At 67.1% G+C, this 54,393-nt stretch carries 54 protein-coding genes, 2 tRNA genes and 1 pseudogene (2 of these 57 cut by a window edge); 31 read left to right on the top strand and 26 right to left on the bottom strand.

Going from position 1 to position 54,393, the window contains the following annotated elements:
* Both AC5P7I_RS04525 and AC5P7I_RS04520 read right to left on the bottom strand, forming a co-directional pair.
* Positions 1 to 705 carry the 5' portion of an NAD(P)/FAD-dependent oxidoreductase gene (locus AC5P7I_RS04525; RefSeq protein ID WP_262087806.1) on the bottom strand. Its footprint begins 504 nt before the window's first position, so the window shows 705 of its 1,209 coding nt (coding positions 1-705); it begins with the start codon at positions 703 to 705; its stop codon lies beyond the left edge, outside the window.
* A 13-nt stretch (positions 706 to 718) separates the two neighbouring features.
* The gene (locus tag AC5P7I_RS04520) at positions 719 to 1,213 is read right to left on the bottom strand and encodes a lipocalin family protein (RefSeq protein WP_032958822.1); all 495 of its coding nucleotides are present in this window, start codon (positions 1,211 to 1,213) and stop codon (positions 719 to 721) included.
* A gap of 182 nt (positions 1,214 to 1,395) precedes the next feature.
* Here AC5P7I_RS04520 and AC5P7I_RS04515 point away from each other — a divergent pair, with 182 nt between their 5' ends.
* Positions 1,396 to 1,644 (top strand): hypothetical protein, encoded by a 249-nt coding sequence (locus AC5P7I_RS04515; protein WP_262087807.1) that lies wholly within the window; start codon positions 1,396 to 1,398, stop codon positions 1,642 to 1,644.
* Between the two features lie 95 nt (positions 1,645 to 1,739).
* Positions 1,740 to 4,160 (top strand): DUF3772 domain-containing protein, encoded by a 2,421-nt coding sequence (locus AC5P7I_RS04510; protein WP_111205618.1) that lies wholly within the window; start codon positions 1,740 to 1,742, stop codon positions 4,158 to 4,160.
* Between the two features lie 500 nt (positions 4,161 to 4,660).
* Here AC5P7I_RS04510 and AC5P7I_RS04505 read toward each other — a convergent pair whose 3' ends face one another.
* Together AC5P7I_RS04505 and AC5P7I_RS04500 are read right to left on the bottom strand one after the other, a co-directional pair.
* A complete protein-coding gene (locus AC5P7I_RS04505; protein WP_053496302.1) occupies positions 4,661 to 6,766 on the bottom strand; it encodes a phosphoglycerol transferase I in 2,106 nt (701 codons plus the stop codon).
* Between the two features lie 244 nt (positions 6,767 to 7,010).
* Positions 7,011 to 8,660, bottom strand: a pseudogene (locus tag AC5P7I_RS04500) (ABC1 kinase family protein); the annotation flags it as partial.
* Between the two features lie 205 nt (positions 8,661 to 8,865).
* On the opposite strand from AC5P7I_RS04500, the gene AC5P7I_RS04495 reads away from it, so the two are divergent.
* Positions 8,866 to 9,792: a DUF808 domain-containing protein gene (locus AC5P7I_RS04495; protein ID WP_262087808.1), complete on the top strand. Its 927-nt coding sequence runs from the start codon at positions 8,866 to 8,868 to the stop codon at positions 9,790 to 9,792.
* A 320-nt stretch (positions 9,793 to 10,112) separates the two neighbouring features.
* Here the strand turns inward: AC5P7I_RS04495 and AC5P7I_RS04490 are convergent, their stop codons facing one another.
* On the bottom strand, positions 10,113 to 11,651 hold the full coding sequence (locus AC5P7I_RS04490; RefSeq protein WP_262087809.1) for a diguanylate cyclase domain-containing protein: 1,539 nt from the start codon (positions 11,649 to 11,651) through the stop codon (positions 10,113 to 10,115).
* A gap of 106 nt (positions 11,652 to 11,757) precedes the next feature.
* Between AC5P7I_RS04490 and AC5P7I_RS04485 the strand changes: the two genes are divergently transcribed.
* The 3 genes from AC5P7I_RS04485 (at position 11,758) to AC5P7I_RS04475 (ending at position 13,730) form a co-directional block, all read left to right on the top strand.
* Positions 11,758 to 12,393: a Rossmann-fold NAD(P)-binding domain-containing protein gene (locus AC5P7I_RS04485; protein WP_195840040.1), complete on the top strand. Its 636-nt coding sequence runs from the start codon at positions 11,758 to 11,760 to the stop codon at positions 12,391 to 12,393.
* A complete protein-coding gene (locus AC5P7I_RS04480; RefSeq protein WP_014648693.1) occupies positions 12,393 to 13,100 on the top strand; it encodes a helix-turn-helix transcriptional regulator in 708 nt (235 codons plus the stop codon). The genes AC5P7I_RS04485 and AC5P7I_RS04480 overlap by 1 nt, the downstream gene beginning before the upstream one ends.
* A 243-nt stretch (positions 13,101 to 13,343) precedes the next feature.
* On the top strand, positions 13,344 to 13,730 hold the full coding sequence (locus AC5P7I_RS04475) for a VOC family protein (protein ID WP_014648692.1): 387 nt from the start codon (positions 13,344 to 13,346) through the stop codon (positions 13,728 to 13,730).
* Between the two features lie 123 nt (positions 13,731 to 13,853).
* Here AC5P7I_RS04475 and AC5P7I_RS04470 read toward each other — a convergent pair whose 3' ends face one another.
* From AC5P7I_RS04470 to pdhA, 4 genes are read right to left on the bottom strand one after another with little or no spacing between them, the layout of a single operon-like run.
* A complete protein-coding gene (locus tag AC5P7I_RS04470; protein ID WP_053496443.1) occupies positions 13,854 to 15,242 on the bottom strand; it encodes a dihydrolipoamide acetyltransferase family protein in 1,389 nt (462 codons plus the stop codon).
* On the bottom strand, positions 15,239 to 15,592 hold the full coding sequence (locus AC5P7I_RS04465) for an SH3 domain-containing protein (protein ID WP_012512332.1): 354 nt from the start codon (positions 15,590 to 15,592) through the stop codon (positions 15,239 to 15,241). The genes AC5P7I_RS04470 and AC5P7I_RS04465 overlap by 4 nt, the downstream gene beginning before the upstream one ends.
* A gap of 1 nt (position 15,593) precedes the next feature.
* Positions 15,594 to 16,661: an alpha-ketoacid dehydrogenase subunit beta gene (locus tag AC5P7I_RS04460; protein WP_005414714.1), complete on the bottom strand. Its 1,068-nt coding sequence runs from the start codon at positions 16,659 to 16,661 to the stop codon at positions 15,594 to 15,596.
* Complete coding sequence (gene pdhA, locus AC5P7I_RS04455) at positions 16,654 to 17,736, bottom strand: pyruvate dehydrogenase (acetyl-transferring) E1 component subunit alpha (protein WP_049404539.1); 1,083 nt, start codon at positions 17,734 to 17,736, stop codon at positions 16,654 to 16,656. The genes AC5P7I_RS04460 and pdhA overlap by 8 nt, the downstream gene beginning before the upstream one ends.
* Positions 17,737 to 18,071: 335 nt before the next feature.
* On the opposite strand from pdhA, the gene AC5P7I_RS04450 reads away from it, so the two are divergent.
* The 4 genes from AC5P7I_RS04450 (at position 18,072) to AC5P7I_RS04435 (ending at position 22,620) form a co-directional block, all read left to right on the top strand.
* On the top strand, positions 18,072 to 18,947 hold the full coding sequence (locus tag AC5P7I_RS04450; RefSeq protein WP_049404537.1) for a tryptophan 2,3-dioxygenase: 876 nt from the start codon (positions 18,072 to 18,074) through the stop codon (positions 18,945 to 18,947).
* Positions 18,948 to 19,128: 181 nt separating this feature from the next.
* Positions 19,129 to 20,628 (top strand): peptide MFS transporter, encoded by a 1,500-nt coding sequence (locus AC5P7I_RS04445; protein ID WP_014648688.1) that lies wholly within the window; start codon positions 19,129 to 19,131, stop codon positions 20,626 to 20,628.
* 19 nt (positions 20,629 to 20,647) lie between these two features.
* Positions 20,648 to 21,253, top strand: a complete 606-nt coding sequence (locus AC5P7I_RS04440; protein ID WP_014648687.1) for a thioredoxin family protein — start codon at positions 20,648 to 20,650, stop codon at positions 21,251 to 21,253.
* A gap of 227 nt (positions 21,254 to 21,480) precedes the next feature.
* A complete protein-coding gene (locus tag AC5P7I_RS04435; protein WP_014648686.1) occupies positions 21,481 to 22,620 on the top strand; it encodes a hypothetical protein in 1,140 nt (379 codons plus the stop codon).
* 80 nt (positions 22,621 to 22,700) lie between these two features.
* Here AC5P7I_RS04435 and AC5P7I_RS04430 read toward each other — a convergent pair whose 3' ends face one another.
* The gene (locus AC5P7I_RS04430; RefSeq protein WP_014648685.1) at positions 22,701 to 23,195 is read right to left on the bottom strand and encodes a MarR family winged helix-turn-helix transcriptional regulator; all 495 of its coding nucleotides are present in this window, start codon (positions 23,193 to 23,195) and stop codon (positions 22,701 to 22,703) included.
* Between the two features lie 129 nt (positions 23,196 to 23,324).
* Here AC5P7I_RS04430 and hppD point away from each other — a divergent pair, with 129 nt between their 5' ends.
* On the top strand, positions 23,325 to 24,437 hold the full coding sequence (hppD, locus tag AC5P7I_RS04425; RefSeq protein WP_014648684.1) for a 4-hydroxyphenylpyruvate dioxygenase: 1,113 nt from the start codon (positions 23,325 to 23,327) through the stop codon (positions 24,435 to 24,437).
* An 85-nt stretch (positions 24,438 to 24,522) separates the two neighbouring features.
* Positions 24,523 to 25,821, top strand: coding sequence for a homogentisate 1,2-dioxygenase (gene hmgA / locus AC5P7I_RS04420; RefSeq protein WP_014648683.1), 1,299 nt, complete (start codon positions 24,523 to 24,525; stop codon positions 25,819 to 25,821).
* Positions 25,822 to 25,905: 84 nt separating this feature from the next.
* On the opposite strand, the gene AC5P7I_RS04415 is transcribed toward hmgA, so the two are convergent.
* On the bottom strand, positions 25,906 to 26,448 hold the full coding sequence (locus tag AC5P7I_RS04415) for a hypothetical protein (protein ID WP_014648682.1): 543 nt from the start codon (positions 26,446 to 26,448) through the stop codon (positions 25,906 to 25,908).
* 125 nt (positions 26,449 to 26,573) lie between these two features.
* On the opposite strand from AC5P7I_RS04415, the gene AC5P7I_RS04410 reads away from it, so the two are divergent.
* Together AC5P7I_RS04410 and AC5P7I_RS04405 are read left to right on the top strand one after the other, a co-directional pair.
* On the top strand, positions 26,574 to 27,230 hold the full coding sequence (locus AC5P7I_RS04410; RefSeq protein ID WP_495222142.1) for a hypothetical protein: 657 nt from the start codon (positions 26,574 to 26,576) through the stop codon (positions 27,228 to 27,230).
* A gap of 72 nt (positions 27,231 to 27,302) precedes the next feature.
* Positions 27,303 to 28,262 carry a sodium:calcium antiporter gene (locus tag AC5P7I_RS04405; RefSeq protein ID WP_014648680.1) on the top strand — a complete coding sequence of 320 codons (960 nt, stop codon included), beginning with the start codon at positions 27,303 to 27,305 and terminating at the stop codon, positions 28,260 to 28,262.
* 74 nt (positions 28,263 to 28,336) lie between these two features.
* On the opposite strand, the gene AC5P7I_RS04400 is transcribed toward AC5P7I_RS04405, so the two are convergent.
* From AC5P7I_RS04400 to AC5P7I_RS04365, 8 genes are all read right to left on the bottom strand, one after another.
* A complete protein-coding gene (locus AC5P7I_RS04400) occupies positions 28,337 to 28,726 on the bottom strand; it encodes a Na+/H+ antiporter subunit G (RefSeq protein WP_014648679.1) in 390 nt (129 codons plus the stop codon).
* A complete protein-coding gene (locus AC5P7I_RS04395) occupies positions 28,723 to 29,007 on the bottom strand; it encodes a K+/H+ antiporter subunit F (protein ID WP_169411330.1) in 285 nt (94 codons plus the stop codon). The genes AC5P7I_RS04400 and AC5P7I_RS04395 overlap by 4 nt, the downstream gene beginning before the upstream one ends.
* A complete protein-coding gene (locus AC5P7I_RS04390; RefSeq protein ID WP_032957141.1) occupies positions 29,004 to 29,510 on the bottom strand; it encodes a Na+/H+ antiporter subunit E in 507 nt (168 codons plus the stop codon). The genes AC5P7I_RS04395 and AC5P7I_RS04390 overlap by 4 nt, the downstream gene beginning before the upstream one ends.
* Positions 29,507 to 31,042: a monovalent cation/H+ antiporter subunit D gene (locus tag AC5P7I_RS04385; protein WP_262087810.1), complete on the bottom strand. Its 1,536-nt coding sequence runs from the start codon at positions 31,040 to 31,042 to the stop codon at positions 29,507 to 29,509. The genes AC5P7I_RS04390 and AC5P7I_RS04385 overlap by 4 nt, the downstream gene beginning before the upstream one ends.
* The gene (locus AC5P7I_RS04380) at positions 31,039 to 31,431 is read right to left on the bottom strand and encodes a Na+/H+ antiporter subunit C (protein ID WP_005419863.1); all 393 of its coding nucleotides are present in this window, start codon (positions 31,429 to 31,431) and stop codon (positions 31,039 to 31,041) included. Before AC5P7I_RS04380 ends, AC5P7I_RS04385 begins: the two co-directional genes overlap by 4 nt.
* Entirely contained in the window at positions 31,431 to 34,259 is a 2,829-nt protein-coding gene (locus AC5P7I_RS04375) for a monovalent cation/H+ antiporter subunit A (RefSeq protein ID WP_262087811.1), read from the bottom strand. The genes AC5P7I_RS04380 and AC5P7I_RS04375 overlap by 1 nt, the downstream gene beginning before the upstream one ends.
* Before the next feature lie 333 nt (positions 34,260 to 34,592).
* On the bottom strand, positions 34,593 to 35,078 hold the full coding sequence (locus tag AC5P7I_RS04370; protein WP_069117730.1) for an Mpo1 family 2-hydroxy fatty acid dioxygenase: 486 nt from the start codon (positions 35,076 to 35,078) through the stop codon (positions 34,593 to 34,595).
* A 146-nt stretch (positions 35,079 to 35,224) separates the two neighbouring features.
* The gene (locus AC5P7I_RS04365; RefSeq protein WP_262087812.1) at positions 35,225 to 36,151 is read right to left on the bottom strand and encodes a phosphoribosylaminoimidazolesuccinocarboxamide synthase; all 927 of its coding nucleotides are present in this window, start codon (positions 36,149 to 36,151) and stop codon (positions 35,225 to 35,227) included.
* 144 nt (positions 36,152 to 36,295) lie between these two features.
* Between AC5P7I_RS04365 and AC5P7I_RS04360 the strand changes: the two genes are divergently transcribed.
* The 10 genes from AC5P7I_RS04360 to AC5P7I_RS04315 all read left to right on the top strand — a co-directional run bounded on the left by AC5P7I_RS04360 (position 36,296) and on the right by AC5P7I_RS04315 (position 44,857).
* Positions 36,296 to 36,625 (top strand): J domain-containing protein, encoded by a 330-nt coding sequence (locus AC5P7I_RS04360; RefSeq protein ID WP_005411327.1) that lies wholly within the window; start codon positions 36,296 to 36,298, stop codon positions 36,623 to 36,625.
* Between the two features lie 57 nt (positions 36,626 to 36,682).
* Positions 36,683 to 37,360, top strand: coding sequence for a ribulose-phosphate 3-epimerase (gene rpe / locus AC5P7I_RS04355; protein WP_069117731.1), 678 nt, complete (start codon positions 36,683 to 36,685; stop codon positions 37,358 to 37,360).
* Between the two features lie 12 nt (positions 37,361 to 37,372).
* Positions 37,373 to 37,855 carry a GNAT family N-acetyltransferase gene (locus tag AC5P7I_RS04350; RefSeq protein ID WP_014648672.1) on the top strand — a complete coding sequence of 161 codons (483 nt, stop codon included), beginning with the start codon at positions 37,373 to 37,375 and terminating at the stop codon, positions 37,853 to 37,855.
* 224 nt (positions 37,856 to 38,079) lie between these two features.
* The gene (gene yegS, locus AC5P7I_RS04345; protein WP_014648671.1) at positions 38,080 to 39,009 is read left to right on the top strand and encodes a lipid kinase YegS; all 930 of its coding nucleotides are present in this window, start codon (positions 38,080 to 38,082) and stop codon (positions 39,007 to 39,009) included.
* Between the two features lie 299 nt (positions 39,010 to 39,308).
* Positions 39,309 to 40,784: an anthranilate synthase component I gene (trpE, locus tag AC5P7I_RS04340; protein WP_197621415.1), complete on the top strand. Its 1,476-nt coding sequence runs from the start codon at positions 39,309 to 39,311 to the stop codon at positions 40,782 to 40,784.
* Positions 40,785 to 40,851: 67 nt separating this feature from the next.
* Entirely contained in the window at positions 40,852 to 41,637 is a 786-nt protein-coding gene (locus AC5P7I_RS04335; RefSeq protein ID WP_262087813.1) for an SIMPL domain-containing protein, read from the top strand.
* A gap of 2 nt (positions 41,638 to 41,639) precedes the next feature.
* Positions 41,640 to 42,227, top strand: coding sequence for an anthranilate synthase component II (locus tag AC5P7I_RS04330; protein WP_046432869.1), 588 nt, complete (start codon positions 41,640 to 41,642; stop codon positions 42,225 to 42,227).
* A gap of 16 nt (positions 42,228 to 42,243) precedes the next feature.
* Positions 42,244 to 43,275 (top strand): anthranilate phosphoribosyltransferase, encoded by a 1,032-nt coding sequence (gene trpD, locus AC5P7I_RS04325; RefSeq protein ID WP_262087814.1) that lies wholly within the window; start codon positions 42,244 to 42,246, stop codon positions 43,273 to 43,275.
* A 74-nt stretch (positions 43,276 to 43,349) separates the two neighbouring features.
* The gene (trpC, locus tag AC5P7I_RS04320) at positions 43,350 to 44,144 is read left to right on the top strand and encodes an indole-3-glycerol phosphate synthase TrpC (RefSeq protein ID WP_032960709.1); all 795 of its coding nucleotides are present in this window, start codon (positions 43,350 to 43,352) and stop codon (positions 44,142 to 44,144) included.
* Positions 44,141 to 44,857 (top strand): haloacid dehalogenase-like hydrolase, encoded by a 717-nt coding sequence (locus AC5P7I_RS04315; protein WP_005419826.1) that lies wholly within the window; start codon positions 44,141 to 44,143, stop codon positions 44,855 to 44,857. The genes trpC and AC5P7I_RS04315 overlap by 4 nt, the downstream gene beginning before the upstream one ends.
* Before the next feature lie 112 nt (positions 44,858 to 44,969).
* On the opposite strand, the gene AC5P7I_RS04310 is transcribed toward AC5P7I_RS04315, so the two are convergent.
* Positions 44,970 to 45,731, bottom strand: coding sequence for a sulfite exporter TauE/SafE family protein (locus AC5P7I_RS04310; RefSeq protein WP_014648664.1), 762 nt, complete (start codon positions 45,729 to 45,731; stop codon positions 44,970 to 44,972).
* A gap of 62 nt (positions 45,732 to 45,793) precedes the next feature.
* The gene (gene crp / locus AC5P7I_RS04305; protein ID WP_010482649.1) at positions 45,794 to 46,483 is read right to left on the bottom strand and encodes a cAMP-activated global transcriptional regulator CRP; all 690 of its coding nucleotides are present in this window, start codon (positions 46,481 to 46,483) and stop codon (positions 45,794 to 45,796) included.
* 149 nt (positions 46,484 to 46,632) lie between these two features.
* Here crp and speD point away from each other — a divergent pair, with 149 nt between their 5' ends.
* Positions 46,633 to 47,427 (top strand): adenosylmethionine decarboxylase, encoded by a 795-nt coding sequence (speD, locus tag AC5P7I_RS04300; RefSeq protein ID WP_014648662.1) that lies wholly within the window; start codon positions 46,633 to 46,635, stop codon positions 47,425 to 47,427.
* A gap of 167 nt (positions 47,428 to 47,594) precedes the next feature.
* Entirely contained in the window at positions 47,595 to 47,915 is a 321-nt protein-coding gene (locus AC5P7I_RS04295) for a DMT family transporter (RefSeq protein WP_005419816.1), read from the top strand.
* An 83-nt stretch (positions 47,916 to 47,998) separates the two neighbouring features.
* Here AC5P7I_RS04295 and coq7 read toward each other — a convergent pair whose 3' ends face one another.
* Positions 47,999 to 48,643: a 2-polyprenyl-3-methyl-6-methoxy-1,4-benzoquinone monooxygenase gene (gene coq7 / locus AC5P7I_RS04290; protein ID WP_049440046.1), complete on the bottom strand. Its 645-nt coding sequence runs from the start codon at positions 48,641 to 48,643 to the stop codon at positions 47,999 to 48,001.
* A 196-nt stretch (positions 48,644 to 48,839) separates the two neighbouring features.
* Here coq7 and rplM point away from each other — a divergent pair, with 196 nt between their 5' ends.
* Positions 48,840 to 49,268, top strand: coding sequence for a 50S ribosomal protein L13 (gene rplM, locus AC5P7I_RS04285; protein WP_005414692.1), 429 nt, complete (start codon positions 48,840 to 48,842; stop codon positions 49,266 to 49,268).
* Positions 49,269 to 49,270: 2 nt separating this feature from the next.
* Positions 49,271 to 49,663, top strand: a complete 393-nt coding sequence (gene rpsI, locus AC5P7I_RS04280; RefSeq protein WP_005411311.1) for a 30S ribosomal protein S9 — start codon at positions 49,271 to 49,273, stop codon at positions 49,661 to 49,663.
* Between the two features lie 323 nt (positions 49,664 to 49,986).
* Here rpsI and AC5P7I_RS04275 read toward each other — a convergent pair.
* Both AC5P7I_RS04275 and AC5P7I_RS04270 read right to left on the bottom strand, forming a co-directional pair.
* Positions 49,987 to 50,061 (bottom strand) — tRNA-Gln (locus tag AC5P7I_RS04275).
* Positions 50,062 to 50,116: 55 nt separating this feature from the next.
* Positions 50,117 to 50,193, bottom strand: a tRNA-Met gene (locus AC5P7I_RS04270).
* Positions 50,194 to 50,314: 121 nt separating this feature from the next.
* Between AC5P7I_RS04270 and AC5P7I_RS04265 the strand changes: the two genes are divergently transcribed.
* The 3 genes from AC5P7I_RS04265 (at position 50,315) to bfr (ending at position 51,866) form a co-directional block, all read left to right on the top strand.
* Positions 50,315 to 50,935 carry an RNA pyrophosphohydrolase gene (locus tag AC5P7I_RS04265; protein ID WP_014648660.1) on the top strand — a complete coding sequence of 207 codons (621 nt, stop codon included), beginning with the start codon at positions 50,315 to 50,317 and terminating at the stop codon, positions 50,933 to 50,935.
* A gap of 108 nt (positions 50,936 to 51,043) precedes the next feature.
* On the top strand, positions 51,044 to 51,253 hold the full coding sequence (locus AC5P7I_RS04260) for a (2Fe-2S)-binding protein (protein ID WP_005411309.1): 210 nt from the start codon (positions 51,044 to 51,046) through the stop codon (positions 51,251 to 51,253).
* Positions 51,254 to 51,395: 142 nt separating this feature from the next.
* A complete protein-coding gene (gene bfr, locus AC5P7I_RS04255) occupies positions 51,396 to 51,866 on the top strand; it encodes a bacterioferritin (RefSeq protein WP_005419804.1) in 471 nt (156 codons plus the stop codon).
* A gap of 1 nt (position 51,867) precedes the next feature.
* On the opposite strand, the gene AC5P7I_RS04250 is transcribed toward bfr, so the two are convergent.
* The gene (locus AC5P7I_RS04250) at positions 51,868 to 54,108 is read right to left on the bottom strand and encodes an ATP-binding protein (RefSeq protein ID WP_197562002.1); all 2,241 of its coding nucleotides are present in this window, start codon (positions 54,106 to 54,108) and stop codon (positions 51,868 to 51,870) included.
* Between the two features lies 1 nt (position 54,109).
* Positions 54,110 to 54,393, bottom strand: the end of a protein-coding gene (locus AC5P7I_RS04245) for an EAL domain-containing protein (protein ID WP_041863914.1). The gene runs 1,606 nt beyond the window's last position; only the last 284 of its 1,890 coding nucleotides appear in the window; the start codon falls outside the window, past its right edge; the stop codon is at positions 54,110 to 54,112.

Here is a 54,393-nt window from a genome sequence, read left to right as displayed (position 1 = left end):
CATGGCCAGGACCACGTGGCGGGCACGGACCGAGGCGCCGGCCTCGGTCATCGCGGTTACGCCCTGCGCGCCAGGCTTGAGCGTGTGCAGCACGGTGCGGTCGTGCACATGGCCGCCGCGGCGGCGCACTCGTTTGAGCAGGCCGTAGGTGAGACAGTAGGGATCGACCCGCGCCGCCTGGCGGGTCAGCAGGGCGCCGCCGGCATCCACGTCGAAACGCTCGCGAAGCGCTTCGCGGTCCAGCCAGCGGGCATCCAGGCCGATGCTGCGCCGCGCCTCACCTTCGGCCATCAGGCGCGGCACGTCGCGATGGCGGCTGGCCAGGTACAGGCTGTCCATGCGCTGGAAATCCACGTCCTTCAACCCGCGTGCCACTTCGCCCAGTGCCGGGATTGCCTCCGCGCAGGCCCGGTACGCCCGTGCTGCGGCGTCTTGCCCGTAGCGTTCGGCCAGTTCGAGCAGATGGGTATCGATCTCGTACTGCAGCAGCGCGGTGCTGGCCGCCGTGCTGCCCCAGCCGATGTCACGCTGCTCGATCACGGCCACGTCATGGCCATGGTGGGACAGCTCGTCGGCAATCAGCGCGCCGGTGATGCCGCCACCGACCACCAGCACATCGCAGCGCAGATCCTTCTCCAGCGGGGGGAACGCCTGGATCAGTCCGTTGCGTACGGCCCACCACGGGTAACCGCTTTTCAGGTCCATGCGTGCGTGGGGCTCAGGCTGTGGGTTTGCCGGTATGTGGCGTCTGGATCAGTTCGGACAGATCGAAGCCCTGCAGGCGGGCCGCCGCCAGATAATGGTCCTGCACGGTCGCGTCCAGGCGCGGCTCGCGCGCCAGCAGCCACAGGTACTTGCGATCCGGGCTGCCGACCAGCGACACGCTGTAGTCCGGGGCGATCTGGATCACCCAGTAGTCGCCCTTGGCGAACGGCAGCCAGCGCAGGCCCTTGGGCAGGAAGCTGACCTCCAGCCGCGCGCTGTCGTTGTCGACAGCGCAGGCCTCGCCGGTGGCCTCTTCGATCTCGCCGTCCATGCGGCAGCGGTTGGTGACGCCGACGTTGCCGTTGTCGAGCAGGGTGTAGTGCGCCGATACGTCGGTGCAGCCTTCCGGCTCGTGGCGCATCGGCAGGCGTGCGATCTCGTACCAGGTGCCCAGGTAGCGCGGCAGCTTGAGGTCGGCGACGGTTTTCAGCGGCGGGTGCTCGGTCATCGGCGGTCGTGGCAGGGGTGGGCCTCCACGATGCCGATGGCCTTGCCATGGGCGGGTGAAGCCGGGGCGATGGCCGTGTCCAGAACGTTCCGTCGCCCCGGCGGAGCGCCCGTTGTCACCGGCCTGGGGGTATCCTGCCGCCAGCGCCGTGTTTTCCTGATCCAACCGAGGTGGAGGTGCCGATGTACCAGGTGATCCTGTTGAAGAGTGAATCCGTGTTCGCGCGCGAACAGTGGCCGCAGGTCGACGAACTGGTCGACTACGAAGGTGTGAGTTACAGCCTGCGCGCCGGCCCGCGCCAGCCGCTGCCGACCGACCACGACTGGCACCCGGTGGCGGTGTACGCGCCCGATGAGATCACCGAGGAAGAGTTCCAGGACTGGTATGCGCTGCAGCAGCCGACGGTGGAAGAGCTTCGCCTGAAGTACTGATGCGCGACGCTGGCGGGGCCGCCCATCCGGCCTTGACCGGCTCTGCCGTATAGTCGCGCGCAGGCGCGGTGGTCCGCGCGAACCGGTGTGGCTGCGTGTCTTCTTTCCTGCGATCGATCCGTGCACGGGGGCCCTGGTGGGTCCTGCTGCTGTGCACCGCCTTCCTGCTGTCCGCGCCGGTGCTGGCGCAGGATGAGGACCCCACGCCGAAGCAGCAGCTGGCGGATATCGATTCCAGCCTGAAGGATGTGGAGCGCAAGCGTGGCGATGCAGAAGCCACCGAGACGCTGGCGATGCTGTCCGAGAATGCCTCGCAGGCACGGCGCGATGCCGAGGCGCTGGAAAAGGCGCTGCAGCCGCAGCTGGACCGACTCAACGAACAGCTGGCGCAGCTGGGAACGCCGGCAGAAGGGGCCGCTGAGCCGCCGGAGCTGGCGGCGCAACGGCGCACCCTCACCAAACAGCGTGACGGCCTGGCCGCTTCGGTGGTGCAGGCCAAGGCCAGTGCCGTGCGTGCGCAGCAGCTGGCGGCGGACATCGAGCAGCAGCGAGCCGCGCAACGCACGGAAGAACTGGGCCAGAAGGTGGCCTCGCCGTTGTCGCCCGCGCTGTGGAGCAAGGTGGCCGAGCGTCTGCCGATCGATATCGCGCGGGTTGCGCCATTGGCCGGGCAGGGCCGCGATGCGCTGGTCGCCGGTATCCGCGCCCATGGCTGGGGCACGCCGTTGCTGGGCCTGCTGGCCGCGCTGGTGATGATGTTCCCACTGCGGCTGTGGCTGCGCAGGCTGGGGCGCCGTTTTGCTGCGTCCGAACGTGCGCCTGATGGTCGACTGCGCCGGTCCGGCCTGGCCATGTGGCTGCTGCTGGTGGGCACGCTGCTGCCCGGTTACGCCGTGGTGGTGCTGATGGCGGCGCTGGATGCCATCGATGCGATCGCGCCGCGCCTGCAGGTGGTGGCCGACGGCCTGGAGACCGCAACGTTCCGCGCGGCCTTCATCGCCGCACTCAGCGCCTGCCTGCTGGTGCCCAAGCGCCCGTCGTGGCGGCTGTTGAACCTGGACGACACCGCCGCGCTGAAGCTGCGCAAGTACGCCTGGGGCGCGGCGGCGCTGGCCTGGCTGAGCACGGTGCTGGTGGCCCTGGACCAGGCCACGCGCACCAGCGACGTCACCACGGTGGCGCTGGACGGACTGATTGCGCTGACTTACCTCGGCCTGATCATGGCCATGCTGGTGACCCTGGCGCGCCTGCATCGCCGGCAGACCGCCGAGGCCGAGGCCAAGCTGGAAGCGCAGGCCGATGGCGTGGGTGCAGCCACGCCGGTGCGCCGCAGCAGCTGGCTGGTACTGGCCCGGGTAGCGGGTAACATCGCGGTGGTGGCCGCCATCATTGCCACATTGCTGGGCTACCTGAATTTCGCCAAGTTCGTGAACCAGCAATTGATCGGCGGCAGCATCGTGGTGTTGGCCGCGACGTTGCTGTTCAAGTTCGTCGATGACCTGAGCACGTGGATGCTCAACGCCGACAGCAAGGTCGGCCAGACCATCCTGCTCAGCACCGGCCTGAGCGTATCGCGGCTGGAACAGGCGGGCGTGCTGCTGTCGGCAGCGCTGCGTACCATCGTCGTACTGATCGCGCTGCTGGCGCTGGTGGCACCGTTCGGCAACATCGGCGCGGTGGTGGAGCGCTTCACTTCACTGTTCACGACCGGATTCGATATCGGTGGCACCAAGCTGGCACCGGCGGGGATCGTGTTGGCGGTACTGGCGCTGCTGGCCGGCCTGGCGATCACCCAGCTGGTGCAGCGCTGGCTGACCGACACCTACCTGCCCAAGACCGAGCTGGACCTGGGCGCGCGCAATTCAGTGAGTACCGTTGCCCGATACGTGGGCATCATCATCGCGGTGATCTGGGCGCTGTCGGCGATGGGGCTGCAGCTGAGCAAGCTGGCCCTGCTGGTCAGCGCACTGTCGGTGGGTATTGGCTTCGGCCTGCAGGTGATCACCCAGAACTTCGTCTCCGGCCTGATCCTGCTGGCCGAGCGCCCGGTGAAGATCGGCGACTGGGTGAAGCTGGGTGACCAGGAGGGCGACATCCGCCGCATCAGCCTGCGATCGACCGAGATCCAGGTGGGCGACAAGTCGACGCTGATCGTGCCCAACTCCGAGCTGGTCACCAAGACCGTGCGCAACATGACGATGGGCAACAACCAGGGCCGCATCCAGATCCAGTTCGCGGTGCCGCCCAGCACTGATGTCGGCAACCTGCGGCAGGCGCTGCTGGATGCGTACACCGCGCACACCAACGTGCTGAAGCAGCCGGCGCCGACGGTCTACATCGACAGCATTGCCGGTGGCCAGATCACCATCAACAGTTTCGCGTACGTGGCCAGCCCGCGGCAGGTGTATGCAACCCGCAGCGATCTGTACTTCAGCCTGCTGCAGATCCTGGCCGAGCGGAACATTCCGCTGTCGACCCCGACCGACATCCACATCATCCGCGACCCGCAGGAGTAGGGGTTGTTTTGCAGGGCTGCGCCCTGCCCCCCCAGTAGTGCCGGCCGCTGGCCGGCAACTTCAACAGCAACAGCAACAGCTGATTTCCTGCGGGATGGCGGGGTGGGTCCGGTTGCGGGAGACGCCGTAAACCCCCAGGCCGGCCCAGCCGCTGGCGGCTGTGCGTTTCGGGCGCTTGCGAAGCAGTGCTTCGCAAGCAAAGCGCCCTCACCCATGGGGGCTTGGCCGCGGCATCCATGCCGCGGACACTCCCGCGACCGGACCCACCCCGCCTTCGACAGTTTCCCGCGATCTGTCGGAAATGCTCTTGGGGTCAGATCCGTTTTCCGGAGGAAAACGGATCTGACCCCATCTTGATTTTCGATATCTGACAGAGTGTGTCGACCAAGGTCGACACCGCCCCGCCAAACCACGGATTGCACGCTGTTGCCGTTGCTTCTGAGGTTGCCGGCCAGCGGCCGGCACTACCACGGGTGCAGGGCGCAGCCCTGCAAAGAACCCTATCCCCGTGGTCGGCTGCGCGAGGGCACCAGTGCGAACGTATCCACCGCCAGCTTCTCGGCATGGTTCAACCACGCGCGGATCTCCAGATCATCCACTTCGTGGTCCAGCCCGAACGACACGTTGATCTTGCCGTCGGCATCGGGCTGCACCCACTGCTGGGCCAGCACCACCTTGCGCTGCGAGGACACCGCCTCGATCCAGAAACCGCGATCCGGGCGCGTGCTCGCCACCAGCTGCAGCATGTACTGGCCGGCACGGGTGCGGCGGCCCTTCTGGGTGATCATGTGCGCCTGGCGCACGCTCGGGCGCGGGCCCTGGAATGCGTCCAGCGGTGCATCGACCGCGATGCCGCCGCGCAGGTCGTTGTCGCGGTACAGCTTGATGCCGTTGTCGCGGTTGACGAGCAGGGCACACCAGTCGCCGTCGGCCGAGCCGTCCTCGAATGCGGTGCAGCGATCAACATAGGCCAGCGTGTTGTCCGGATCCGCGTCATCGAACTGGCGCGAGGTGTTCTCCAGGTAGACCGACTTCAGCCCCCAGTCCTTGTCGTACTCCAGCAGCACCGGTGGCTGCACGTGCTGCAGGCCGACCACCACCTGGTCATCGCCATCGATCTTCAGTTCGCGGGTCGGTTCGCCCAGCCACAGTGAGCGGGCGAAGGCCAGGTACTGCGGGTAGTCGCGGCCACCATCGCGCCGGGCCGCCACGCTGGCGCTGGGTGCGCGTTGGCTGTCGATCAGCGAGCGGCCAAAGCCCATCGTTTTCAGGTTCGGGTCCAGCAGGCTGAGCAGGGTCGCACCCGAATCCAGGGTGGTGCCGGCGTCGGCGCTGAGCTGCTGCGGGGCAATGCCATCGCCCAGGAACAGCAGCAGGTTCTCGCGCTTCTGCCGGGTCAGGATGTGGGTCAGATCGTTGGGCATCGCCAGGTGGTCGGAGGCGATCACGATCAGCGTGTCCTTGCCGTACGGGCTGGCCTGGATGCGCTGCACCAGCTGCGAGATCAGCCGGTCGCTGCACTTGAGCGCGTTGAGCATGTTGATGTTGCCGTACTGGCTCTGGTAGCGCTCGCCCTTGCACGATACCGGCAGGTGGCCCGCCGGGTGGTGGGTGTCCATGGTCAACGTGGTCAGCATGAACGGTGAACCGGCACGCGAGAGCTGCTCGAAGCGCTGGTAGGCGGTATCCAGCAGCACGTCGTCGTGCACGCCCCAGGCCGAGTAGTGGATGCGGCCGATCTTCTTCTGCTGCTTGAACCATGCCAGGTCGTGCACTTCATCGAAACCGTGGCTGGCCAGGAACTGGCCCTTGCCGGCGAACTGGCCGTTGGCACCGCCCAGGTAATGGTTGGTGTAGCCCTGCTGCTTCAGGTAGTCGCCCAGGCAGACCGCCTTGGGCAGGAAGCTGCCCATGCGGTCCATGCTGTTTTCATCGCCCTGCGAGGTGGTCAGCGGCACGCCGCACATCGACGACACCAGGCCGGCGATGGTCCAGCCGCTGCCTTCGGCCGAGGCCAGCCCACGCACGTCCAGCGACTCGGACGCCAGGCGGTTGAGGTTGGGCATCAGGCCGGGAAACACGGCCTCGTCCAGATAGGTGCGTTCCAGGCTTTCGCCGTAGATCCAGACGATGTTGCGCGGGCGCTGCAGCGGCTGCGTCGGCACCTGGTACTCAGGGGCGATGCGGGCGAAGTCGACCGGGCGCAGCTGCTGGTACAGGCGCTGGCCGTCACGGGCCAGCGGGCTGATCATGATCGTGGCCACCCACACGGCCGCGAAACCGGCGAACAACGCGCCACCGTGGCCGGGCCGGCGCCAGCGCTTCACCCGTGTGGCGAACAGTGGCAGCAGCGAGACCAGCGCCAACACGATGAAGCCGGCGATGTAGCCCTTGAAGTCGGAGACACCGGCACCTTCCATGTCGGCGCCGAGGTGGTACAGGGTGGCGGCATTAAGCCCATCACCGGACAGCTTGTCGATCAGCCACCACGCGCTGAGCATCAGCAGCAGCAGCGAGAACGCGCCGGCCTTCCACCACACCCACTTGTCGGACGCGAGGAACAACCAGCACAACAGCAACAACGACAGCAGCAGTATCCAGAGCATAGGCAGCTTCGGCAGTGACGGGGTGGTGGTGATGGACGTCGTACCGACGCGTGTCCATCCGACCGGCGCTGCCGCAAGCACATGCATGTGACAGGCCGATGACCCGATAGTGCATGCACGAACCTGACTGAAATGTTTGTTGAAATGACGCGCGCGTAATCGCGCTCAGAAGGTAAAACGAGCGTGAAAGGGGTAGCTGGATTGCATTAAAAACTGCATGAATACGGGCGTTTTCGTCGATGCGCTAGCGATGCCCGCGTTCTTCGCGTGCCCGCGCACGACGGTCGAACAGCAATGCACTGGTTACGATGCCCAGGCCGAGCACCACGCCGATGAACAACAGGATCAGGGCGATGAGCGGGTAACCGAACAGGTGCCAGCCGGTGTCGATCCTCATCATCATCGCGGCGGCCATGATCAATGCGGCGCTGATGATGCCGGCCGCCACGCGGTTGGCGATCTTCTGCAGGTTCTCCATCAGCCGCGATTCTTCCAGGCCGGTGACCTTCATCTGCAGGCGGTTCTCGGCCAGCAGCGCCATGATGTCCGACAGCTTGCGCGGCCCATCACGCAGCAGCTGCTGCAGCTCCATCGCCTCGCTGGCGATGTTGGCTGCAGACAGCGACTTCTTCAGGCGCGCACGCATCACGTGCTGCAGCTGGCGCTCGACGATGCGGCGCGTGTCCAGCTCTGGCGCCAGCAGCCGGCACACGGTTTCCAGGTTGAGCAGGGCCTTGCCGAGCAGGCTCAGTTCCGGCGGCGTGCGCAGGCCGCAGGCGGTGGCGATGCGCACCATGTCCAGCACCACGCGGCCTTCGGAGAAGCTGCCACTGGCCGCATAGCGCGCGATCAGCTGACCGGTTTCGCGCAGGTAGCGCTCTTCATCGAAGGCCTCCAGCCGCGTGCTGATACTGATCAGGTCATCGGCCACTTCCTCGCCACGGCCGTCGACCGCCGCGAACAGGATCTTCAGCAGACGCTCGCGCAGGCGCGGCGGCATGTGCGCGACCATGCCCAGATCGAAGATCGCCAGCCGGCCGTCGGGCATCACCCGCAGGTTGCCTGGGTGCGGGTCTGCATGGATCTCGCCATGCACGAAGATCTGGTCCAGGTAGCCGCGGATCAGCGCCGCCGCCAACGGGTCCATGTCCTGCTCGGTGCGGCGTACGCCGGAGATCGCATCCACGCGCACGCCGGTGGCAAGCTCCATCGTCAGCACGCGCTGGCTGCTGTAGTCCCAGATCGGCTGCGGCACCCACAACCGGCGGAACGGCCGCAGGTGCCGTCCGAAGCGCGCCAGGTTCTCGGCCTCGGCGTGGTAGTCCAGCTCCTGCATCAGGGTCTTGGCGAACTCGTTGAGCCAGTCGCGCAGGCGCACGCGGCGTCCGACCTGGGTCAGGTGATCGGCGGCCAGCGCGAAGCTGCGCAGTGCCTCCAGGTCCGAGCGCAGCTGCGCGGCCACTTCAGGCTTCTGCACCTTCACCGCCACCTGGCGGCCATCGTGCAGCACCGCGCGATGTACCTGCGCGATCGAAGCGCAGCCCAACGGCTCGGGATCGAACGAGGCAAACAGCTTGTTCACCCCTACGCCCAGTTCCTGCTCGATGATCGCGTGGATGCGCTCGACCGGGATCGGCGCCACCTTCTCCTGCATGCGCTCCAGCGCCGTGGCGAACTCCACCGGCACCATGTCCGGCCGCGTGGACAGCATCTGGCCCAGCTTGACGAAGGTCGGCCCCAACGCTTCCAGGTCGCTGACGAACTGTTCCGGATTGCCGTCGGCGGGCACGTCGGCCTGGTTGCTTGCCGCATCCAGGTTCATGCCCGAGAACACGCCCGAATGGCGGTAGCGCATCAGCAGGCGCAGGATCTGGCTGCGCCGGCTCATGCCTTTGACCAGCGGGGGATTGCCATTGGCGGCGGACGGATTGCTCAAGCGGGACTCCCATGCGACGAAGACAGGTAGCGCCGGCTGCGGGCCGGCAATGTCCGGATTCCGCAGTGTCGCCGGGGGGCGGTGGGCATGCGGTGAACCCGGTGTCTTCCGCAGTCCACACCGGATCGGTCAGAATCCGCCTATTCCCTTTCTTGGACGCCCCATGGCCGGTGCCAGCCTGTTCGCCCTGCTCGACGATATCGCCACCCTGCTCGACGATGTCTCGGTGCTGACCAAGGTCGCCGCGAAGAAGACCGCCGGCGTGCTCGGTGACGATCTGGCGCTGAACGCGCAGCAGGTCACCGGGGTCAACGCCAACCGCGAACTGCCGGTGGTCTGGGCGGTGGCCAAGGGCTCGCTGGTCAACAAGGTGATCCTGGTGCCGGCGGCCCTGGCGATCAGTGCGCTGGAAGCCTGGCTGCACAGCCGCGGCTGGAACGTGCCCCTGATCGTGCCGCTGATGATGATCGGTGGTGCCTTCCTGTGCTTCGAGGGCGTGGAGAAGCTGGCGCACCGCTTCCTGCATTCGGCCGACGACGATGCCGAGCGCCAGACCGAACGCCGCAAGGCGCTGGCCGACGCGCAGGTGGACATGGTCGCGTGGGAGAAGGACAAGGTGAAGGGTGCGATCCGCACCGACTTCATCCTTTCGGCCGAGATCATCGTACTGACCCTGGGCGTGGTCGCCACCGCATCGTTCACCAACCAGCTGGTCACGCTGGCCGTGGTTGCACTGGCGATGACGGTCTTCGTCTATGGGCTGGTGGCGGGCATCGTCAAGCTGGATGACGTGGGCCTGTACCTGTCGCGCAAGGGTGGGGCTGTTGCCGCCTTCGGTCGCGGCCTGGTCGCGTCGGCACCGTGGCTGATGAAGTTCCTGTCGGTGGCCGGCACCATTGCCATGTTCCTGGTCGGCGGCGGCATCCTGGTGCACAACGTGCCGGCGCTGCACCACGCAGTACAGGCGCTGGGCGGCGAGGGCCAGTGGGGCTGGCTGGTCAGTGCGGTGGGCAACATGGTGGTGGGCATCATCGCCGGCGCCATCGTGCTGGCGGCGGTGACCGGGTTCCAGAAGCTGCGCGGCAAGTAGTCGCCGGCAGGTTCCCCGGTAGAGGCCGACCTTGGTCGGCGCTTTGTTTCCCACGCGTGCCAACCAAGGTTGGCACCTACCAAAGCGGTTCAAGGTGGTCGGCATCGTTGCCGGCGGGTTCCCCGGTAGAGGCCGACCTTGGTCGGCGCTTTGTTTCCTGCGTGTGCCAACCAAGGTTGGCACCTACCAAAGCGGTTCAGGGTGGTCGGGATCATCGCCGGCGGGTCGCCGGGTAGAGGCCGACCTTGGTCGGCGCTTTGTTTCTGCGTGTGCCAACCAAGGTTGGCACCTACCAACGTAGTTTGCTGCGGGCCGGACGGTCAGCTTGCCTGCACGCGGTTCTTGCCCTGTCGCTTGGCGGCATACAACGCGTCATCCGCACGGCGCAACAGGGCCTCGGTGTCGTCGCCGGGTTGCCATTGCGCCAGCCCGGCACTGAAATGCACCGGTACTCGCCGGTCCTGCACAGTCAGCACGCGATGCGCCAGTGAACGCTGAAGGCGCTGCACCGTGGCCATGCTGTCGGCGCCCTGGGTTTCCGGCAGCACCAGTACGAACTCGTCGCCGCCCAGCCGCGCGATGCCATCGGTGGCGCGCAGCAGCAGCTTGCAGACGGCCACCAGGTGCTGCAGCAGTGCATCGCCACCGGCATGACCATGTGCATCGTTGGTCTGGTGGAAATCATCCAGATCGATCACCGCCACGCCCAGCGGCGAGTTGTTGCGTGCGGCACGGGCCAGCTCGCGTTGCAGCAGTTCGTCCAGGCCGCGGCGGTTCAGCGCCTGGGTCAGTGGATCGATGCGTGCCAGGTCACCGGCCGCGCGCAGTTCCTGCTCCAGCTCGGCGATGCGCTGCTCGGCACGCTCCACTTCCTGCCGTGCGTTGGCCAGGTGATCGCGCGCCTGCGCGGCCTGCTGCTGCACCTTGCCGGTGTCGCGCATCACGTCCTGCAGCAGCTGGTTGAGGTCGGCGATGCTGCGCGCCTCGCGCAGCTGCAGTGCGTAGCTGCCGATGCGATCGTGGTACTCGCCGGTGCTGGTGGCCATGCCATCCATGCGCTCGATGAACTCGCCCATCAGCCCGCGCATCGCCGCCTTCGAATCGTCGATGCCCTGGCGCAGCAGGCCCTGCTTGTAGATCACTTCGCGCAGTTCGGCGCGGGTGCGCTCGACCGCCTCAGCTTCCAACGGCCCGTCCAGCAGCTGGCGCACCGCGGCGATCTGGCCCTGCAGCCAGCTGCGGTCATCCAGCAGCTCGCTCACGTTCTCCAGCAGCAGCGCGAACAGCTCCAGCAGCAGCGCCTGCTGCTCCTGCCAGCTCTCGGCACGCACGCCGACCTGGTGGCCAAGTTCGCGCACGCCCTGCTCGATCGGTTCCAGCGCCGTGCCTGGCTGCCACTGGCGCAGGTGCATGGCCAGTGCCTGCGCCTGTTCGCGCAGGTCCGGGTCGTGCTGCAGCAGCGCCACCACCGCGCCGCCCAGCAGCAGCCGCAGCTGCTCGGACAGGCGCAGGCTTTCGGGTTGCCCATCCGGCGAATGCTGTTCGATGGTGCGGATGTACTTGTCGATCAACTGCCGCATCGCGCGCCCGTAGCGCGGCCAATCGGCGCTGGCCTGCGCCGACTGCAGGCGGTCGCCCATGTCGCCCAGCTCGCCGGGCAGGGTGGCCATGCCGTTGGCGAACGCGGCCAGCAGCGGTTCCGGCGCGTCGGCGCCTGCGAACAGCTGCTGCAGCGCCACGCCACCGCCGCCCTGCAGCACCACGCGGTCGCCCAGCCCATCGTCCACCACCGCGCGCACGCGTGCCGGCGGCCCAAGGGCGGTACCGGGGGCAGGGCGGTGGTCGGGCTGGTCCGTCATGGAGCGAATCCTGGGGGCTGGCAGGGACTGGTTCCAGCATATCGGCGCGGCCGCCGACGGCTTGAACGGCTAGGATGGGCGACAGGATGCCGCAGTGGAGGTGGTGATGCGCGTGATGTTGCTGGGGGCGACCGGCCTGGTCGGTGGGCTGACCCTGCCCCGGCTGCTGGACGACCCGCGCTGCAGCGCCGTGATCGCCCCGACCCGTCGCCCGTTGGGCGCAGCCCACGGGAAGCTGGAGAACCCGGTACTGGCCTTCGATGCGCTGCCCGCCGCAGCCGGGTGGGCGGGCGTGGACGCGGTCATCTGCGCGCTCGGCAGCACCATTGCCCAGGCTGGCAGCCGCGAGGCCTTCCATCGCATCGACCATGATTACCCGCTGGCGTTCGCCCGTCTGGCGCAGGCGCAGGGTGCGCAGACCTATGTGCTGAATTCCGCAGCCGGTGCCGATCCGCGGTCGTCGATCTTCTACAGCCGGGTGAAGGGCGAATTGGAGCGCGATCTGCGCGCGCTGGGCTTCACCTCGTTGACCCTGGTCCGCCCAGGGTTGATCGGCGGCGAGCGCAACGAGGTGCGGCGCGGTGAGCGTCTCGCGCTGAAGGTGCTGGGCGTGCTGGGGCCGGTACTGCCGCGGGCGTGGCGGATCAACCCGGCCAGCGAGATCGCCAAGGCGCTGGTCGAGGCCGCGCTGGCCCCGCAACCGGGTGAGCACGTGGTGGCATCGAGCGCACTGGCCGGCTGATGTCGCGTGCGCTGCGCCTGACCCAGCTCCAACAGCTGCTGCGCCGCCATCGGCGGCCGGTGGCCGGCCAGGTGCTGGCCGACGCGCTGGGAGTCAGCCTGCGCACGCTGTACCGCGATATCGAAACCCTGCGCGAGCAGGGCGCCGACCTGCGCGGCGAGGCCGGCGTCGGCTACCAGCTGACGCCGAGCGATACCCTGCCGCCGATGACCCTGCCACCGGCCGAGATCGACGCGCTGGTGCTGGGCCTGCGCTGGGTTGCGGCCCGTACCGAACCCGCGTTGGCCGAAGCCGCACGCGATGCCCTGGCGCGCATCGCCCATGTGTTGCCCGCAGCGCGGCGCGAGGCCCTGCGTGACAGTGGCCTGCGGGTGGGCCCTTCGCGTGCGGCGGCCAAGGTTCCCCCAGCTCGTCTGCAGGCCGTGCGAGAGGCTGTCGGTTCACAGCAGCGCCTGAAGTTCGGCTACGAGGACGCGCACGGCCAGCGCAGCGAGCGCATCGTCTGGCCGTTCGCGCTGGGCTACTTCGATGAGGTGCCGATGCTGGCGGCGTGGTGTGAGCGCCGCGAGGATTTTCGCCATTTCCGCCTGGATCGCATCCGCCAGGTGCGCGTGCTGGAGGAGCACTACCTCGTACCACGCGCCACGCTGCTGCGGCGCTGGCAGAAGGCGCAGGGCATCGCGCCGGACTGGCTGGATCGTTCGTAGCGTCGGGCCTGCTCGACTGCTGCTGCGTTCTGCTTCCTGCCTCTGGGGGAGGGCGGCCTTCGCACTTTGCTCCTGGTAGTGGGCGAGCTTGCTCGACCGCCTTTGATCTTCGCGAACAGCAGTCGAGCAAGCTCGACCTCTACCAGGGCAGGAGCGACAGCAGTAGAGCACGCTCGCCGCTACTGACAGAATCTGTCAGCAGGGCCGTACCACCATGATCGCTCCCAACAACGGAGCTTCCCCATGTTCACGCCCAGCACCCTGCTGCAGTACGTGCGCGACGTCGCCACCAGCGCCACCTTCTACAGCGGCATCCTCGGCAAACCGCCGGTCGAGCAGTCGCCTGGCTTCGCCCTGTTCCTGCTCGGCGATGGCGCCGCACTCGGCCTGTGGCAACGCGATGACGTGCAACCGCCGGTGTCTGCGCAGGCAGGCGCCGCCGAACTGGCGATGGTGGTCGCAAACCCCGAGGCCGTGCAGCAGATGCACGATGCGTGGCGTGGGCTCGGCGTGCAGATCCTGCAGTCGCCGGTGACGCTGGAGTTCGGCCATACCTTTGTCGGGGCAGATCCTGATGGCCACCGCCTGCGTGTGTACAGCCGCGCCGAAGGCATGGTCGCGCGCGATTGATCGCCCGCATTGTGTAGATCCACGCCATGCGTGGATGCCGGAAAAAAAACGCCGGGCAATGCCCGGCGTTCTCTCCAAGTCATGTGCCAACCAACGGTTGGCACCCACCGGTCAGGTGGCCGATCAGCTGGCCAGTGCCAGGTCGTCCATCATCGCGCGCAGGAAGCGGGCGGCTTCACCGCCCGTGGCTGCGCGGTGGTCGAAGGTGACCGACAGCGGGATCACCTTGTGTGCCTCCACGCCGCCCATCACCGGGGTCATCTGGTGGCGGGCACGGCCGGCACCGACGATGGCCACGCACGGCGGCACCACGACCGGGGTCGCGTAGCGGCCGGCAAACATGCCGAAGTTGGACAGCGAGATGGTGTAGCCACTCAGTTCCGACGCCGCGATCGAACGCGATTCCACCTGCTCGCGCAGGCGGTTGACGCCTTCGCGGATGCCGCGTGCGTCGAGCATGTCGGCGTTGCGCAGGGCCGGCACGAACAGGCCGTCGTCGGTGTCCACGGCGATGCCGATGTCCACCTGCGCGTGCAGGGTGCGGGTCAGTGCTTCGCCGTCGAACCAGGCGTTCATCGCCGGCACCTTCTGCGCGGCGACCACGATCGAACGCACCAGGCGCGCGGTGACGTCGTTGCCCGGCAGCCAGGCGTGGATGTCGGCGTCGTCGTTCAGCGTGGTCGGCACGACCTTGCTGTGCGCATCGGCCATCACGCGTGCCATGTTGCGGCGCACGCCCTTCAGCGGTTCCGGCTGGCCCTTGGCGACCACGCCCGGCGGCTGGGTACGCATCGGCTTGCCGGCGGCGGACAGCGGGGTGCGGGCTTCGCTCTGCACGGGGGCAGACACCTGCGCCGGGGCCGGCGCGGCATAGGCAGCAGCGGCAACCGGTGCCGGAGCAGCGCCGAGCTTGGCGGTGCCATTGGCGGCGGCCTGCTTGACGTCGGCCATGGTGACCGCGCCATCGGTGCCGGTAGCGGCCACGCGGCTCAGGTCCACGCCCAGCTTGCGGGCCATCGCACGCACGGCCGGCACGGCCTTGACGCCACCGACGGCCAGCGCCTGTTCGGCATGCACGGCATTGGAGCTCTGCATCGCGCCGACCACGGTACCGGCGTCATCGCGCTCGGCCGCGGCGGGCTTGGCCTCCTCGGCGGCAACCGGAGCGGCCGCAGCCGGCAGCGGCGGCGGGGTCGGTGCGGCCGCCGGTGCAGCGTGGCCATGGCTGTGGCCGGTGTCCTGGCCATCGGCTCTCTGCGGCAGGTTCGGGTCCAGTTCGAAGCTGGCCAGCACCGAGCCGGTCGGGATGATGTCGCCGGCGCCGCCGGACAGCTTCAGCACCTTGCCGGAGAACGGCGAGGGCACTTCCACCACGGCCTTGGCGGTCTCCATCGACACCAGCGGCTCGTCCAGCTTGATCACATCGCCTTCCTTGACGAACCACTCGACGATGGTCGCGTCCGGCAGGCCTTCGCCCAGGTCGGGCAGGTTGAAGTTCTTGGTCTGGCTCATTTGCAGTTCTCTTCCAGCAGTTCCAGTTCGCGGGCCGGCAGCCAGCCCGTCGCGCCATTGGCGCGCTCGGACCACCACCACCCGCCGTGTTCGTGATGAAGCTTCACCATCTCGCCGCTTTCCACATCCAGCTCGCGGGCGTCGTAGTCGCACAGCGCTTCGGCGCGACCCTCGTCCAGCAGCTGCAACCAGGCGATGGGCGCCCATCCAGCGCGCCCATCGTTGGTGCGTACCCAGGCAAACGCCGGCCATTCCTCGTCACGGACACCTACTTCGACGATCTGGCCGGTGCGGAACCGGAGCGGGTTGGGATACTGGCTGCGGTAAGCCCCCAGAAGGCGGGCCCGCATGTCAGCCGGCCGCCACCGCGCGCTTGGCCGCAGCCACGATCCGCTCAACGCTCGGCAGGTACTTCATTTCCAGGCGGAACAGCGGAATGTGGGTGTCGTAGCCAGTGACGCGCTCGACCGGTGCCAGCAGGTCGTAGATCGATTCCTCGGCCAGGCGCGCGGCGATCTCGGCGCCGAAGCCCGCGGTCTTCGGGGCCTCCTGCACGATCACGCAGCGGCCGGTCTTGGCCACCGATTCGGCGATGGTGGCGAAGTCCAGCGGACGCAGCGTGGCCACGTCGATGACTTCGGCACTGATGCCTTCGCCGGCCAGCTTGTCCGCCGCTTCCAGCGCTTCCTTCACCTGCGCGCCCCAGGTCACCAGGGTCACGTCGGTGCCGTCGCGCAGCACGAAGCAGACGTCCAGCGGCAAGGCTTCGCCGTCGTTGACGACCACTTCCTTGTACTGGCGGTAGATGCGCTTGGGCTCCATGTAGATCACCGGATCCGGCTCGCGGATCGCGGCCAGCAGCAGGCCATAGGCACGCTGCGGCGACGACGGCAGCACCACGCGCAGGCCCGGCACGTTGGTGAAGATCGCCTCGTTGGCTTCGCTGTGGTGTTCCGGCGCGCGGATGCCACCGCCCCACGGCACGCGCAGCACCATCGGGCAGTGCAGGCGGCCACGCGTGCGGTAACGCAGGCGTGCCGCGTGGCAGACGATATGGTCGACCATCGGGTACATGAAGCCGTCGAACTGGGCTTCGGCCACCGGCTTCATGCCCTGTGCGGCCAGGCCGATGGTCAGGCCGGCGATGGTGGTTTCGTCCAGCGGGGTATCGAGGATGCGGTCCGAGCCGAAGCGCTGCTGCAGCCCGGCGGTGGCGCGGAACACGCCGCCGTTGACGCCCACGTCCTCGCCCAGCACCAGCACCGACGGGTCGTGTTCCAGCTCCCAGGCCAGCGCCTGGGTGATGGCTTCGATGAGGGTGATCGGGGTGGTGGTCATGCTCTCTTCTCCGCGCGCGACCGCAGCGCTGTCGGCGGCGTTGGTGTGCGCGCCGGGCGCGCCGTTCTTGATCTCATCCATGGCGCTTCTCCAGGGCGATCGCCTGGGCACGCTGGGCCAGCAGGTCCGGCGGCGGATCGGCATACAGGAAGTCGAACATCGCCTCGACCGGCTGCACCGGCGTGTTGAGGTACAGGTTCACTTCCTCGTCCACGCGCTTGCCGCACTCGGCGACCCAGGCGCTTTCCTCATCCTCGCTCCATACACCGGCGTTGATCAGGTACTTGCGCAGGCGCAGCATCGGCTCGCGCTGCCAGGCATCCTTCACTTCAGCATCGTCGCGGTAGCGGCGCGCGTCATCGGCGGTGGTGTGGTCGGACAGGCGGTAAGTCATCAGTTCCAGCACGGTGCCACCGTCGCCGGCCAGCGCACGTTCGCGCGCCTGCTCCATGGCAGCCAGCACGGCGATCAGGTCGTTGCCGTCCACCTGCAGGCAGTGCAGGCCGCCAGCCAGGCCCTTCTGCGCCAGCGTTTCGGCACCGGTCTGGGCCGAACGCGGGACCGAGATGGCCCAGCCGTTGTTGACGATGCACAGGATCAGCGGGAGCTTGTAGGCGCCGGCCGAATTCAGTGCCGCGTAGAAGTCGGTCTTGGAGCTGCCGCCGTCGCCGCACACCGCCACGGCGATCTGCGGTTCCTTGTTGAGCTTGAACTTCAGCGCGGCGCCTGCGGCATGCAGGCACTGGGTGGAGATCGGCACGCAGAACGGGAAGTCCTTGGCCGCGTTGCCGCCGTAATCGTTGCCGCGTTCGTCGCCGCCCCAGTACATCAGCACGTCGTGCGGGCGCACGCCACGCATGAACATCGCGCCATACTCGCGGTACGAAGGCGCGAACACGTCGTCCTTCTGCATCGCCGCGCCGATACCCACGTGCGCGGCTTCGTGGCCCAGGCAGGCGGCATAGGTGCCCAGCTTGCCGGTGCGCTGCAGTGCGATGGATTTGCTGTCGAACGTACGTACGAACAGCATCTGCTTGAACAGCGGTACCAGGACCTGGGGGTCGCGCAGCGACGCGGGCAGGTCATCGCGGACGAGTTTGCCGTCCGTGTCCAGGTACTGCAGGTATTCGATCTTGAATTCAGCGGCAACCGTCATTGCGTACTGCACCTTCGACAGAGAAGTTACAAATGATATGAATCGCCATGTTAAGGAACGCGTACGGAATAGCCTTCCTGCGCCGCAACACGGCAACGTCCTGTTTTACCCCTGCCGGCGGGTGGGGGGCCAATAACAACAACGTATTCAGTCGTTGCTGCAAAGCATCAGAATACGCCTCTGGCTGACTGCTGGCGCAACGACCCGATCGGTTCCACGCGCAGGCCCCGCATCGGCCAATGCTCCACGGGGCACCGCACGCCCCGGTATGGACCCGGCGGCTGCCAGCGCGGCGGCAACGCGCTACCCTTGCCGCCCCCGATCTGGTCCCGCCCATGTCCGTCGACAACAACCAACGCGATCTCGAAGCCGGCATCCACACCGACCTGCAGGGACGCCTGACCTACGGCGGCTACCTGCGGCTGGACCAGCTGCTCAGCGCGCAGCAGCCGCTGTCCAACCCGCCGCACCACGATGAGATGCTCTTCATCATCCAGCACCAGACCTCGGAGCTGTGGCTGAAGCTGCTCGGCCACGAACTGCGTGCGGCGATCGGCTTCCTGCAGCGCGATGAAGTCTGGCAGTGCCGCAAGGTGCTGGCGCGCAGCAAGCAGGTGCTGCGCCAGCTGACCGAGCAGTGGTCGGTGCTGGAAACGCTGACCCCGTCCGAATACATGGGTTTCCGCGACGTGCTGGGGCCGTCTTCGGGCTTCCAGTCGCTGCAGTACCGCTACATCGAGTTCCTGCTGGGCAACAAGAACGCGCAGATGCTGCAGGTGTTCGAGCACGACCCGGCCGGGCAGGCGCAGCTGCGCATCGTGCTGGAGGCGCCGAGCCTGTACGAGGAATTCCTGAAGTACCTGGCCCGCTTCGGCCATGCCGTGCCGGCGGTCTACGAGGCCCACGACTGGACCCAGCCGCACGTGGCTGACGACGCATTGCAGCCGGTCTTCGAACGCATCTACCAGGACACCGACCGCTACTGGCGCGAGTACGCGCTGTGCGAGGACCTGGTGGACCTGGAGACCGCCTTCCAGCTGTGGCGATTCCGACACATGCGCACGGTGATGCGCGTGATCGGCTTCAAGCGCGGCACCGGCGGCTCGTCCGGCGTGGGCTTCCTCGCCAAGGCGCTGGAGCTGACCTTCTTCCCCGAACTGTTCCAGGTGCGCACCAGCCTGCAGGCGGCACCCCCGGCAGAACTGGGCTGACCCCCATTCAGCTTGGACCCCGGCCATTGGCTGGATCGTTTCAGATGCAAGTTCAGCGAGCAGGCTGGCACCTGCCCCAAACGGCGTGTATTTGACGTGAACGGCAGAAGTCGGTGATCCTCGCGCGTTGCTCCAACTGCACAGCGGACGTGCTCGTCATCCACCGAACCAGGAAATCCGCATGAGCGTAAACGCCACTGCGAACACCCCAGAGCCGGCGCTGCCGGACTTCAAGACCACGCTGGGCCACCCGCGCCCGTTGTGGATGCTGTTCATGACCGAGTTCTGGGAGCGCTTTGCGTTCTACGGCATCCGCTGGGCGTTGGTGCTGTACATCGTCGCCCAGTTCTACAACGGCAGCGCTGCCGGTGAAGGCGACGCCAGCCGCATCTATGGCGCCTACCTGGCCCTGGTATACGCCGCGGCGATCTTCGGTGGCTACGTGGCCGACCGGGTACTGGGCTACCAGCGCTCGATCCTGACCGGCGCGATCATCATGGCCGCCGGCCTGTTCATGATCTCGCTGCCGCAGGAGCACATCTTCAAGCTTGGCCTGGCCACGATCATCGTAGGCAACGGCCTGTTCAAGCCCAACATCTCGACCATGGTCGGCAAGCTGTACGGCCTGAAGGACGAGCGCCGCGACTCCGGCTTCACCATCTTCTACATGGGCATCAACATCGGCGCGATGATCGCCCCGGTGCTGACCGAGTACCTGGCCCGCAAGGTGTTCGGTACCGACGCGATGCCGTCCTACAAGGTCGTGTTCATCGCCTCGGGCGTGGGCATGCTGATCTCGCTGGTGTGGTTCTACATCGGTCGCGCCGGCCTGAAGGGCATCGGTGCACCGCCGGCCGGCGCTGAAGGCTTCGGCCGCATCATCATGGTGCTGGCCGGTGCCGTGGTCGCCATCCCGGTGGCGTACTTCCTGCTGGCTACCGGCGCCACCGCGCTGGCCTGGATCCTGGGTGCGATGTTCACCGCGCTGGCCATCCTGCTGCTGGTCGAGGGCGTCCGCGAAGGCAAGGTGCAGCGCGACCGCGTGATCGCCATGCTGATCATCTTCGCCTTCAACGTGATGTTCTGGATGTTCTTCGAACAGGCCGGCAGCTCGTTCACCTTCCTGGCCGAGAACATCGTCAACCGCCAGTTCGGTGACTGGACCTTCCCGACCGCGTGGTTCCAGTCGGTCAACTCGGTGGCGATCATCACCCTGGCCCCGGTCATTGCCTGGATCTGGGTGGCCATGGGCCGCGCCAATCCGTCCATCCCGCGCAAGTTCGGCCTGGGCCTGCTGTTCAACGGCGCCGCCTTCGCCCTGCTGATGTTCGCCCTGTCGCAGATGGTCGTTGACGGCAAGATCCCGTTCTGGACCCTGTTCATGGTCTACGTCATCCAGTCGGTGGGTGAGCTGTGCCTGTCGCCGATCGGCCTGTCGATGGTGACCAAGCTGGCCCCGGTGCGCCTGGTCGGCTTCGGCATGGGTGGCTGGTTCCTGTCCACCGGCATCGGCAACAACCTGTCGGGCATCTTCGCCGGCGTGGTCAGTGGTGAAGGCGGCATGACGGTCGAGTCGGCCCTGAAGGGGTATACCTTCGGGTTCTGGGCCCTGATCGGCTCCGGCGTGGTGCTGTTCCTGATCGCCCCGCTGATCAACAAGCTGATGCACGGCGTCAAGTAATGATGAGAGGGTAGAAGGCATGCGCAGCAAGCTCGGTGGTGCAATGGTGGTGGTCTGTGCGGCGCTGATCGGCGCCTGTTCGCAACCGCAACCGCCTGCCGCCGCCGAGCCCACGCAGCCCCTGGATACCCGACCCACCGAGCCACCGGTTGCTGACCCCAGCGAACCGGTGGCCTCGGGCAACACCCCGGTGGCGGCGGACATCGCCGCCATCGCCGGGCTCGGCGCGCAGTTCGACCCGGCCCGCAACCCCGCCGACGACCTGGCCACCGCCAAGGTGGAAGCCCAGCGTGGCAAGAAGCGGATCCTGCTGGAGGTCGGCAACGCCGCCTGTGAGCGCTGCCGGGCGCTGGACGACGTGGTGGAAGGCAACGGCGACCTGCGTCGCTTCCGCGATGCCCACTACGTGTGGGTGAAGGTCAACGCCAGCGACGAGCAGCCCAACACCGCCTTCTTCGCCCAGTACCCGGTGATGGCTCGCGACTACCCGTACCTGCTGGTGCTCGATGCAGATGGCGGCCTGCTGGTATCGCAGGCCACCGGCGAGCTGCGCAGGGGCGAGGCGTTCCAGCCTGCGCGGGTGAGTGCCTTCCTCAAGCAGTGGGCGCCTGACAAACCGGAATAGGGTAGTGCCGGCCGCTGGCCGGCATGCTCTGGTGGGTGCCGACCGCTGACCGCCCACCCCGGTGGGTGCCGACCGTTGGTCGGCACTGAGGCGCATCCACGCCTGGCGCGGATCTACTGCGCGCACCGTCACACTCTCTGAATCGGCGTCTCAACTTCACCGTGAGCACGCCGTTACCGGCAAGGACCTCAGTCGACATCCCGTCGATGCAACCTTCCGGAACGCCCATGCACAGCGACCACGCCGAACGATTGCCCGAACCCGCCAGCGACCTGGCCGAGGGTGGGGCAGGCGAGGGCGTGACCCTGCCGCCGCAGGAAGCGCTGCTGGATGACGCCGGTACCGGAGAGGACAGCGTCGACCTGGCGCCGCCACGCCATCGCCTGCCGCAGATCGCGCTGCCCGACAACGTCGTGCTGAAGGGGGCGGTGCAGAAGCTGGTCGAGCAGAAGTCCCGGCTTGATGCGCTGGCCGCCGAAGGCCAGCTGGCCGGGCTGCTGCCGCCCGAATGGCAGGGCCACGGCGCGCGCGCGATCGAGCTGTCCACCTTCATCCAGGGCGTGCTGCCCTTCCTGCAGACCGGCGAGCGTGGCGAGACCGCCCCCGCGCGACTGCCGGTGCGCCATGTGTTGGGTGACGACAGCCGCTGGGGCCTGGACGATGTGGCCGAACCGAAATCACTGGCGTGGTATCTGGCCAGTGACGAGCGCGCCACGGCCGGCAGCAAGGACGTCGCCGAGGCATATCTGGTGGGCGCACTGGGCCTGGCGTGGATGCAGGAAGGTCGCAGCCGCCCCGGCTTCCTGCGCGCGATGGGCCAGGACAGCCTGGCCGCGCGGGTGACCATGCTCGGCTATCCGCCGGCCAACGAACTGGCGCTGTACAGCGTCACTGCGCACGGCCAGCCGCAGATCTGGTGCGTGCACGGGCGCCGCCGCATGCGCCCGCTGGTGGCGCCGTGGTTGAGCGTGCCGCTGCTGACCGCCTACGGCGTGCCGGCGCCGGTTGCGTGGCCGTCCAGCTTCCCGCCGGTGGAAGCGGTGGCCGAGCTGCTGGCGACCGCCCGCCTGGGGCGCGCGCTGCCGGAAGTGGACCTGGCCAAGGCCGTGGCGAAGATCGCCGAGGACGCCGCCTCTGACGCCTGGCAGCCGGTCAGCCTGCTGCAGCTCAACACCTGGTCACCGCGCTGGCACTTCTTCCTGGGCACCTTCGTCGGCCTGCCGTCGTTGCTGCTGGTGGCGGCGGCGCTGGCGCTGCCGGGGGCGGTCGAAGCAGCGACGGTGGCCGCCTCGCTGGGCTTCGCCGGCGGCGCCATCGCAGCACTGGCCGTGCCGTGGATCCACGCACGCCGCAAGCACCTCAGCTGAAAAAAGGGGACGGAGGGGATTAAGCCGCAATCAGCACAGGTGTGCCTGATGCGACTTAATCCCCTCCGTCCCCTTTTCTTTCAGACGCCTTCGCCCATCCGCTCCAGGCCTTCGCCGGCCAGGCGCAGGATCAGCTTTTCCAGCACCTGCTCTTCCTCTTCGCTCAGCACCGACATCAGCTTGCGGGTGATCTCGATCACCATCGGCGCGATGGTCTCGTACACCTCGAAACCGGCGGCCGACAGCGCCAGCACCGAGCGGCGGCGATCGTCGCCGTGGGTCTCGCGCTTGATGAAGCCGCGCTCCAGCAGGCGGGCCACGGCGCGGCTGACCGCCACCTTGTCCATCGCCGTGCGGTCGGAGACCTCGCTGGCCGAGGAGCCCGGGTACAGCGCCAGGATGGTGATGACCCGCCACTCGGGGATCGCCAGACCGTAACGATCGCCGTACAGCTTGGCGATGTTGCCGCTGACCCGGTTGGACAGCACGCTCAGCCGGTACGGCAGGAACTGTTCCAGGTCGAGCAGGACGTGCGAGGCACGCAGGCGGGTCGAAACGGGATCGGCGGGGCTCATGTTGCGGTGCACCTTGCTGGTGGTTTCAAGTGTAACTATAAGGGGTGGGTCCAGACCCTGCATTCTCGCCGGGTCCCTACCTGCCCGCACCTGGTTTGTACCGATGCGGTACCGATTCGGAGCCACGCCATGAATACCGCAGTCCCGACCGCCTCGCATCCCAACCCCGGCATGCAGGTCACCACCTTCGAGAACCCGATGGGCATCGACGGCTTCGAGTTCGTCGAATTCGCCGCCCCGGCCGGCCGTGGCCAGGAGCTGCACGAGTACTTCCGGAAGATGGGCTTCAGCGCGGTGCTCAAGCACAAGCAGCGTCCGATTACCGTCTATCGCCAGGGCGACGTCAACTTCCTGGTCAACGAAGACCCCGATTCGTTCGCCGCCGACTTCGCCGAAAAGCACGGCCCGTGCGCCTGTGGCTTCGCCATCCGCTTCAAGAAGCCGGGCCAGGAGGTCTACCAGACCGCGCTGGGCAACGGCGCCGAAGCCATCGCCTTCAAGCCGGACAGCAAGGCGGTCAGCGCGCCGGTCATCAAGGGCATCGGCGACTGCATGCTGTACCTGGTCGACCGCTATGGCAGCGCCGGCAGCATCTACGACGGCGACTACGAGCCGATCGCAGGGGCCGACCTGCACCCGTTCGGCTTCGGCCTGACCTTCATCGACCACCTGACCCACAACCTGTACTTCGGCAACATGCAGCAGTGGTCGGACTACTACGAGCGCCTGTTCAACTTCCGCGAGATCCGCTACTTCGACATCAAGGGCCTGAAGACCGGCCTGGTGTCCAAGGCGATGACCGCACCGGACGGCATCGTGCGCATCCCGCTGAACGAATCGTCCGACCCGAAGAGCCAGATCAACGAGTACCTGGACGCGTACAAGGGCGAGGGCATCCAGCACATCGCCTGCTTCACCGAGAACATCTACGAGACCGTCGAAGCGATGCGCGCGCAGGGCGTGGATTTCCTCGACACGCCGGAAACCTATTTCGACGTGATCGACCAGCGCGTGCCGAACCACGGTGAAGACGTGGCGCGCCTGGCCAGGAACAAGATCCTGATCGACGCCGATCCGGAAACCCACCAGCGCAAGCTGCTGCAGATCTTCACCCAGAACTGCATTGGCCCGATCTTCTTCGAGATCATCCAGCGCAAGGGCAACGAAGGCTTCGGCGAAGGCAACTTCACCGCGCTGTTTGAAAGCATCGAGCGCGACCAGATCCGCCGCGGCGTGCTGTAAGGTCCGCAGGCAATGTCGGCGTCCCGCCGGCATTGCCTGTCCGAATGGTAGTGCCGGCCGCTGGCCGGCAATCTCTGGAGTTCCCATGTCCCCCGCCATCACCGCCCGCGGCTACCAGTCCGGCTTCGGCAACGAATTCGCCACCGAGGCCGTCGCCGGCGCGCTGCCGGTCGGGCAGAACTCACCGCAGAAGGTGGCCCACGGCCTGTACGCCGAACAGCTGACCGGCACCGCCTTCACCGCGCCGCGCGGCAGCAATCGCCGCAGCTGGCTGTACCGGATCCGCCCGGCCGTGACCCATGGCGAGTTCACTCCGTTCGCGCAGTCGCAGCTGCAGTGTGATTTCGGCGCACAGCCGGCTTCACCGAACCAGCTGCGCTGGAGCCCGCTGCCGCTGCCGGAGCTGCCGACCGACTTTGTCGAAGGCCTGTACACGATGGGTGGCAACGGCTCGCCCGACGCGCATGCCGGCGTGGGCATCCACCTTTACGCTGCCAACCGCGACATGGTCGGTCGCTACTTCTACGACGCCGACGGTGAACTGCTGATCGTGCCGCAGCTGGGCGCACTGCGCCTGCTGACCGAGCTGGGCGTGATCGAGATCGAGCCGCAGCAGATCGCGGTGATCCCGCGCGGCGTGCGGTTCCGCGTGGAACTTCCCGATGGCCCGAGCCGCGGCTACATCTGCGAGAACTACGGCGCGCTGCTGAAGCTGCCCGACCTTGGCCCGATCGGTTCCAACGGCCTGGCCAACCCGCGTGACTTCGAGACCCCGCACGCGGCGTTCGAGGATGTCGATGGCGATTTCGAACTGATCGCCAAGTTCGAGGGCCGCCTGTGGCGCGCGCCGATCGACCATTCGCCGCTGGACGTGGTGGCCTGGCACGGCAATTACGCGCCATACCGCTACGACCTGCGTCGCTTCAACGCCATCGGTTCGATCAGCTACGACCATCCGGACCCGTCGATCTTCCTGGTGCTGCATTCGCCCAGCGACACACCCGGCACCAGCAACATGGACTTCGCGATCTTCCCGCCGCGCTGGCTGGTGGCGCAGAACACGTTCCGCCCGCCGTGGTTCCACCGCAACATCGCCAGCGAGTTCATGGGCCTGGTGCATGGCGCCTACGACGCCAAGGCCGAAGGCTTCGTGCCGGGTGGCGCATCGCTGCACAACTGCATGAGCGGTCATGGCCCGGATGCGCCGACCTTCGACAAGGCCTCCAATGCCGATCTGTCCAAGGCCGATGTGATCAAGGACACGATGGCCTTCATGTTCGAGACCCGCGCGGTGATCCGTCCGACCGCGCAGGCGCTGGCCGCCGGCCATCGCCAGGGCGATTACCAGCAGTGCTGGAACGGCCTGCGCAACAACTACCGCTGACCCGAAAAAGGGGACGGAGGGGATTAAGCCGCAATCAGCACACGTGTGCCTGAAACGACTTAATCCCCTCCGTCCCCTTTTTCTTCAGGCGGCCTCGGTGAACGCGTCGCAATGCTCCAGCGGCAGCGCTTCCAGCAGGCGTTGCCGCACACGCTGGCAATAACCCTCCGAGGTCAGCCCGGGCAGCATCTGCATCGCCGAGTGCAGCACCTGCAGTACTTCACTTTCGGCGCGCGCCTGCTGCAGGTCGCGGAACAGCGCCGCCGCCTGCGGGTGGCGCTGCATTTCCAGGATGCCCAGTACATAGATGCGCGCGGCCACCAGCGAGCGGCGGCGCTCGCTGCCGGTTGCGGGTGCAGCCGGTGCCGCCGCCGGCGTGGCGGGTGCCGGTGCTGCCGCGTCTGCGGGTGGTGGCGGTGCGGCTGTGGCGCCGGTACCGGTGCTCAGGTAGCCGGCCTGCACCAGCTGGATGACCATGGCGGGCGCGTCCTGGCCGAGCAGGCCGGTCAGATCGGCGATGCTGCGCTGGCCGTCGCACAGGATCAGCAGCCGCCGCTGGCGCATGTCCAGCGGCGCGCGATGGGCCTGCAGCGCGGTTCGGGCGAGTTCGGTCTTGCGCGGTTGCATGGAAGGGACAGCCAAGTCGGTGCACGCCGAGCCTGAACGAAGGCGATGAAACCGCGATGACAATGCAGCGCCTGCACACGGGATGGGCTAGCGTGCAGCCATCTTCGTGCCAGGGAACCGCACCGATGAAGCACCTTCCGCTTGCTGGTCTGTTGCTCCTTTCGCTCACCGCCTGCAGTGCTGGCCCCGACAAGCAGGGGGCGGCCGGCAGTGGCAGCGACACCCCGGCCGAAACCGCCTCGGCGACCGGGCCCGCGCAGTCGGCGGATCCCGACCTGGCCGCCCGCCCGGCCAACGACCTCCGCAAGGACAGTCCGGCGCGCCTGGACGGCTTCGGCGGTGCAACGCTGGGCGCCGACATCGCCGAGGTCCGCAGCGGCTTCGGCACGCCGCTGCAGGGACTGGGCACCGACGCCAATGGCAAGCCCCTGCCGGCCGACGACAGCAACGACGGCTGCTACTTCCTGCGTCCGCAGGGCGCCGAAGACCCTCGCCTGATGATCGAGGCACGCAAGCTGGTGCGCTATGACGTGCGCAGTGCGGCGATCGTCGCCCCGGGCGGCGGCAAGGTCGGCATGACCCTGGGCGAGCTGCAGGTGCTGTACCCAGAGCGCGCGGACGTCGGTCCTGACAAGTACGACGAGAAAGCGCAGCACCTGCGCGTGCGGCCGGCGCAGGAAGGCGGGGCGGTCATCGACTTCGCGCTCGGCGCCGATGGTCGGGTCAGCGCCTGGCGCGTCGGCCAGACCCCGCAGGTCGATTACGCCGAAGGCTGTGGCTGATCCTTGATCCACCGCCCAGCCATGCGCTCGGGCCAAGCGTAGAATCGCGCCACCACTGCTGGGGAGTGCTCGATGATCGCCATTGCCATTGCCTGGTTCCTGCTCGGCCTGCTGTTGCTGGCGCTGGGCGGGGATTCCATCGTCAAGGCCGTGTCCGGCCTGGCCCAGCGCTTCGGGGCCAGCCCGTTCACTGCCGGGCTGCTGCTGCTCGGGGTGACCACCTCGTTGCCGGAACTGGCGGTCAATGCGCGCGCGCTGGCGGTCGGCCAACCGGAGCTGGCACTGGGCAATGCCGTGGGCAGCAGCATCGTCAACCTGGGCTTCACCCTGGCGGTGGCAGCCATCGCCGCGCCCCTGTTGCTGCGCGCGCGCCTGCAGACGGTGCTGTGGTGGTCGCTGCTGGTGGCCGGCGTGCTGCTGGTCCTGTTCGGGCTGGATGGTCGCCTGGCGCGCTGGGAAGGCGGCGTGCTGGTGGCAGGCTTCATCGTCATGCAGGTGCTGCTGCTGCGCCGCGGCCGCGTTGAGCGTGCCGAGGTGCAGGCGGCCATCGCCGAGTCCGCCCTGAGCCGCACCAGCCTGCCGTTGAACGTGCTGCGGGTGCTGATCGCAGCGCTGACGCTGTACTGGGGCGCGCGCCTGGTCGTGGGCGCCGCCGCTGACTTCGGTGCCGCGCTGGGCTGGACACCGCTGCTGGTCGGCCTGCTGCCGGTGGCGATCGGCACCGCACTGCCGGAGGTGGCAACCGCAATTGCTGCCGCGCGTCGCGGCCACGGCGACATGGTGCTTGGCCACGTGCTGGGCTCCAGCGTGGTCAACCTGCTGCTGGTGATCGGGGCGATGGCGGTATTGCAGCCGTTGGCGTTGCCGGCCTCGTTCGTGCGCCTGGAACTGCCGGCACTGCTGGCGTTCGCCCTGGTGCTGTACCCGATGCTGCGTGGCGATCTGAAGATCAGCCGCAGTGAAGGCGGAATCCTGCTGGTCGCGTTCGCCGGCTGGTTCGTGCTGGAGCTGCTGCTGGTCGGCGCGGCATGAGGTAGTTCCGGCCGCTGGCCGGTAACCTCACTGCCTCTGACGGAACCCTTGCCACTGCCGGCCAGCGGCCGGCACTACCGGTTCTGCGTGGCTTCCTCTTCCCGCGCCGGTTCCGGCGGCGGAAGCTGTTCCTCGGCAGCCGGCTCGTTGCCCGGCAGGCTGGGACGGGTTTCCATCAGCAGCGACAGCGCCGCCTTGGCCATCATGTGGGCGCTGATCGGCGCGGTGATGAACAGGAATACGGTGATCAGCAGCTCGCGCGGCTGCGGGTCCTGGCCCAGGAAGATGTGGTAGCAGACCGAGCACACCAGCACGCAGCCCACGCCCAGCGTGCTGGCCTTGGTCGGCGCGTGCAGGCGCTTGAAGAACGTGGACAGCTTCACCAGCCCCAGTGCGCCGACCAGGATGAAGAAGCAGCCGAACAGCAGCAGGATCGACAGGCCGATCTGGATCGCGGTGATCATTCGACGATGTCCCGGCGCAGCACGAACTTGCTCAGCACCACGGTGCTGCCGAAGCCGAGCATGGCGATGACCAGTGCGGCTTCGAAGTAGATCGCGGAGTTGAGGTACATGCCGAACAGCATCAGCTCGGCAATGGCGGTCACCGACAACGTGTCCAGTGCGAGGATGCGGTCGGGCACGGTCGGTCCGCACAGCAGGCGCCAGGTGGCCAGCAGCATGGCCAGGCCGACCACGTGCATGCACACCACCAGCGTGGTCTGGATGATCTGGAATCCAGTCATGGGAAGATCTCCATCAACGGCGCCTCGTAGCGGCGCTTGATCGTATCGATCAGGTCCTGTGGGTCCTCCAGGTGCAGCACGTGCACCAGCAGGAACTTGCGGTCGTCGCTGAGCGCGGCCGAGACCGTGCCCGGGGTCAGCGTGATCATGCTGGTCAGCGCCGCGATGCCGTGGATGTTGGCGATGTCCAGCGGCAGCCAGATGAAACCGGGGTGAATCTTCTTCTCCGGGCCCAGCACCTGCAGGGCCACGCGGATGTTGGACATCAGGATGTCCCACAGGGTCACGCATACCAGCTTGGGCAGCGGCCGCAACGTGCCGATGCGCGCGAACTCGCGGTCCAGGCGTGCGGCGAACAGCGGCACCACCACGCCCAGCACCAGCCCCAGCACGATCTGGCCGAGGGTGAAGCTGTCGGACATCAGCAGCCAGAATGCCACCACCATGATGCTGAGCATCGGCGAGGGAATCAGGCGACGGAACAGGGAGCGCTGGGCGGTCATGGCTGGCGGATCTCCGGTGCGGTCGCGCGCAGCTGCTGCACGTACTCGCTGGGTTGCAGCAGCTGAGCGGCGGTGGCTTCGGTGTAGCGCATCAACGGTGCAGCGGCCAGCGTCATCCCGATGCCGTAGGCCAGCAACAGGCAGGCGGCGTAGAGCTCCACCCGGCGCAGAGGAGCCTTGCGCGGCTTCGGCGCCTCGGGATCGACAGGCGGCACGCGCCAGAACAGGCGGATGCCGCCGCGGGTCAGGCCCATGATCACCAGCAGGCTGCTGACCAGCACCGCGGTCCAGACCGGAGCGGTGTACTGCGCCGGCATGCCGGCCAGCAGTGCGGCCTTGGCCAGGAAACCGGACAGCGGTGGCAGGCCGGCCACCGACACCGCGCCGATCAGGAACAGCACGGCGGGTGTCTCCTTGCCCGGCATCGGCGCGACCACTTCCTTGCGGTCGCTGGCACCGCCGCGACGACGGCGGATCAGGTCGGCGATCAGGAACAGCGCGGCGGCGACGAAGCTGCTGTGCGGCAGGTAGTACAGGCCGGCCGACAGCACCTGCGGTGTGCCGACCGAGAAGGCGATGAACAGCGTGGCTGCCGACACGATCACCAGGTAGGAGATCAGCACGCGCAGGCGGGTCGCGGCGAGGGCGCCCAGGCCGCCCAGCACCAGCGTCGCCACACCGGCCCACAGCAGCCAGTCACGGCCGTAGCCGGCCATCGCGCCGGCATCGTCGCCGAACCACAGCATCTGGATGCGCAGCACCGAGTACAGGCCGACCTTGGTCATGATCGCGAACAGCGCAGCCACCGCCGCCGGTGCGCGCGAATAAGCTTCCGGCAGCCACAGGTACAGCGGCATCAGGGCGGCCTTGGCGCAGAACACCAGCAGCAACAGGCCCATCGTCGCCTTCACCAGGGTCAGCTGCGCCGGCGGTACCTCGGCGATGCGCTGCGACAGCTCGGCCATGTTCAGCGAACCCAGCGTGGCGTACAGCAGGCCCAGCGCGATCAGGAACAGGGTCGAGGCGGTGACGTTGAACACCACGTAGTGCAGGCCGATGCGCATGCGCAGGCCACGGCCACCACTGAGCAGCAGGCCGTAGGAGGCGATCAGCATCACCTCGAAGAACACGAACAGGTTGAAGATGTCGCCGGTCAGGAACGCACCGTTGAGGCCGACCAGCTGGAACTGGAACAGCGCATGGAAGTGCGGTGCGCGGCGGTCCCAGCCCGAACAGGCGTGCAGCAGGCAGGGAATGGCCAGCAGCAGGGTGGTCAGCAGCATCCACGCCGACAGCCGGTCGGCCACCAGCGCGATGCCCAGCCGCGACGGCCAGTCGCCCAGCAGGTAGACGTTGATATCACCGCCCGCGGTCGACGCGAACAGCAGGCCCACCGCCAGCGCCAGCGCCGACAGCGCGGTCCAGGCCACCGCGCGCTGCACCCTGGGGCCATAGCGGCGGTGTTCGACGAACAGCGACAGTGCCGCACCCAGCAGCGGAATCAGGATCGGCAGGATCACCAGATGGTTCATGCGCGGTCCTCGCCCTGCCGTGGCGGCACGCGCTCATCCTGCAGGTCGTCATCCGGCTCGTGGGCGTCCACATGGTCGCTGTGGTTGTCGCTGCGGCTGCGCATGGCCAGCACGATGCTCACCGCGGTCATCGCGAAGGCGATCACGATCGCGGTCAACACCAGCGCCTGCGGCAGCGGGTCGGTGTAGTTGCCCAGGTGGCTGTCCACGCCTTCCTGCAGTACCGGCGCCTTGCCCAGCACCACGCGGCCACCGGCGAAGATCAGCAGGTTGGTCGCATAGGACAGGAAGGTCATGCCGAGGATCACATCGAAGCTGCGCGCACGCAGCAGCAGGTAGATGCCGATGGCGGTCAGCACGCCGATCGCGGTAGCCAGGGCCAGTTCCATCAGTGCATCTCCCCGGTGCGTGCCGAGCGGCGTTGCAGGTCGATCTCACCCTTGCGGGCGGTACGGGTACGCGATGGCTTGATCGTGCCCATCATCGACAGCATCAGCATGGCACCGCCGAACACCACCAGATAGACGCCGATGTCAAAACCAATCGCACTGGCCAGCGGCACGTCGCCGATCAGCGGCAGGTGCAGGTCGAGGTGGCCGCTGGTCAGGAACGGCACGCCGAACAGCATCGACGCGCTGCCGCTGAGCAGGGCGATCAGCAGGCCCATGCCGATGCAGCGGATGTAGTCGAAGCCGAAGCGCGACTCCACCGACGCAGTGCCCTGGATCACGTACTGGATCAGCAGCGGCACCGCCAGCACCAGGCCGGCGATGAAGCCGCCACCCGGCGCGTTGTGGCCGCGCAGGAACAGGAAGATCGACACGGTCAGGGTCAGCGGGAACATGATCTGGGCCAGGTCGGCCGGCACCGGCAGCTTGATCGGCGGGCCGGGCATGATCTGCTCCGGCGCCATCCGCGTGCGCCGCAGCAGGGCATGCACCACCAGCGCGGCGATGCCGAACACGGTGATCTCGCCGAAGGTATCGAAGCCGCGGAAGTCGACCAGGATCACGTTGACCACGTTCTGGCCATAGGCCTCGGGCAGGGCACGGGCGAGCAGCTCGCCGGCCATGGTGTTCGGCGGCAGGGTCATCGCGGAATAGGCCAAGGCGCCAAGTCCGGCACCGGCGATGATCGCGATCACCGCGTCACGGCGCTTGCGCCAGCGCGGCCGCTCCGGCCCGGACTGCGCAGGCAGGTAGTTCATGCCCAGCAGCATCAGCACCAGGGTCACCATCTCCACCAGCAGCTGGGTCAGGGCCAGGTCCGGCGCGGACAGGAACACGAAGGTCAGCGCCACCATCAGGCCGACGCCGCCGACCAGCAGCACCGCCAGCAGGCGCTGCTTGTAGATACGCAGGGTAGCCACCGCGCAGGCCATCATCACCAGCCACAGCGCCCAGCCCAGCAGCGGGATCGGCTGTGGCCTGGTCCAGTTCGGCGAGGCGGGGTTGGCCACGAACGGCGCGGCGGCGGCCACGATCGCCACCAGCACCAGGCCCAGCAGCATGCGCTGAAGGCTGCCGTTGGCGATGCCGTTGGTCAGGCGCATGGCCAGTGCGGAGATCGCGTCCAGCTGCGCATGGAACACATTGCGGCCAGTGCTGACGTTGGTCACGGCGTGCAGGTTGATCAGCTTGCGCAGGCCGAAGTACAGCGCCACGCCGCCGATCACGCCGATCGCGCTCATCGCCAGCGGCAGGTTGAAGCCGTGCCATACCGCCAGGCTGTACTCGGGCATGGCGTCGCCGAGGATCGAGGCCGCAGCGGCGTGCAGCACCGGCGCTACGGTCAGTGCCGGTGCCACGCCCACCGCCACGCAGATCACCACCAGCAGTTCCACCGGCACCTTCATCCAGCGCGGCGGTTCGTGGGGCACGCGGTCCAGGTCGTGCGGGCCGGGGCCGAAGAAGGTGTCGTGCACGAAGCGCAGGCTGTACGCCACCCCGAATACGCCCGCCAGCAACGCTGCGATCGACACCGCCGTGCGCATGATTCCCGGGCCGCCGGCCGTGATCGCTTCGGCGAACAGCATTTCCTTGGACAGGAAGCCATTGAGCAGGGGGATGCCAGCCATCGCCAGCGAGGCGATGATCGCCAGCGCGCTGGTGAACGGCATCAGCCTGCGCAGGCCTCCCAGCTTGCGCATGTCTCGGGTACCGGTCTCGTGGTCGATGATGCCGGCGGCCATGAACAGCGAGGCCTTGAAGGTGGCGTGGTTGAGGATGTGGAACACGCCGGCCACCACCGCCATCGGCGTGGACAGGCCGAACAGCAGGGTGATCAGGCCCAGGTGGGAAATGGTCGAGTACGCCAGCAGGCCCTTCAGGTCATGCTGGAAGATCGCATTCCAGGCGCCGATCAGCAGGGTCAGTGCGCCGATGCCGCTGACCGTGTAGAAGAACAGGTCGCTGCCGGCCAGTGCCGGATGCAGGCGCGCCAGCAGGAACACGCCGGCCTTCACCATGGTGGCCGAGTGCAGGTAGGCCGAGACCGGGGTCGGCGCCGCCATCGCGTGCGGCAGCCAGAAGTGGAACGGGAACTGCGCGCTCTTGGTGAAGATGCCGGCCAGTACCAGGAACAGGGCGTAGGGGTACAGCGCGCTGGCGCGGATCTGCTCGCCAGCAGCCAGCACCACGTCCAGATCGAAGCTGCCGACGATGCGGCCGATCAGCAGCACGCCACCGAGCAGGGCCAGGCCACCGCCACCGGTGATCACCAGCGCCATGCGTGCGCCTTCGCGGGCGTCCTGGCGGTGCGACCAGAAGCCGATCAGCAGGAACGAACTGATGCTGGTCATTTCCCAGAAGATCATCAGCAACAGCAGGTTGCCCGACAGCACCATGCCCAGCATGGCGCCCATGAACAGCAGCAGGTAGCAGTAGAAGCGGTGCGCGTTGTCCTGCTGGCTCAGGTAGTAGCGCGCATACAGCACCACCAGCGCGCCGATGCCGAGCACCAGCCCGGCGAACATCCAGGCCAGCCCGTCCAGTCGCAGGGTGAAGTCCAGCCCGAGCTGCGGCAGCCAGGGCACCAGGGTGCGGACCACCTGGCCATCGAGCACCGACGGGGTCAGCCAGCCGAGGATGGCCAGCCCGCCCAACGGCGCCAGCGCCGACAGCCAGGCGGCAGTCGAGCGCGAACTACGGGGGAAGGCCGCAACAGCCGCTGCCATCAGGAACGGCAGGGCCAGCAGCAGGGGCAGGCTGGGGAGCATGCAGGGAATCCATGATTCACGAGCAGGTCAGGGAGGATAACAGGCTGCGAAATGTCGCCGAAACCCATCGAACAGCGATCAATTGCATGTAACGTTCGCTGATTCATTTTTTCTGCGATGCAACATCACATTCCTGCATCCCTTCCCTGGCTGCCCTCGGGGGACACCCTACGCCCACGCAGGGAGACCGCAGGCCCTGTCGCACAGGGGCTGCCGTCGACGGGCGGGCAATGGGGAGCGGATCACCGGCGCAGGCTGGCAGGGCTCCCGTGGACTACGGGTGACGGAATCCGCCCGTTCAGGAAACGACGGCCGCTGTCGGCCGCCGCCAGGTCAGTAGCGCCAGTCCAGCTTGCGGTAGAACTTGGCCATCACCCAGGCCGGGCCGATCAGCAGGTAGGTCAGGTCGGTCAGGAAGCTGGGCTTGCGGCCCTCGAATTTGTGGCCGATGAACTGCGCGATCCAGGCCGCCACGAACACGCCCACCGCCAGCCAGCGCAGGGCCTGCAGGCCGATCTCGGCCTCCAGCAGCCGGCACAGGCAGCCGAACACGAAGAACTGGATGAGCATGCCGATGCCCAGCGGGCGCGACAACTTGTTGTAGAAGCACCACGCGCTGAACATCGCCAACGCCGACCAGATGCCGTACTGGAACCAGGTGATCAGCGGCGGCAGGCACCACAGCAGGGCCACCACCGACCACAGGATCGCCGGGACCGCCACCACGTGGATGCGCTGGTTGATCACATTGCGGTGGTCGTCGGAGTAGCTGGCGAAATAGCGGTCGATCGGCCGCGCAAGCTGGGTGGATGTCTGCATGCTGCGTCGCTTCCTCGGGCAACGGTAGTGCCGGCCGCTGGCCGGCACTCCAGAGCATAGCCGAGTTCGCGAGGTTGCCGGCCAGCGGCCGGCACTACCGCGATCAGAGCGCCCCCCGCCTTTCCGGCCGGGGGGACGCGGGGGGATCAGTCGACGCTGATCCCGGCCAGGCGCTGCAGCGCCTCGGCGTACTTGGCGCGGGTGCGCTCGATGATCTCGGCCGGGATGCTCGGGCCCGGGGCGGTCTTGCCCCAGTCCAGCGTCTCCAGGTAATCGCGCACGAACTGCTTGTCGTAGCTCGGCGGGCTGGTGCCCACTTCGTATTCGTCGGCCGGCCAGTAACGGGAGGAATCCGGCGTCAGCATCTCGTCCATGATGTACAGGCGGCCATCGGCGTCGGTACCGAACTCGAACTTGGTATCGGCCAGGATGATGCCGCGCTCGCGGGCGTAATCGGCCGCGAACTTGTAGATGCGCAGGGTGGCGTCGCGCACGCGCTCGGCCAGTTCCGCACCGACCTGCTTCACCATCGCATCGAAATCGATGTTCTCGTCATGGTCGCCGACGGCGGCCTTGGTCGAGGGGGTGAAGATCGGCTCCGGCAGCTGCTCGGCCTGGCGCAGGCCGTCGGGCAGGTCGATGCCGCTGACCTTGCCGGTGCGCTGGTAGTCCTTCCAGCCGCTGCCGATCAGGTAGCCGCGGGCGATCGCTTCCACCGGCACCGGCTTCAGCTTGCGGGTGACCACCGCACGCTTGGCGTACAGGGCTGGGTTCACGCCTTCGGGCAGCACGCTGGCCACGTCGATGCCGGTCAGGTGGTTGGGCATCAGGTGCGCGGTCTTGGCGAACCAGAAGTTGGAGACCTGGCAGAGCATCTCGCCCTTGCCCGGAATCGGGTCAGGCAGGACCACGTCGAACGCCGACAGGCGATCGGTGGCGACCATCAGCAGGTACTCGCCCGGCGGGGTTCCGGCTGGCAGCCGCTCGCGCGGGATATCGAACACATCACGCACCTTGCCGCGATGGCGCAAGGGCAGGCCGGGGAGATCGGATTGCAACAGCGTGGTTGGCACGGGCACTCCTGGGGCGTTGTCGATACGGCTGCTGCCCAACGGACCCGGCGGGCCCGCTGACCAGCGGGCGGCCTAGTGTAAAGCGGTCCGGGCCCGCTGTGACGTAAAATGAGCGTCCATTTCGTCGGTCGACCCCGGAGCGCCATGCGCTGGTACGGAAAACTGCTCGGATTCATCGCCGGCGCCCTGCTGTTCCGGCCCAATCCGCTGTTCGGCGCGGTGGTCGGCCTGTTGATCGGCCACGCCTTCGATTCGGACTGGTTCCGCCTGAACAAGGAGAACCCGTACCGGGAGCTGGGGCTGACCTCCGAGGCCACCGATGCCGAGGTCGAGCGCGCCTACCGCAAGCTGATCTCGCAGTACCACCCCGACAAGCTGGGCGGTGCCGCCCCCGAGCTGCAGCAGCAGGCCGAGCAGAAGTCGCGGCGGATCAATGCCGCCTACGACCGCATCAAGACCCTGCGCAAGCGCTGATTCCAGAGTCCCGCCTGCGGGCGGGAGAACCTTTTCCCCGTTCCGAAGGCCCCGGCCATGTCCAACTGCCTCATCGCCCCCTCCATCCTGTCCGCCAACTTCGCCCGCCTCGGCGAGGAAGTCGACAACGTCCTCGCCGCTGGCGCGGACTGGGTCCACTTCGACGTGATGGACAACCACTACGTGCCGAACCTGACCATCGGCCCGATGGTCTGCCAGGCGCTGCGCAAGCACGGCGTCACCGCGCCGATCGACGTGCACCTGATGGTCGAGCCGGTGGATCGCATCATCCCGGACTTCGCCGAGGCCGGTGCCACCTACATCAGCTTCCACCCGGAGGCGAGCCGCCACGTGCACCGCACCCTCCAGCTGATCCGTTCGCTGGGCTGCAAGCCGGGCATCGTGCTCAATCCGGCCACTCCGGTGGACATCCTCGACTGGGTGCTGGATGACCTGGACCTGGTGCTGCTGATGTCGGTCAACCCGGGCTTCGGCGGCCAGGCCTTCATCCCCTCGGCGCTGGACAAGCTGCGCGTGGTGCGCAAGATGATCGATGCCAGCGGCAAGGACATCCGCCTGGAGATCGATGGCGGCGTGAAGGCCGACAACATCGGCGAGATCGCCGCTGCCGGCGCCGACACCTTCGTCGCCGGTTCGGCCATCTTCAACGCCAGGACCAGCTACCAGGATGTGATCGCGCAGATGCGCGCCAACGTCGCTGCGGCACGGGGCTGAGCCATGAGTACGGTGGCCGTGTTGAACATCCGCCCGGCCACCGTCGCCGATGCGGGACTGATCCTGCATTTCATCCGCGAGCTGGCCATCTACGAGAAGGCCGAGCATTCGGTGCAGACCGATGAGATCGGCATCGCCGAGAGCCTGTTTGGTCCCGATGCCACGGCACGCGCACTGATCTGCGAAGCCGACGGCGAGGCCATCGGCTATGCGGTGTATTTCTACAACTATTCCACCTGGCTGGGCCGCAAGGGCATCTACCTGGAAGACCTCTACGTCAGCCAGGAAAAGCGCGGTGCGGGCGCCGGCAAGGCACTGCTGAAGTACATCGCGCGCCAGGCCGTGGCCGAGGGCTGCGGCCGTTTCGAATGGTCGGTGCTGGACTGGAACACCCCGGCCATCGAGTTCTACACCGCTGCCGGTGCCAAACCGCAGGACGAGTGGACCGTGTACCGGTTGCAGGGCCAGGCGCTGCACGATTTCGCCAACGGGTGAGATGACGTGCATCCACGCTTGGCGTGGATCTACTGCTGGGCAAAAAAAAAGCCACGCCAATCACTGGCGTGGCCTCGCTGCATGCGTGGGAGGCTGATCCTGCCTCCATCCATCGTCCCTGCTATGGCCTTCCATTCTCCAGCAACTGAATGACACCTGCGTGACATTCACCGCGGGCAAACAGCGCATTGCTAGCCTGTGCCACCCCCTCCTGGAAGTACCGCATGACCACCCCGCGCTGGCGCCTGATCCTCAATGGCAAATCCGCAGGCAACGAGGAACTGCGCGAGGCTGTCGGCCATTGGCGCGGGCAGGGCGTGCAGCTGGACGTGCGGGTGACCTGGGAGGACGGTGACGCCGAACGCTACGTGGCCGAGGCCATCGATCATGGCGTGGACGTGATCGTTGCCGCCGGTGGCGATGGCACGCTCAGCGCGGTGGCCGAAACCCTGGCGCATCGTGAGGAAGCGGCGGATGCGCTGCCCTCGCTGGCGCTGATCCCGATGGGGACCGCCAACGATTTCGCCACGGCTGCGGGTATTCCGACCGAGCCTGAGGGCGCGTTTGCGTTGATCGGACAAACCACGCCGCGTGCCATCGATCTGCTGCGCGTGGATGCCGATGGCACGCCCTGGTGGTGCGCCAACCTCGCCAGCGGTGGCTTCGGCACGCAGGTGACGGTGGAGACCGATGCCGGCCTGAAGAAGATGCTGGGCGGGCTGGCCTATGTGATCACCGGCATCGCCAAGCTGGGCCGCATCGAGCCGATCACCGCGCGGCTGTCCGGCCCGGATTTCGCGTGGGAAGGCGACTTCATCGCCCTGGGCATCGGCAATGGCCGGCAGGCCGGCGGTGGCCAGCAGTTGTGCCCGCAGGCCGTGATCGACGATGGGCTGCTGGATGTCACCGTGCTTCCGGAACTGGAAGGTGAGGTCACCGCCACGCTCGGCCAGATGCTGAAGTCGGGCACCCAGGCGGCGCTCGAACAGCTGGCCACGCGCGCGCGGCTGCCGTGGCTGCAGATCGACGCACCGAAGGCGCTGACCCTCAACCTGGACGGCGAACCGGTGCAGGCCCGCCAGTTCCGCATCGCGTGCGTGCCGGGCAGGGTGCGGATGCACCTGCCGACCGGATGCCCGTTGCTGGCCGGGTAGGGGGTAAAGTCGACTGTTGGTCGACTGCTTTTCGTTCCGACGGCGTAAAACTCCGCGCTACGCGCGCAAGTCGACCAACAGTCGACTCTACCGGTCCGCGCCACCGGTCCCCGCGGCCGGCCCCGCCCGTCCCGTGGTTCAGTTTCCCAGGGTTCCCCTCCCGCCCCGGCTGCGATACAGTCAGGGGGTGTCCAGCCTGACGACCCCGCATACCCTTTCTTCCGCACGCCGTTGGTGGCGATGGTGGCCCGTTGCCGTCGTCCGCCCCCATAACGCTGTGTCCCGGAAGGAAAGTCGTCTTGAACTCGCACGCTCAGTTTCAGCAGCAGGCCGCTGAAGGCCACACCCATATTCCCGTCGTCCGTGAAGTGCTGTCCGACCTGGACACGCCGCTTTCGGTCTATCTGAAGCTCGCCGACGGCCCCAATACCTACCTGTTTGAATCCGTCGAAGGCGGCGAACGCTTTGGTCGTTACTCGATCATCGGCCTGCCGGCGCGTCGCGTGTACGCCTTCCATGGCCACACGCTGACCGTGCGCGAAGACGGCCAGGTGGTGGACACCCGCGAAGTGGCCGACCCGTTCGCCGAGGTCGAGGCGCTGCGCAGCGCCCACTCGGTGCCGAAGCTGGAAGGCCTGCCGGGCTTCACCGGTGGCCTGGTCGGCTGGTTCGGTTTCGAGTGCATCGGCTACATCGAGCCGCGCCTGGCCCCGCCGGCCGGCCGCGATGAGCTGGGCACGCCGGACATCCTGCTGCTGGACTCCAACGAGCTGGCGGTGTTCGACAATCTCAAGGGCCGGCTGTACCTGATCGTGCACGCCGACCCGCGGGTCGAGGGCGCTTTCGAACAGGCGCAGGCGCGCCTGGATACCCTGACTGCGAAGCTGCGTGCACCGGGTGCCGGCTATCCGGCGCCGCTCAACAGCGACGTGCTGGACGAGTCCGACTTCGTCTCCGGTTTCACCCGCGAAGGGTTCGTCGATGCGGTCCAGCGCAGCAAGGAATACATCCGCGCCGGTGACATCTTCCAGGTGGTGCTCAGCCAGCGCCTGAGCGTGCCGTTCAAGGCGCGCCCGGTGGATGTGTACCGCGCGCTGCGTGCACTGAACCCGTCGCCGTACATGTACTTCCTGGATGTCGGCGACCTGCAGGTGGTCGGTTCATCGCCGGAAATCCTGGTACGCCTTCAGGATGGCGAAGTCACCGTGCGCCCGATCGCCGGCACCCGCCCGCGTGGCGCCACGCCCGAGCTGGACCTGGCGCTGGAAGCCGAGCTGCTGGCAGATCCGAAGGAACGCGCCGAGCACCTGATGCTGATCGACCTCGGCCGCAACGATGCCGGCCGCGTCTCGAAGGCAGGTACCGTGGAGGTGGGCGAGCAGTTCGTGATCGAACGCTACAGCCACGTGATGCACATCGTCAGCGAAGTGACCGGGCAGCTGCAGCCGGGCCTGAGCTATGCCGACGTGCTGCGTGCCACCTTCCCTGCCGGCACGGTCAGCGGCGCGCCGAAGATCCGCGCGCTGGAAGTGATCCGCGAGCTGGAACCGATCAAGCGCAATGTCTACGCCGGCAGCATCGGCTACATCGGCTGGCACGGCGATGCCGATACCGCGATCGCGATCCGCACCGCGGTGATCAAGGATGGCCGCCTGTACGTGCAGGCCGGTGCCGGCATCGTCTACGACTCGGACCCGGACAAGGAATGGGACGAGACGATGAACAAGGGCCGCGCGCTGTTCCGCGCCGTCGCCCAGGCCGCCAAGGGCCTGTGATCCTCCCCGTGCCGTGGCCTGCGCCGCGGCACCTTCCGCTGTTCCCATTCAAGACAAGGAGTACCGCATGAAGCTGCTGAGCGCATTGCTGTGGTCGTCACTGCTGGCCACGATGGCCCCGTCTGCGTGGGCGCAGGCCAACACGATTCCCTCGCAGCCGCACCTGCTGGTGAAGGGGCAGGGCAGCCGCACGGTGATGCCGGACCGGTTCGGCCTGCAGTTGAACATCGAAGAGACCGACATGGACGCCGACGCCGCGCGCCGCCGCGTGCAGGACAACGTTGCCCGCGTGCTGGCACTGTTCAAGCAGCACAAGGCGGTGGAGGGCAGCGTGCGTGCGGACAACCTGCGGATCGGCCCGGCCACGCGCTATGAGCAGAACCGGCAGGTCTTCATCGGTACCCGCGTATCGCGCCAGCTGCGTGCCAGCTTCGCCAGCGTGAAGGCGATGCAGGATGTGCTGGGGGCGTTGAAGGCCAACGAGAACGTACAAGTGAGCAGCCTGGCGCCGACCTATTCGGGCGAAGTGGCGCTGCGCCGCGAACTCAAGGGCGAGGCAGCGGCCCAGACCCGCGAGTCCGCGCTGGGCCTGGCCAAGGCCTATGGAACAAGAGTGCGTGGCCTGTACAGCATCTCCGATGTGGCGCCGGACTTCGCCTACGGCATCCGGGCCGGGCAATGGCCGCAGCAGGGCGAGGACGGCGGGGACCTCGACAGGATCTCGGTGACCGGCAGCTACGCGCCCGCCTCCGCGCCCGCGCCCGCGCCCGCTGAGCCCGAATCCATTGAAGCCGGCCCCATCACCTACACCGAAAACGTGTACGCCATTTTCCTGATAAGCGACGGAACCTGACCATGTTGTGGATGATCGACAACTACGACAGCTTCACCTACAACCTCGTGCAGTACCTGCAGACGCTGGGCGCCGAGGTGAAGGTGGTGCGCAACGATGCGATGAGCGTGGACGAGATCGCCGCGCAGAAGCCCGAGCGCATTGTCATTTCGCCCGGCCCGTGCACGCCCAACGAAGCGGGCGTGTCGCTGGAGCTGATCCAGCGCCTGGGCCCGACCACGCCGATCCTCGGCGTGTGCCTGGGCCACCAGGGCATCGGCCAGGTCTACGGCGGCACGGTCATCCGTGCCGGCAACATCATGCACGGCAAGACCTCGCCGATCCGCCATGAAGGCAAGGGCGTGTTCGCCGGCCTGCCGGACCGCTACCAGGCCACCCGCTACCACTCGCTGGTGGTGGACAAGAACAATCTGCCGGACTGCCTGGAAGTGACTGCCTGGACCGAGAACGACGACGGCTCGATCGAAGAGATCATGGGCCTGCGCCACCGCCAGTTCCCGGTGGAAGGCGTGCAGTTCCACCCCGAGTCCATCCTCACCGAACACGGCCACGCCCTGCTGCGCAATTTCCTGCAGCGTCCGGCGGCCTGATCCAAGGAGCATTCCCATGAGCTTCTCCCCCCAGGAAGCCCTGCATCGCACCATCGAACACCGCGAAATCTTTTTCGACGAAATGGTCGACCTGATGCGGCAGATCATGCGCGGCGACGTCTCGCCGATGATGACCGCGGCGATCCTGACCGGGCTGCGCGTGAAGAAGGAGACCGTGGACGAGATCGCCGCGGCGGCCACCGTGATGCGTGAATTCGCCCGGCCAGTGCCGGTGGCCGATACCTCCAACCTGGTTGATATCGTCGGTACCGGTGGCGATGGCTCGCACACCTTCAACATCTCCACCTGCGCGATGTTCGTCGCGGCCGCCGCCGGCGTGCGCGTGGCCAAGCATGGCAACCGCAGCGTGTCTTCCAAGTCCGGCAGTGCCGACGCGCTGGAAGCGCTGGGCGCGGTGATCGAACTGCAGCCGGATCAGGTGGCCGCCGCCATCGACCGGACCGGCATTGGTTTCATGTTCGCGCCGATCCACCATCCTTCGATGAAGGTCGTTGCGCCGGTACGCCGCGAGATGGGCGTGCGCACCATCTTCAACATCCTCGGCCCGCTGACCAATCCGGCCAGCGCGCCGTCGGTGCTGATGGGCGTGTTCCATCCCGATCTGGTGGGCATCCAGGCCCGCGTGCTGCGCGAGCTGGGCACCGAGCGCGCCATGGTGGTCTGGGGCCGCGACAACATGGACGAGATCTCGCTGGGTGCCGGCACGCTGGTGGGCGAACTGCGCGACGGCAAGGTGCGCGAGTTCGAGATCCACCCGGAGGACTTCGGCATCGCCATGTCGGCCAGCCGCAACCTGCGCGTGGACAGCCCGGAGCAGTCCATCCAGATGCTGCGCGCGGTACTGGACAACGAGCCCGGCCCGGCGCTGGACATCGTTGCGTTGAATGCCGGCGCCGCCCTGTACGTTGCCGGCGTGGCCAGCGACATCGGCGACGGCCTGGCCCGCGCCCGTGCCGCCATCGCCAACGGCAGTGCCCGCCAGCGCCTGCAGCAGTATGTTGAGACCACCCGCGCGCTGGTTGCCTGAGCGCGCGGTTCAGCCTGACCCCGTCGATGGCCGATAATGGCCGTCCTCACCGCCCCCGCACCGAACCGAAGACGATGAGCGACATCCTGCAGACGATCCTGGCCCGCAAGGCCGAAGAAGTGGCCCAGCGCCGCGCCCAGCGCCCGCTCGAGGCGCTGCAGGCCGCCGTGGCCGGCGCCCCGCCGGTACGTGGCTTTGTGCGCGCCTTGCAGGCGGCGGTGGCCAACGGCGATCCAGCGGTGATCGCCGAGGTGAAGAAGGCCAGCCCGTCCAAGGGCGTCATCCGCCCGGACTTCCGCCCGGCCGACATCGCCGTCAGCTACGAGTTCGGCGGCGCCAGCTGCCTGTCGGTGCTGACCGACGTGGACTTCTTCCAGGGCGCCGACGCCTACCTGCAGCAGGCGCGCGAGGCGTGCACGCTGCCGGTGCTGCGCAAGGACTTCGTCATCGACGCCTACCAGGTGTACGAGGCACGCGTGCTGGGCGCCGACTGCATCCTGCTGATCGTCGCCGCGCTGGACGACACCCAGCTGGCCACGCTGTCCGAACTGGCGCTGTCGCTGGGCATGGACGTGCTGGTGGAAGTGCACGACATCGACGAGCTGGAGCGTGCGCTGCAGGTGCCGGCGCCGATGATCGGCATCAACAACCGCAACCTGCGCACGTTCGAAGTGTCGCTGCAGACAACGCTGGACATGCAGAACGCGGTGCCGCGTGACCGCCTGCTGGTCACCGAGAGCGGCATCCTTGGCCCGCAGGACGTGGCGCTGATGCGTGACGCCGGCATCCATGCCTTCCTCGTCGGCGAAGCCTTCATGCGCGTGGAAGAGCCGGGCGAGGGCCTGCGTCAGCTATTCTTCGCGGCATGACAACGCACTATCCAACGCCGCGCGAGGATGCGCCGCTGGTGGTCTTCGACTTCGACCACACCCTGTACGACGGCGATTCGGGCACCCACCTGTTCGCCTCGCTGATCAAGCGCAACCCGCTGCGCATGCTGGCGGCGCTGCTGGTCACGCCGATCGCCGGGCCGATGGTGGCGATGCTGCCGACCCGTCGCGCGGGCATCTCGGTCTATGTGTGGATCGGCAGCTTCGGCCTGCACCGTGCGCGTGACTTCAACAAGGTGATCGACGCCTATGTGCTGCGCAACCAGGCGCAGATGCGCGCCAAGCTGCTGCCGCAGGCGCTGGAGGTGTTCGCCGCGCACCGCGCCAAGGGTGACCGCGTGGTGGTTGCCACAGGTGCGCCGCCGGAGCTGGCGCGCGCGATCCTGGCTTTCGTGGCCCACCAGGACGTACCGGTGATCGGCACCGAGGTCGGCCCACGGCTGGGCGGCGTCGGCCCGACCCGCCACTGCCACAATGAAGAGAAGATGCGCATGCTGCGCGAGCGCGGCTACGGCGACATCGATATCGCCTATTCCGACAGCACCGCCGACCTGCCGCTGCTGCTGGCAGCCAAGGCGCCGGTAGTGGTGAACCCGAAGCCGGGCCGGGTGGCGTTCTTCCGCCGCGTGCTGCCGGCGGGCACCCGCATCCTCAACTGGGGTTGCGTGGACCGGGGCGGCGACAAGGCCTGATCCCGCCGCACGGTGATGGATCTGCCGGCCAGCGGCCGGCACTACCCTTCTCCGTCGCGGTTGTGCCGGCGCTTCTCTGTCCCGGTAGTGCCGGCCGCTGGCCGGCAAACGCTCAGCGGTACAGGTGCCCGTACACCGCGTGGCCAATCTGGAACAGGCTGATCCCCAGCACCAGCACGCCGACGGCCACCAGCACCCAGCGCTCCTTCACCCGCTTGACCAGGATGGCGGCTACCGGCGCGGCCATCATGCCGCCGATCAGCAGGCCGGCGACGATCTGCAGGTGCTGCACCCCCATCGACAGCAGGAAGGTCGCCGACACCGTCAGCGTGACCACGAACTCCGCCGCATTGACCGTGCCGATCGTGGTGCGCGCCTGGCCACCCCGGGCGAGCAGGGTGGACGTGGCGATCGGCCCCCAGCCGCCGCCACCGCTGGCGTCGAGCAGGCCCGCGAAGAAGCCCAGCACCGGTACCCGGCGGATCTCGCCCTTGGGCATCCAGCGTCCGGCCGCGCGGGCCAGGATGATGATCGCCAGCACCAGCAGGTACAGGTAGATCAGTGGCCGGATGATCTCGCCCGGGATCTGCGTGAGCACGTACGCGCCCACGGCACCGCCCACCGCGCCAGGCAGGGCCAGGCGCAGGAACAGGCGCTTCTCGACATTCCCGGCTGCGAGGTGCGACACACCCGAGGCGCCAGTGGTGAACACTTCAGCGGTGTGGATGCTGGCGCTGACCTGCGCCGGGGGCAGGCCCATGCTCAGCATCACCGACGAAGACACCAGGCCGAACGCCATGCCCAGCGCGCCGTCGACCAGCTGTGCGCCCAGGCCGATGAGGATGAACCACCAGAATTCGCTGCTCAGTTCCATGCCCCGAGCCTAGCGCGCGAAGGAGTGCGGACCAAGGTCCGCACCCACCGGGTGCTCAACGGTCAACGGGTGCCGTACAGCACCACGGTCTTGCCACGGGCATGCAGCAGGCCGTCGGTCTGCAGCTTCTTCAGCACGCGGCCGGCCATTTCCCGCGAGCAGCCGACCAGGCGTGCCAGCTCCTGGCGGGAGACGCGCAGCTGGCTGCCCTGCGGATGGCTCATCGCCTCCGGTTCCTGCGCCAGGTCGTGCAGGGTGCGCACGATCCGGTCGGTAACGTCCAGGAATGCCAGGCGGCTGGCCTTTCGACTGGTGTCGAGCAGGCGCTTGGAGATCTGCTGGCCCAGCGCGTACAGCAGGCGCGGGGCGTCGGCCGACAGCGGGCCGAGGAACAGCTGATGCAGGCGCTCGTAGCTGATTTCAGCCAGCTCGCAGGCGGTACGGGTCCGCAGGATCACCTCGCGGCGGTCCGATTCGACGAACAGGCCCATCTCGCCGACGAACTCGCCGGCACCGAAGTAGCCCAGCACAAGCTCGCGATCGTCATCTTCCTCGGCCATGATCGAAACCGAGCCGCTGATGACGTAATACAGGGTTCCCGCCGGGTCACCGGGTCGGAAGACGTCGGTACGGGTGGGATATCGCCGCCTGTGGCTGTGCGCCAGGAAACGATCGATTGTGGCGATATCCAGGGCCAGTGGACTGCTAGCTAGGCGCACGGTTGACACGATAGGGGCGCTCCCTCTGCGCATGAACGGATTCACGGGGTCGATAGCGGAGCTTAACCAGCGCAATTGTTAAGGGCAAACAGTGTGCCAGAACTCTTGCGTCTTCACGTTCCCCCCGGGGGCAGTTTGCCCCATAATTCCCCCTTTCCCTTCTTACACAGGAATCGACCGCCGTGGTCAAGCCGTTGCCTCGCCTGAGGCTGCAGGGTTTCAACAACCTCACCAAGGCGCTGAGCTTCAACATCTATGACGTGTGTTACGCGCGCACCGAAGAGGAGCGTCAGCGTTACATTGAATACATCGATGAAGAGTACAACGCCGACAGGCTGACTCAAATCTTGACCGATGTCGCCGAGATCATCGGCGCCAACATCCTGAACGTGGCCCGCCAGGACTACGACCCGCAGGGTGCCTCGGTGACCATCCTGATCTCCGAAGAGCCGGTGATCGACAAGAAGCAGGCCGGCAAGGAACTGATTCCCGACGCCGTGGTCGCGCACATGGACAAGAGCCACATCACTGTCCATACCTACCCGGAAACCCATCCGCAGGAAGGCATCGCGACGTTCCGCGCGGACATCGACGTGGCCACCTGTGGCGTCATTTCGCCGCTGAAAGCCCTGAACTACCTGATCGAGAGCCTGGAATCGGACATCGTGATCATGGACTACCGTGTCCGTGGCTTCACCCGCGATGTGAAGGGCAAGAAGCATTACATCGATCACAAGATCAACTCGATCCAGAACTTCCTGGCCAAGAACATCAAGTCGCGTTACGAGATGTTCGACGTCAACGTCTACCAGGAAAACATCTTCCACACGAAGATGCACCTGAAGGACTTCGACCTGGACCAGTACCTGTTCGAGGAAAAGGCCAAGAACCTGTCGTTCAAGGAACGCATGAAGATCGAAGCGCTGCTCAAGCGCGAGATCGAAGAGCTGTTCCACGGCCGGAACCTGTCCGAGTAAGCCCCATGTGCGATGCCCGCAGGCATCGCCGCCCAGGCGGGACGACCCGCCCAGTGGAACCAGTGCCCCGCACGCGTTACAGTTCCACGGTGATGTACCGACCCACGGCCCGGTGTGAAAACACCGGGCCGTTTCGTTTTTCCCAAAAAGGTAAGGAGCCCCCACCCATGCCCTGGATCTATCTGCTGCTGGCCGGCCTGTTCGAGATCGGTTTCGCCCTCGGAATGAAGTACTCCGAAGGCTTCAGCAAACCCCTGCCCACCGTTGCCACGGTGGTGTCCGCCCTGATCAGCCTGTACCTGATGAGCCAGGCGATGAAGAGCATCCCGGTCGGCACCGCCTACGCGATCTGGACCGGCATCGGCGCCATGGGCGTGGCGGTGCTGGGCATCTATCTGTTCAACGACAGTGCGTCGCCGGCCCGCCTGGCCTGCGTGGGCCTGATCGTAGCCGGTGTGATCGGCCTGAAGCTGGTCTCGCCCAACTGATTGATGGCCCGACCAACGGTCGGGCCCCACCGTCGCCCCCCCGCACCTCCTGGTAGGCCCGCACCGTTGGTGCGGGCGACCCTTCAGATGCGGTAGGCGATGGTCTTCATCACCCTGGAAGCCAGCGCCATCGCGCCCGGGATCGGGAACGGCAGGCGGCGTGCGCCGGCCTGTTCGGCGTGCTCCGCATGGCGGGCCTCGTCTTCCTTCATCACCTGGATGACCGCGCGGCTGCGCAGATCGCCGGCCGGCAGGTCGACCAGGTGCTCGTCCAGATGGGCTTCCACCTGGCGCTCGGTTTCAACCACGAAGCCCAGGTTCCAGCCGTCGCCGCGCAGACCCGCCAGGGTGCCGATGGTGTAGCTGCCGGCGTACCACAGCGGATTGAACAGGCTCGGGCGGCTGTCCAGTTCATCCAGCCGGGTCGCGCACCAGGCCAGGTGATCGGTCTCTTCCTGGGCCGCTTCCAGCAGGTGTTCACGGGTGGCCGGGTCGCGGGCCACGGCCGCCTGGCCGAAGTACAGGCCCTGTGCGCAGACCTCGCCGACATGGTTGATCCGCATCAGCCCCGCGGCGTGGCGGCGCTCGGCGCGGCCCATGCCCGGCTCGCCGGTGCCTGCGGCCGGGTAGGGGCGGGCCGCCGGAGGGTTGCCGAACACCGTGTCCAGGGCGCGCTGCGCCTCGGTCAGCAGGTGGTCCAGCGGGGTGGTCTGGCGGAGCACGGTCATGGCGGCACGCGGTGGGGCGGGAGACCCGCCGATTCTCGCCCGCCCCCGCTCCCCTGCCAACCCGGGGCAGGGCCAGCTTGCACCGAGGGCGTGACCTGCGTACAATCCCGCCTCTTGCGCTTCACCTTTCACAACGCGTGGCAGAGTTCCGGCGAGTCCTTCGCCGCAATGAGCCCGACCTAACCTAGAGTTCTTCATGAGCACTTTCACTGCCAAGAACGAGACCGTCCAGCGCGACTGGTACCTCGTCGACGCCGAGGGCAAGACCCTGGGCCGTCTCGCCACCGAGCTGGCCCGCCGTCTGCGCGGCAAGCACAAGCCGGTCTACACCCCCCACGTTGATACCGGCGACTACCTGGTCGTCATCAATGCAGAAAAGATTGCCGTCACCGGCAAGAAGCTGCAGGACAAGATGTATCACCGTTTCACCGGCTACATCGGCAACCTGAAGACCGAGTCCCTGGCCCAGGCGCTGGAGCGCCACCCGGAGCGCGTGATCGAGATCGCCGTGAAGGGCATGCTGCCGAAGGGCCCGCTGGGTCGCCAGATGTACCGCAAGCTCAAGGTCTACGCCGGCACTGAGCATCCGCACGCCGCACAGCAGCCGCAGGTTCTGGATATCTAATCATGGCTATCACTCAAAACTACGGCACTGGCCGCCGCAAGTCCTCCACCGCTCGCGTGTTCCTGCGCAAGGGTTCGGGCAACATCACCGTCAATGGTCGTCCGCTGGACGAGTTCTTCGGTCGTGAGACCGCGCGCATGATCGTGCGCCAGCCGCTCGAGCTGACCAAGAACACCGAAAGCTTCGACATCCTGGTCACCGCCGCTGGCGGCGGCACCACCGGCCAGGCCGGTGCGATCCGCCTGGGCATCGCCCGTGCGCTGGTCGAGTACGACGAAACCCTGAAGTCCGAGCTGCGCAAGGCCGGCTTCATGACCCGTGACGCCCGTGAAGTCGAGCGTAAGAAGGTCGGTCTGCACAAGGCCCGCCGCGCCACCCAGTTCTCCAAGCGCTGATTTACCGCGCCTGGTTGGGCTCCTGCGGGAGCCCGCTGGTTGGAAAAGCAAAAGCCCGGCTTCGGCCGGGCTTTTGTCGTTTTGGAGTCAGGCATTTCGTGGTTGCCGGCCAGCGGCCGGCACTACCCGGGGTTTCGCATCTCGGAAGGGGTGGGGTCAGAGCCTTTTCCTTTGGAGAAGGATCCGACCCCGGGCCTCTCTCTGGAGGGGAGCCCCCTTGATGTTCAAGGGCGCGCGCCGACAGGCGCGGGGATAAGGTGGGATGCGCGACCAAATTAAAAGCAAAAGGCCAGATCTTTCGATCTGGCCTTTTGCTTTTAATTTGGCTGCCCCGGATGGATTCGAACCACCGAATGCCTGAGTCAGAGTCAGGTGCCTTACCGCTTGGCGACGGGGCAAAACGTGCAACTATTTTCTCACTTTTCACACTGAAAAACAACTTGATTTTCAGTGTGGTGGCTATGGGTGGACTCGAACCACCGACCCCAGCATTATGAGTGCTGTGCTCTAACCGGCTGAGCTACATAGCCTTGGTGAGCCCGCTATTCTGCGGATGTGTATCGACCCTGTCAACACTTTTGTGTCGTGCTTGTGGGCCGACAGAGGGCATGGGATAGTCCCGACCAGTAGATTTTCTTAGGAGTCCGCATCGTGATCGATCCGGACGGCTATCGACCGAACGTCGGCATCGTGCTGATGCGGCAGGACGGCCAGGTGTTCTGGGCACGACGCGTGCGCCGGGATGGCTGGCAGTTCCCGCAGGGTGGCATGAACACCGACGAGACGCCTGTCGAGGCCATGTATCGTGAACTGCAGGAAGAGACCGGCCTGCTGCCTGAGCATGTGGAAGTGCTCGGGGCCACGCCCGGCTGGCTGCGCTACAAGCTGCCGGCGCGGGCCATCCGCCGCAACGAGCGGCAGGTCTGCATCGGCCAGAAACAGGTCTGGTTCCTGCTGCGCCTGACCGGCGACGAATCCCACGTGACGCTGGACCACACCGACTCGCCCGAGTTCGACCACTGGCGCTGGGTCGACTTCTGGTACCCGGTAGAGCACGTGGTGATGTTCAAACGCGGCGTCTATGCGCGTGCCCTGCGACACCTGGCGCCACTGGCGCGTGGCGTGGCCGGGCAGGGCGTCACCGCCATGCCCAAGAGCGCCGCCGAGGCCTGGATGCCGGGCCACACCGCCGGGCACGACCGCCCGCGCAAGCGCCCGCGGACCCGAGGGTACTGGCCGAAGAAGGTCACGGGCGACGGCCCAGCCAGCTGACCGGCTGAACGGTATCGAGAATGGTTCAGGTCTCTGATTGACAACCATTCTCGTTTCCATTGGAATAGCCACCAGGCCGCTTGTGGCCTGTCAGCCCGGTTCCCGCCTGTGTACGTCTGCATCTGCAACGGAGTCACCGACCACCAGATCCGCGAAGCCGCCAGCCATGGCGTGAGCACGGTGGCCGAACTGACCATGCGTACCGGTTGTGGTGCCACCTGCGGTTCCTGCCTGGACATGGCCGGCGACCTGCTGGCCAAGGCACGTGCGACCCACGATCTGCCGCTGCCGGTATTGGGCCTGGCGCAGGTCGCCTGATCGCCTTTTCGCGGCGCGTTGACGCCGCGCTTTCGCATCCTTCACCTTCGGCCGCGCAGGCCAATGCGCACGATTCGCGTTCCTTCACGAGCGCACGCGAGGCGTTAAAGTGCCTGCGTTTTCAGCGTGCAGGAGCACCCCCATGAAGGGCGACACCAAGGTCATCGAATTCCTCAACAAGGTCCTCTACAACGAGCTGACCGCGATCAACCAGTACTTCCTGCACGCCAAGATGCTGAAGAACTGGGGCATCAAGGAACTGGCCGAACACGAGTACAAGGAATCGATCGACGAGATGAAGCATGCCGACATGCTCGCCGACCGCATCCTGTTCCTTGAAGGCCTGCCGAATTTCCAGGCGCTGGGCAAGCTGCGCATCGGCGAGAACCCGACCGAGATCCTGCAGTGCGACCTGTCGCTGGAACGCGATGGCGTGGTCACCCTGCGCGAGGCCGTGGCCTATTCCGATTCGGTTGGCGACTACGTCAGCCGCCAGCTGTTCGTGAAGATCCTCGATTCGGAAGAGGAGCACATCGACTGGCTGGAAACCCAGCTGGACCTGATCGAGCGTATCGGCGAGCCGAAGTACCTGCTGAGCAAGCTGGAAGAGTGAGTCAGCCGCCCTGGCCGGCGCGGTGCTGTGCCAGGTAGCCCGTCAGTGCAACACGCGCCCGGGCGAATTCCGCAACCAGCAGCGCCACCGCCACCGCGGGGCGCTGCAGGCTGCCACTACGGGCTTCGTGCTCGATCCGCTGCGCGATCGCCGACAGCGACAATGCGCCGACGTTTGCACTCGATGACTTCAGGCTGTGCGCTGTGGCCTGCAAGCGCAGCTCATCGCCGTTCTGCGCGGCCAGCTGCAACTGCTGCACCATCACCGGCGCATCTTCAAGAAAGACCATGACGATCTGGGTGGCAGCGTCGCCGATCACGGTGTGCAGTTCATCCAGCACGTCGCGGTCGATCACCGGTTTCGGCGCGGCTTGGCTTGTCGTCTCCTGTAGAGCCGAGCCATGCTCGGCTGAGGGTGTGGGAGTGCCACTGGCCGTCAGCCGAGCATGGCTCGGCTCTACAGACGGCTCCACAGAAAGTTGTCCAGGTGATGCAGCTTTGCCGCCACCCCAACGCAGCAGCAGCGCATGCAGCGTGGCGCGCGCGATCGGCTTGGACAGGTAATCGTCCATGCCCGCCTGCAGGCAGCGCTCGCGGTCACCGGCCATGGCGTTGGCGGTCATGGCGATGATCGGCAGGCGGGCGCGCCCGGTCTCCACTTCTTCGGCGCGCCAGCGGCGCGTGGCGGCGTAGCCGTCCAGCACCGGCATCTGGCAATCCATCAACACGATGTCCACGCCGCCTTCGCGGAGGGCGGCCAGCGCCTGCTCGCCATCGGCGGCGTTGCGCACTTCGCACTGGAACACGCGCAGCAGTTGTTCGGCGACCATCCGGTTGACCGTATTGTCCTCCACCAGCAGCACACGCAGATGCAACGGCGGCAGCGTGGCAGCCGGTTGCTCGTTGTCCGCGCTGGCCAGCAGCGCAGCGGGGCGGGCGGGGGCGACCGGTGCAGCCAGCAGTGCATGCAGGGCCGCATCGTCGAAGTGCGGGGGCAGCTGGCGCTGGCGCTGGCGTTGTGGAAGTGCGCCCTCCTGCAGCCACAGCACCTGCAGCGCATCGTCGTCACCACGTTCACTCAGCGCCAGCTGCAGCGTGGCCTCACCGTTGCGGCGTGCGCGGGCATCGACCAGCAGCCATGCCGGTGCCGGTTGTCCGGGCCGCGCGGGAGCGCGCAGGCGCTCGACCACGGCATCCAGCTGTGCCAGCACCTGCACCTGCAGCCCATGGTGGGCGGCGATGCGCTCGATACGTGCCTGCAGCGTTGCATCGGCACTGAACAGCAGCAGCGGTGCCGGTGCGCGCGCCATCGCCGGCAGGTCGCCAGCGACCTTCAGCAGCGGGATCTCGAACCAGAAGGTTGCGCCCTGGCCCGGCGTGGAGTGCACGCCGATGTGCCCGTGCATCAGGTCGATGATGCGCTTGCAGATGGCCAGGCCCAGGCCGGTGCCGCCATAGATGCGGGTGGTGGATGCGTCGGCCTGGCTGAAGGACTGGAACAGGCGTGCCTGCAGCGCGTCGTCGATGCCGATGCCGGTATCGATGATCTCGAAGCGCAGCTGGTGCTGCGCGGCACTTTCACCCAGGCGCAGCACGCGCAGCTGCACCTGGCCGCGGGCGGTGAACTTGATGGCGTTGGCCAGCAGGTTGCTCAGCACCTGGCGCAGGCGCACCGGGTCGCCGCGCACCGGCAGGCGCACCGATGGATCCAGTTGCAGGCCCAGGGCCAGGCCCTTGGCGTCGGCGGCCCGCTGCATCAGCTGTACCACGCCATCGAGCAGGTCGCGCAGGTTGAAGCTGGTGATCTCCAGTTCCAGCGCCTGCGCTTCCAGCCGGGAGTAGTCGAGGATGTCGTCGACGATGCGCAGCAGCTGTTGCGAACTGGCCGAGGCGGTGGCCAGCATCTGCCGCTGGTCTTCGCCCAGCGGCCCGCGTGCGATCAGCTCCAGCATCGGCAGGATGCCGTTGAGCGGGGTGCGGATCTCGTGGCTCATCGTGGCCAGGAACTCGCCCTTGGCCAGCACGGCCGCCTCGGCGGCCTGCTTGGCCTGCAGCAGCTGTTGTTCCAGCTGGCCCTGGCGTTCGGTGGTATGGCGAAGCTGGTCGCGTTCGGCGGCCAGCGCACTGTGCGTGCGCTGCAGCTGGGCCAGCGCATGGTTGCGCGCGCGCAGGCGCAGGCCCAACAGCAGCAGCGCGATGGCGGCCGCAGCAAGGGCAACCAGCAGCACGCCCCACAGCGGCACGTCAGAGCACCGCGTTGTGGAAGTCGAAGTTCAGGTCGCTGCCGGCCGACTGCACCATGTTGCCCTGGATGTAGTCGACGCCGCCTACCCACATCGCCGCTGCAGCCTGCGGATCCTCGATCTGCTGGCCGATGATCTGCAGTCCGGCGGCATGGGCCTGTTCGATCGTCTTGCGCAGCGCCTCGCGCGTGGCCGGATTGGAATGGCTGCTGGAGAAGCGCGCAGCCATGCGCACGAACGACAGCGGCAGCTGGGTCAGCAGTGCATCGGCCTCGCCGCTGGGTT

Source organism: Stenotrophomonas sp. YJH_SMC_138 (genome assembly GCF_059369855.1).
This window is presented reverse-complemented; position numbering and strand designations above follow the sequence as displayed.

Excerpts from the sequence above, each read along its gene's own strand:
- crp (WP_010482649.1), bottom strand. The coding sequence starts at position 46,483 with ATGCGCAGAGGGAGCGCCCCTATCGTGTCAACCGTGCGCCTAGCTAGC.
- AC5P7I_RS04430 (WP_014648685.1), bottom strand. The coding sequence starts at position 23,195 with ATGAGCCCCGCCGATCCCGTTTCGACCCGCCTGCGTGCCTCGCACGTC.
- AC5P7I_RS04385 (WP_262087810.1), bottom strand. The coding sequence starts at position 31,042 with ATGAACCATCTGGTGATCCTGCCGATCCTGATTCCGCTGCTGGGTGCG.
- bfr (WP_005419804.1), top strand. The coding sequence starts at position 51,396 with ATGAAGGGCGACACCAAGGTCATCGAATTCCTCAACAAGGTCCTCTAC.
- AC5P7I_RS04400 (WP_014648679.1), bottom strand. The coding sequence starts at position 28,726 with ATGATCACCGCGATCCAGATCGGCCTGTCGATCCTGCTGCTGTTCGGC.
- coq7 (WP_049440046.1), bottom strand. The coding sequence starts at position 48,643 with ATGACCGTGCTCCGCCAGACCACCCCGCTGGACCACCTGCTGACCGAG.
- rplM (WP_005414692.1), top strand. The coding sequence starts at position 48,840 with ATGAGCACTTTCACTGCCAAGAACGAGACCGTCCAGCGCGACTGGTAC.
- AC5P7I_RS04375 (WP_262087811.1), bottom strand. The coding sequence starts at position 34,259 with ATGCTCCCCAGCCTGCCCCTGCTGCTGGCCCTGCCGTTCCTGATGGCA.
- AC5P7I_RS04370 (WP_069117730.1), bottom strand. The coding sequence starts at position 35,078 with ATGCAGACATCCACCCAGCTTGCGCGGCCGATCGACCGCTATTTCGCC.
- hppD (WP_014648684.1), top strand. The coding sequence starts at position 23,325 with ATGAATACCGCAGTCCCGACCGCCTCGCATCCCAACCCCGGCATGCAG.
- AC5P7I_RS04505 (WP_053496302.1), bottom strand. The coding sequence starts at position 6,766 with ATGCTCTGGATACTGCTGCTGTCGTTGTTGCTGTTGTGCTGGTTGTTC.
- AC5P7I_RS04515 (WP_262087807.1), top strand. The coding sequence starts at position 1,396 with ATGTACCAGGTGATCCTGTTGAAGAGTGAATCCGTGTTCGCGCGCGAA.
- AC5P7I_RS04415 (WP_014648682.1), bottom strand. The coding sequence starts at position 26,448 with ATGCAACCGCGCAAGACCGAACTCGCCCGAACCGCGCTGCAGGCCCAT.
- AC5P7I_RS04495 (WP_262087808.1), top strand. The coding sequence starts at position 8,866 with ATGGCCGGTGCCAGCCTGTTCGCCCTGCTCGACGATATCGCCACCCTG.
- AC5P7I_RS04465 (WP_012512332.1), bottom strand. The coding sequence starts at position 15,592 with ATGCGGGCCCGCCTTCTGGGGGCTTACCGCAGCCAGTATCCCAACCCG.
- AC5P7I_RS04490 (WP_262087809.1), bottom strand. The coding sequence starts at position 11,651 with ATGACGGACCAGCCCGACCACCGCCCTGCCCCCGGTACCGCCCTTGGG.
- AC5P7I_RS04330 (WP_046432869.1), top strand. The coding sequence starts at position 41,640 with ATGTTGTGGATGATCGACAACTACGACAGCTTCACCTACAACCTCGTG.
- rpsI (WP_005411311.1), top strand. The coding sequence starts at position 49,271 with ATGGCTATCACTCAAAACTACGGCACTGGCCGCCGCAAGTCCTCCACC.
- AC5P7I_RS04360 (WP_005411327.1), top strand. The coding sequence starts at position 36,296 with ATGCGCTGGTACGGAAAACTGCTCGGATTCATCGCCGGCGCCCTGCTG.
- AC5P7I_RS04445 (WP_014648688.1), top strand. The coding sequence starts at position 19,129 with ATGAGCGTAAACGCCACTGCGAACACCCCAGAGCCGGCGCTGCCGGAC.
- AC5P7I_RS04435 (WP_014648686.1), top strand. The coding sequence starts at position 21,481 with ATGCACAGCGACCACGCCGAACGATTGCCCGAACCCGCCAGCGACCTG.
- pdhA (WP_049404539.1), bottom strand. The coding sequence starts at position 17,736 with ATGACGGTTGCCGCTGAATTCAAGATCGAATACCTGCAGTACCTGGAC.
- AC5P7I_RS04405 (WP_014648680.1), top strand. The coding sequence starts at position 27,303 with ATGATCGCCATTGCCATTGCCTGGTTCCTGCTCGGCCTGCTGTTGCTG.
- AC5P7I_RS04395 (WP_169411330.1), bottom strand. The coding sequence starts at position 29,007 with ATGACTGGATTCCAGATCATCCAGACCACGCTGGTGGTGTGCATGCAC.
- hmgA (WP_014648683.1), top strand. The coding sequence starts at position 24,523 with ATGTCCCCCGCCATCACCGCCCGCGGCTACCAGTCCGGCTTCGGCAAC.
- AC5P7I_RS04310 (WP_014648664.1), bottom strand. The coding sequence starts at position 45,731 with ATGGAACTGAGCAGCGAATTCTGGTGGTTCATCCTCATCGGCCTGGGC.
- trpC (WP_032960709.1), top strand. The coding sequence starts at position 43,350 with ATGAGCGACATCCTGCAGACGATCCTGGCCCGCAAGGCCGAAGAAGTG.
- AC5P7I_RS04480 (WP_014648693.1), top strand. The coding sequence starts at position 12,393 with ATGTCGCGTGCGCTGCGCCTGACCCAGCTCCAACAGCTGCTGCGCCGC.
- AC5P7I_RS04440 (WP_014648687.1), top strand. The coding sequence starts at position 20,648 with ATGCGCAGCAAGCTCGGTGGTGCAATGGTGGTGGTCTGTGCGGCGCTG.
- AC5P7I_RS04485 (WP_195840040.1), top strand. The coding sequence starts at position 11,758 with ATGCGCGTGATGTTGCTGGGGGCGACCGGCCTGGTCGGTGGGCTGACC.
- AC5P7I_RS04410 (WP_495222142.1), top strand. The coding sequence starts at position 26,574 with ATGAAGCACCTTCCGCTTGCTGGTCTGTTGCTCCTTTCGCTCACCGCC.
- AC5P7I_RS04390 (WP_032957141.1), bottom strand. The coding sequence starts at position 29,510 with ATGACCGCCCAGCGCTCCCTGTTCCGTCGCCTGATTCCCTCGCCGATG.
- AC5P7I_RS04380 (WP_005419863.1), bottom strand. The coding sequence starts at position 31,431 with ATGGAACTGGCCCTGGCTACCGCGATCGGCGTGCTGACCGCCATCGGC.
- AC5P7I_RS04315 (WP_005419826.1), top strand. The coding sequence starts at position 44,141 with ATGACAACGCACTATCCAACGCCGCGCGAGGATGCGCCGCTGGTGGTC.
- AC5P7I_RS04475 (WP_014648692.1), top strand. The coding sequence starts at position 13,344 with ATGTTCACGCCCAGCACCCTGCTGCAGTACGTGCGCGACGTCGCCACC.
- AC5P7I_RS04335 (WP_262087813.1), top strand. The coding sequence starts at position 40,852 with ATGAAGCTGCTGAGCGCATTGCTGTGGTCGTCACTGCTGGCCACGATG.
- AC5P7I_RS04470 (WP_053496443.1), bottom strand. The coding sequence starts at position 15,242 with ATGAGCCAGACCAAGAACTTCAACCTGCCCGACCTGGGCGAAGGCCTG.
- trpD (WP_262087814.1), top strand. The coding sequence starts at position 42,244 with ATGAGCTTCTCCCCCCAGGAAGCCCTGCATCGCACCATCGAACACCGC.
- rpe (WP_069117731.1), top strand. The coding sequence starts at position 36,683 with ATGTCCAACTGCCTCATCGCCCCCTCCATCCTGTCCGCCAACTTCGCC.
- AC5P7I_RS04450 (WP_049404537.1), top strand. The coding sequence starts at position 18,072 with ATGTCCGTCGACAACAACCAACGCGATCTCGAAGCCGGCATCCACACC.
- AC5P7I_RS04295 (WP_005419816.1), top strand. The coding sequence starts at position 47,595 with ATGCCCTGGATCTATCTGCTGCTGGCCGGCCTGTTCGAGATCGGTTTC.
- AC5P7I_RS04460 (WP_005414714.1), bottom strand. The coding sequence starts at position 16,661 with ATGGATGAGATCAAGAACGGCGCGCCCGGCGCGCACACCAACGCCGCC.
- AC5P7I_RS04520 (WP_032958822.1), bottom strand. The coding sequence starts at position 1,213 with ATGACCGAGCACCCGCCGCTGAAAACCGTCGCCGACCTCAAGCTGCCG.
- yegS (WP_014648671.1), top strand. The coding sequence starts at position 38,080 with ATGACCACCCCGCGCTGGCGCCTGATCCTCAATGGCAAATCCGCAGGC.